This window comes from Vibrio sp. FF145 (genome assembly GCF_041439075.1).
GTDB classification, from domain to species: domain Bacteria; phylum Pseudomonadota; class Gammaproteobacteria; order Enterobacterales; family Vibrionaceae; genus Vibrio; species Vibrio tasmaniensis_A.
Map to the genome: position 1 here is coordinate 1 of NZ_JBGONH010000012.1, position 48659 is coordinate 48659.

At 43.2% G+C, this 48659-nt stretch carries 49 protein-coding genes; 11 read left to right on the forward strand and 38 right to left on the reverse strand.

Translation table 11 applies throughout. The features are described 5' to 3' along the window. Positions 1-110: 110 nt before the first annotated feature. Together ACED42_RS06395 and pomA are read right to left on the reverse strand one after the other, a co-directional pair. Positions 111-1058: a flagellar motor protein MotB gene (locus ACED42_RS06395; protein ID WP_009847463.1), complete on the reverse strand. Its 948-nt coding sequence runs from the start codon at positions 1056-1058 to the stop codon at positions 111-113. A gap of 11 nt (positions 1059-1069) precedes the next feature. Beyond that, the gene (pomA, locus tag ACED42_RS06400) at positions 1070-1834 is read right to left on the reverse strand and encodes a flagellar motor protein PomA (RefSeq protein ID WP_009847464.1); all 765 of its coding nucleotides are present in this window, start codon (positions 1832-1834) and stop codon (positions 1070-1072) included. A gap of 298 nt (positions 1835-2132) precedes the next feature. Between pomA and xseB the strand changes: the two genes are divergently transcribed. From xseB to dxs, 3 genes are read left to right on the forward strand one after another with little or no spacing between them, the layout of a single operon-like run. Continuing rightward, entirely contained in the window at positions 2133-2375 is a 243-nt protein-coding gene (gene xseB / locus ACED42_RS06405; RefSeq protein ID WP_004734405.1) for an exodeoxyribonuclease VII small subunit, read from the forward strand. A 20-nt stretch (positions 2376-2395) separates the two neighbouring features. Next, complete coding sequence (gene ispA / locus ACED42_RS06410; RefSeq protein WP_009847465.1) at positions 2396-3280, forward strand: (2E,6E)-farnesyl diphosphate synthase; 885 nt, start codon at positions 2396-2398, stop codon at positions 3278-3280. A 21-nt stretch (positions 3281-3301) separates the two neighbouring features. Next, complete coding sequence (gene dxs / locus ACED42_RS06415; RefSeq protein WP_371701886.1) at positions 3302-5185, forward strand: 1-deoxy-D-xylulose-5-phosphate synthase; 1884 nt, start codon at positions 3302-3304, stop codon at positions 5183-5185. A 119-nt stretch (positions 5186-5304) separates the two neighbouring features. Here the strand turns inward: dxs and pgpA are convergent, their stop codons facing one another. The 14 genes from pgpA to ACED42_RS06485 all read right to left on the reverse strand — a co-directional run bounded on the left by pgpA (position 5305) and on the right by ACED42_RS06485 (position 18082). After that, entirely contained in the window at positions 5305-5811 is a 507-nt protein-coding gene (gene pgpA, locus ACED42_RS06420; protein ID WP_371701888.1) for a phosphatidylglycerophosphatase A, read from the reverse strand. Further along, positions 5811-6785 carry a thiamine-phosphate kinase gene (gene thiL, locus ACED42_RS06425; RefSeq protein ID WP_371701889.1) on the reverse strand — a complete coding sequence of 325 codons (975 nt, stop codon included), beginning with the start codon at positions 6783-6785 and terminating at the stop codon, positions 5811-5813. The genes pgpA and thiL overlap by 1 nt, the downstream gene beginning before the upstream one ends. 115 nt (positions 6786-6900) lie before the next feature. After that, positions 6901-7368, reverse strand: a complete 468-nt coding sequence (gene nusB / locus ACED42_RS06430) for a transcription antitermination factor NusB (protein ID WP_004734399.1) — start codon at positions 7366-7368, stop codon at positions 6901-6903. Further along, entirely contained in the window at positions 7368-7838 is a 471-nt protein-coding gene (gene ribE / locus ACED42_RS06435; RefSeq protein ID WP_004734398.1) for a 6,7-dimethyl-8-ribityllumazine synthase, read from the reverse strand. Before ribE ends, nusB begins: the two co-directional genes overlap by 1 nt. A gap of 280 nt (positions 7839-8118) precedes the next feature. After that, positions 8119-9228: a bifunctional 3,4-dihydroxy-2-butanone-4-phosphate synthase/GTP cyclohydrolase II gene (gene ribBA, locus ACED42_RS06440; protein WP_017099517.1), complete on the reverse strand. Its 1110-nt coding sequence runs from the start codon at positions 9226-9228 to the stop codon at positions 8119-8121. Between the two features lie 108 nt (positions 9229-9336). Next, entirely contained in the window at positions 9337-9993 is a 657-nt protein-coding gene (locus ACED42_RS06445; protein WP_004734396.1) for a riboflavin synthase, read from the reverse strand. A 55-nt stretch (positions 9994-10048) separates the two neighbouring features. Then, entirely contained in the window at positions 10049-11173 is a 1125-nt protein-coding gene (gene ribD / locus ACED42_RS06450) for a bifunctional diaminohydroxyphosphoribosylaminopyrimidine deaminase/5-amino-6-(5-phosphoribosylamino)uracil reductase RibD (protein WP_371701891.1), read from the reverse strand. A 10-nt stretch (positions 11174-11183) separates the two neighbouring features. Continuing rightward, a complete protein-coding gene (nrdR, locus tag ACED42_RS06455; protein WP_004734394.1) occupies positions 11184-11633 on the reverse strand; it encodes a transcriptional regulator NrdR in 450 nt (149 codons plus the stop codon). Between the two features lie 156 nt (positions 11634-11789). Then, on the reverse strand, positions 11790-13040 hold the full coding sequence (locus ACED42_RS06460; RefSeq protein WP_135444172.1) for a glutamate-5-semialdehyde dehydrogenase: 1251 nt from the start codon (positions 13038-13040) through the stop codon (positions 11790-11792). A gap of 66 nt (positions 13041-13106) precedes the next feature. Continuing rightward, the gene (gene proB, locus ACED42_RS06465) at positions 13107-14291 is read right to left on the reverse strand and encodes a glutamate 5-kinase (protein ID WP_371701893.1); all 1185 of its coding nucleotides are present in this window, start codon (positions 14289-14291) and stop codon (positions 13107-13109) included. A gap of 76 nt (positions 14292-14367) precedes the next feature. Further along, complete coding sequence (crl, locus tag ACED42_RS06470; protein WP_009847473.1) at positions 14368-14757, reverse strand: sigma factor-binding protein Crl; 390 nt, start codon at positions 14755-14757, stop codon at positions 14368-14370. Positions 14758-14900: 143 nt separating this feature from the next. Further along, entirely contained in the window at positions 14901-16154 is a 1254-nt protein-coding gene (frsA, locus tag ACED42_RS06475; RefSeq protein WP_009847474.1) for an esterase FrsA, read from the reverse strand. Positions 16155-16243: 89 nt separating this feature from the next. After that, positions 16244-16708: an oxytetracycline resistance phosphoribosyltransferase domain-containing protein Tet(34) gene (gene tet(34), locus ACED42_RS06480; protein ID WP_009847475.1), complete on the reverse strand. Its 465-nt coding sequence runs from the start codon at positions 16706-16708 to the stop codon at positions 16244-16246. An 84-nt stretch (positions 16709-16792) separates the two neighbouring features. Further along, positions 16793-18082 carry an NCS2 family permease gene (locus tag ACED42_RS06485; protein WP_009847476.1) on the reverse strand — a complete coding sequence of 430 codons (1290 nt, stop codon included), beginning with the start codon at positions 18080-18082 and terminating at the stop codon, positions 16793-16795. A gap of 1064 nt (positions 18083-19146) precedes the next feature. Between ACED42_RS06485 and ACED42_RS06490 the strand changes: the two genes are divergently transcribed. Beyond that, on the forward strand, positions 19147-20619 hold the full coding sequence (locus ACED42_RS06490; RefSeq protein ID WP_012604655.1) for an aminoacyl-histidine dipeptidase: 1473 nt from the start codon (positions 19147-19149) through the stop codon (positions 20617-20619). A 170-nt stretch (positions 20620-20789) separates the two neighbouring features. Here ACED42_RS06490 and ACED42_RS06495 read toward each other — a convergent pair whose 3' ends face one another. Then, positions 20790-21329, reverse strand: coding sequence for a DUF3332 domain-containing protein (locus ACED42_RS06495; protein ID WP_041472888.1), 540 nt, complete (start codon positions 21327-21329; stop codon positions 20790-20792). A 260-nt stretch (positions 21330-21589) separates the two neighbouring features. Between ACED42_RS06495 and ACED42_RS06500 the strand changes: the two genes are divergently transcribed. Then, a complete protein-coding gene (locus ACED42_RS06500) occupies positions 21590-22636 on the forward strand; it encodes a succinylglutamate desuccinylase/aspartoacylase family protein (protein WP_012604657.1) in 1047 nt (348 codons plus the stop codon). Positions 22637-22806: 170 nt separating this feature from the next. On the opposite strand, the gene ACED42_RS06505 is transcribed toward ACED42_RS06500, so the two are convergent. Both ACED42_RS06505 and ACED42_RS06510 read right to left on the reverse strand, forming a co-directional pair. Continuing rightward, positions 22807-23124 carry a DUF3622 domain-containing protein gene (locus ACED42_RS06505; RefSeq protein WP_371701896.1) on the reverse strand — a complete coding sequence of 106 codons (318 nt, stop codon included), beginning with the start codon at positions 23122-23124 and terminating at the stop codon, positions 22807-22809. 348 nt (positions 23125-23472) lie between these two features. Beyond that, complete coding sequence (locus ACED42_RS06510; protein ID WP_029223481.1) at positions 23473-24657, reverse strand: NnrS family protein; 1185 nt, start codon at positions 24655-24657, stop codon at positions 23473-23475. A gap of 307 nt (positions 24658-24964) precedes the next feature. Here ACED42_RS06510 and ACED42_RS06515 point away from each other — a divergent pair, with 307 nt between their 5' ends. Continuing rightward, on the forward strand, positions 24965-25519 hold the full coding sequence (locus tag ACED42_RS06515) for a gamma-glutamylcyclotransferase family protein (protein WP_371701898.1): 555 nt from the start codon (positions 24965-24967) through the stop codon (positions 25517-25519). Positions 25520-25885: 366 nt separating this feature from the next. Here ACED42_RS06515 and ACED42_RS06520 read toward each other — a convergent pair whose 3' ends face one another. Then, positions 25886-26812, reverse strand: a complete 927-nt coding sequence (locus tag ACED42_RS06520; protein WP_371701900.1) for a LysR family transcriptional regulator — start codon at positions 26810-26812, stop codon at positions 25886-25888. Positions 26813-26912: 100 nt separating this feature from the next. Between ACED42_RS06520 and chrA the strand changes: the two genes are divergently transcribed. Beyond that, the gene (gene chrA, locus ACED42_RS06525; protein WP_371701902.1) at positions 26913-28061 is read left to right on the forward strand and encodes a chromate efflux transporter; all 1149 of its coding nucleotides are present in this window, start codon (positions 26913-26915) and stop codon (positions 28059-28061) included. 100 nt (positions 28062-28161) lie between these two features. On the opposite strand, the gene ACED42_RS06530 is transcribed toward chrA, so the two are convergent. The 17 genes from ACED42_RS06530 to ACED42_RS06610 all read right to left on the reverse strand — a co-directional run bounded on the left by ACED42_RS06530 (position 28162) and on the right by ACED42_RS06610 (position 44214). Beyond that, positions 28162-28872, reverse strand: coding sequence for a class I SAM-dependent methyltransferase (locus ACED42_RS06530; protein ID WP_135444184.1), 711 nt, complete (start codon positions 28870-28872; stop codon positions 28162-28164). A 9-nt stretch (positions 28873-28881) separates the two neighbouring features. Continuing rightward, positions 28882-29811, reverse strand: a complete 930-nt coding sequence (locus ACED42_RS06535; RefSeq protein ID WP_017096776.1) for a glycosyltransferase family 2 protein — start codon at positions 29809-29811, stop codon at positions 28882-28884. After that, the gene (locus ACED42_RS06540; protein ID WP_371701904.1) at positions 29808-31580 is read right to left on the reverse strand and encodes a hypothetical protein; all 1773 of its coding nucleotides are present in this window, start codon (positions 31578-31580) and stop codon (positions 29808-29810) included. The genes ACED42_RS06535 and ACED42_RS06540 overlap by 4 nt, the downstream gene beginning before the upstream one ends. Positions 31581-31606: 26 nt before the next feature. Continuing rightward, on the reverse strand, positions 31607-32611 hold the full coding sequence (locus ACED42_RS06545) for a lipopolysaccharide assembly protein LapB (protein ID WP_102249115.1): 1005 nt from the start codon (positions 32609-32611) through the stop codon (positions 31607-31609). Further along, positions 32608-33579, reverse strand: coding sequence for a type II secretion system F family protein (locus ACED42_RS06550; RefSeq protein ID WP_012604666.1), 972 nt, complete (start codon positions 33577-33579; stop codon positions 32608-32610). The genes ACED42_RS06545 and ACED42_RS06550 overlap by 4 nt, the downstream gene beginning before the upstream one ends. Positions 33580-33582: 3 nt before the next feature. Beyond that, positions 33583-34548, reverse strand: coding sequence for a type II secretion system F family protein (locus tag ACED42_RS06555; protein ID WP_012604667.1), 966 nt, complete (start codon positions 34546-34548; stop codon positions 33583-33585). A 9-nt stretch (positions 34549-34557) separates the two neighbouring features. After that, positions 34558-36009, reverse strand: a complete 1452-nt coding sequence (locus tag ACED42_RS06560; RefSeq protein WP_371701906.1) for a CpaF family protein — start codon at positions 36007-36009, stop codon at positions 34558-34560. 33 nt (positions 36010-36042) lie between these two features. After that, a complete protein-coding gene (locus ACED42_RS06565; protein ID WP_371701909.1) occupies positions 36043-37257 on the reverse strand; it encodes an AAA family ATPase in 1215 nt (404 codons plus the stop codon). Between the two features lie 24 nt (positions 37258-37281). Further along, positions 37282-37773: a TadE/TadG family type IV pilus assembly protein gene (locus ACED42_RS06570; protein ID WP_029223094.1), complete on the reverse strand. Its 492-nt coding sequence runs from the start codon at positions 37771-37773 to the stop codon at positions 37282-37284. Then, entirely contained in the window at positions 37773-38201 is a 429-nt protein-coding gene (locus tag ACED42_RS06575) for a TadE/TadG family type IV pilus assembly protein (RefSeq protein ID WP_029223093.1), read from the reverse strand. The genes ACED42_RS06570 and ACED42_RS06575 overlap by 1 nt, the downstream gene beginning before the upstream one ends. 2 nt (positions 38202-38203) lie before the next feature. Next, the gene (locus tag ACED42_RS06580; RefSeq protein ID WP_371701911.1) at positions 38204-39472 is read right to left on the reverse strand and encodes a pilus assembly protein TadG-related protein; all 1269 of its coding nucleotides are present in this window, start codon (positions 39470-39472) and stop codon (positions 38204-38206) included. Between the two features lie 16 nt (positions 39473-39488). Next, positions 39489-39758: a hypothetical protein gene (locus ACED42_RS06585; RefSeq protein ID WP_029223092.1), complete on the reverse strand. Its 270-nt coding sequence runs from the start codon at positions 39756-39758 to the stop codon at positions 39489-39491. Further along, positions 39748-41202: a type II and III secretion system protein family protein gene (locus tag ACED42_RS06590; protein ID WP_012604674.1), complete on the reverse strand. Its 1455-nt coding sequence runs from the start codon at positions 41200-41202 to the stop codon at positions 39748-39750. Before ACED42_RS06590 ends, ACED42_RS06585 begins: the two co-directional genes overlap by 11 nt. 8 nt (positions 41203-41210) lie before the next feature. Then, on the reverse strand, positions 41211-41960 hold the full coding sequence (cpaB, locus tag ACED42_RS06595) for a Flp pilus assembly protein CpaB (protein ID WP_041472893.1): 750 nt from the start codon (positions 41958-41960) through the stop codon (positions 41211-41213). After that, positions 41953-43302 carry an AAA family ATPase gene (locus tag ACED42_RS06600; RefSeq protein ID WP_102249120.1) on the reverse strand — a complete coding sequence of 450 codons (1350 nt, stop codon included), beginning with the start codon at positions 43300-43302 and terminating at the stop codon, positions 41953-41955. The genes cpaB and ACED42_RS06600 overlap by 8 nt, the downstream gene beginning before the upstream one ends. Positions 43303-43339: 37 nt before the next feature. Beyond that, positions 43340-43870, reverse strand: a complete 531-nt coding sequence (locus tag ACED42_RS06605) for a prepilin peptidase (protein ID WP_017096676.1) — start codon at positions 43868-43870, stop codon at positions 43340-43342. Positions 43871-44043: 173 nt separating this feature from the next. Further along, positions 44044-44214, reverse strand: coding sequence for a Flp family type IVb pilin (locus ACED42_RS06610; protein ID WP_012604678.1), 171 nt, complete (start codon positions 44212-44214; stop codon positions 44044-44046). A 193-nt stretch (positions 44215-44407) separates the two neighbouring features. On the opposite strand from ACED42_RS06610, the gene ACED42_RS06615 reads away from it, so the two are divergent. Then, positions 44408-45157: an AraC family transcriptional regulator gene (locus tag ACED42_RS06615; protein WP_017096674.1), complete on the forward strand. Its 750-nt coding sequence runs from the start codon at positions 44408-44410 to the stop codon at positions 45155-45157. Positions 45158-45247: 90 nt separating this feature from the next. Then, positions 45248-46936: an AMP-binding protein gene (locus ACED42_RS06620; RefSeq protein WP_135382490.1), complete on the forward strand. Its 1689-nt coding sequence runs from the start codon at positions 45248-45250 to the stop codon at positions 46934-46936. 47 nt (positions 46937-46983) lie between these two features. Here the strand turns inward: ACED42_RS06620 and ACED42_RS06625 are convergent, their stop codons facing one another. Next, positions 46984-47175, reverse strand: a complete 192-nt coding sequence (locus tag ACED42_RS06625; protein ID WP_017096672.1) for a hypothetical protein — start codon at positions 47173-47175, stop codon at positions 46984-46986. A gap of 99 nt (positions 47176-47274) precedes the next feature. Between ACED42_RS06625 and ACED42_RS06630 the strand changes: the two genes are divergently transcribed. Beyond that, on the forward strand, positions 47275-48180 hold the full coding sequence (locus tag ACED42_RS06630) for a LysR substrate-binding domain-containing protein (protein ID WP_371701913.1): 906 nt from the start codon (positions 47275-47277) through the stop codon (positions 48178-48180). A 128-nt stretch (positions 48181-48308) separates the two neighbouring features. After that, positions 48309-48521, forward strand: coding sequence for a VF530 family DNA-binding protein (locus tag ACED42_RS06635; RefSeq protein ID WP_012604684.1), 213 nt, complete (start codon positions 48309-48311; stop codon positions 48519-48521). Positions 48522-48659: the final 138 nt, after the last annotated feature.

The following is a 48659-nucleotide window of genomic DNA, read 5'->3' on the forward strand; positions in this document are numbered from 1 at the left end:
CATATCACTTACTACCGTTTTTGTTTTAAGTTCCCGCTAATCCGCGATGAACCAAGAAAAAGCCCAATCTACGACAGATTGAGCTTTGGGGTGCATATTCTTGGTAAATACTATTCAGTGATTACTGGGACTTCTTCACTGTAAAGCGGTTCGCCCTGCATAATACTGATTTCAACACGACGGTTTAAGCTACGTTGCCATTCAGTATCGTTCGGCTCTACTGGCTCAGTATCAGCCATACCACGCACTCTTAAGCGTTGATGAGAGAAACCACGGACCTTTTCCATCTCTTGAGCCACAGACACCGCACGCTGCGATGATAAGTCCCAATTAGAACGGTAAAGCTCAGAATCAAGACGTTGATTATCAGTATGCCCAGAGATTCGGACAATGCCCGGAACATCTTTCACTAACTCGGCAACCTGTCTCACCAAAGGTCGGAACTTAGGCTGTAGGAAAGCGGATCCTGATGGGAATGCACCCTTCTCGCGAATTCGAATCACAATTTGCTGGCCAAGGTTTTCCACCTCAATCGCGCCTTGGTCGATCTCTCGCTCCAACGCCTTCTTGATGCTCTCCATCAAGGTTTCCATCTCTTGAGACTGTTCTTGAGCTTGCTGTTGCTGCTGATCTGATTCTGAATTTTGGTTGTTGTGCGCAGAAACCTCTGCTGATTTACCCCCCGTCATCTTGCCCTGATCACGCATCGTACCGCCAGCACGCTCAGATTCCCCTTCATGAAACTCTAGAGTTTGCTGAGTAATATCAATGGTTTGCTGCATGATTACATCAATAGGCGTCGGTTCTGGGCGACCAGGACGAAACTCCTGCGCAATAATGCTGGTACCTTTAGGAATGTCTTTCACTTCCAAGCGGTTTTGTACACCAAACGCGAATTTCATTGAGCCTGCGATCTGTTTAAATTTCAGTACGTCCATCTCCGAGAATGAGAGGAGCAGTACAAAGAAACACATCAACAATGACATCAAGTCAGCAAATGTTCCCATCCATTGTGGCAAACCCGGAGGGGGACATTTACATGGATTTTCTTCATCCATTTTTATTCCCCTTAAGCCATTTCACCATCAATCGTACGTTTACCTTCGTTAAGGTAACTCTTCAGGTAACCGTCAATAACTCGTGGGTTTTGACCATCTTGAATCGCGAGTACGCCATCCATCACCAAACGACGATTCAGTGTCTCTTGGTCACGACGTAGAGCAAGTTTGTCCGCGATAGGGAAGAACACCATGTTCGAAAGAATTGCACCATATAGAGTAGTTAAAAGTGCAACCGCCATCGCCGGCCCGATCGCTTTTGGATCATCCATGTTCGAAAGCATGGCAACCAAACCAACCAAGGTACCAATCATACCCATTGCGGGTGCAACATCACCAAAAGCTGTAAATACTTTAGCGCCCTGTTCGTGACGTTCTGTGGTTAACGCGATGTCTTTTTGCAGTGCTGCACGCACTACATCACCATCATGGCCATCAACCAATAGGTCGATACCCTTTTGCATGAAACTGTTGCTGATTTCCATCTCTTCAAGTGCTAAGAAACCGCCTTTACGCGCGGCATCCGCCATCTCTACGACTTTAGCAATAAGATCTTCTGGCTCATCGGCTTTAAACATAAATGCTTTACCGGCAATTTTTGCCGCACCAAAGAACTGTCCCATGGTGAATTTCATTAGAACAACAAACGTTGAACCACCAATCACGATCAAAACGGATGTCGTGTCATAGAACATCCCGAGGCTTCCACCTAGGATCATTGCCATAATTACGAAGGCAAATCCACCAATCAAACCTATTAGGGTTGCTAAATCCACTGAGCACTCCTCATGCTTTTTTACAGTTCTACGTCGACGATAATATTCTTATCGGCAAGACTATAAGATCTTTTAGTTAATTCTTCGTCTAAGTATCACACTTTTCGTTTTTGAATCACAACTATTGGCTTACTTTGGCCTTATCCAAAGCGTATAAACTCGATAAAGCCACGGTTAATCAATCAAAGTAAATTCAAGCGCCTTAAAAACGAACTTTCTAGCAAAAATTCTTGGTTACATTTGACCATCTCAGCGGCCTAGGGTAACGTTCGTTCATCTTTCCAAACGCAGATTTATTATGGCTACTAAGAAACCTGAAAATATGAGCTTTGAAGCGGCTATCGAAGAGCTTGATGGCTTGGTTGATCAACTAGAAAATGGTGATCTAGCTTTAGATGATGCGCTGAAAAAGTTCGAACGAGGCATCTCCCTCGCTCGTGCTGGTCAAAGTAAACTAAACGACGCTGAACAGCGTGTTAGCATCCTGCTGCAAAATGATGAAAATGCAGAACTGAGTGACTTTAACCCACAACCTGAATAACAAATTGTATGAGATCCCCTATGATCGAGACGTTATTGTCTTATCAAGCACGTAATAACGAGCAACTTAACCTTTGGCTTGATCGCCTGCCACACCAAAATCAGAATCTCATTAACGCGATGCGTTATGGGTTACTTTTAGGCGGCAAACGCGCACGTCCGTTTCTTGTCTACATTACAGGGGAAATGCTCGGTTGCACTGCGGAAGAACTCGACACTCCAGCTTCAGCAATCGAATGTATTCATGCCTATTCTCTGATTCACGACGACCTTCCAGCAATGGACGACGACGAATTGCGTCGTGGCCATCAGACTTGTCACATCAAATACGATGAAGCAACGGCAATTTTAACTGGCGATGCACTACAAACTCTCGCGTTTACTATACTTGCGGAAGGCACATTAAGTGCTGACGGGGAAAGCAATCGCGTTCGAATGATTCAACGCCTAGCAGAAGCGTCTGGTGCACAAGGTATGTGTATTGGACAAGCACTTGATATTGAAGCTGAAAACCGCTCTGTCACGCTAGAGGAGTTAGAAGAAGTTCACCGTAACAAGACTGGCGCTCTAATGAAGAGTGCGATTCGTTTAGGTGCTCTTGCTGCTGGCGAAAAAGCGTTTGAAGTGATGCCTCAATTAGATAAGTACGCCGATGCAATCGGGTTAGCCTTCCAAGTTCAGGATGATATTTTAGATATCATTAGCGATACCGAAACTTTGGGTAAACCACAGGGCTCTGATCAAGAATTGAACAAAAGCACCTACCCTTCTTTGTTAGGTTTAGAGGGCGCTCAAGAAAAAGCGCAAACTCTGCTACAGGAAGCGCTTCAAGCTTTGGCTGCAATCCCATACAATACCCAGTTACTCGAAGAGTTCGCCCGATACGTCATCGAGCGCAAGAACTAAGACAATAAGCGCGCATTACCTATGACTCTTGATATATCCAAGTACCCAACTCTTGCTTTGGCTGATAAGCCAGAGGATTTGCGTCTACTTCCAAAAGAGACGCTTACACAGCTTTGTGATGAATTACGCACCTATCTTCTAAACTCAGTGAGCCAGTCAAGTGGCCACTTAGCATCGGGCTTAGGTACGGTAGAGCTAACCGTTGCTCTGCACTACGTGTACAACACGCCTTTTGACCAGTTGGTTTGGGATGTTGGTCACCAAGCCTACCCGCACAAGATCCTTACAGGTCGTCGTGACCGCTTATCGACTATCCGTCAAAAAGATGGACTGCATCCATTCCCATGGCGGCAAGAGAGCGAATACGACACGCTTTCTGTTGGTCACTCTTCAACATCGATCAGCGCCGGACTTGGTATGGCGATCAGTGCGAAGAAAGAGGGCAAGAACCGTAAAGTCGTCAGTGTGATTGGTGATGGCGCGATTACCGCAGGTATGGCCTTCGAAGCGATGAACCACGCGGGTGATATTCACAATGACATGCTGGTTATCCTGAACGATAACGAGATGTCGATCTCTGAAAACGTCGGTGCGCTAAACAATCACCTAGCTCAAGTTCTTTCTGGCAGTCTTTACACGTCAATTCGTGAGGGCGGCAAGAAAGTGCTATCGGGCGTTCCGCCGATTAAAGAGCTCGTTCGTCGTACAGAAGAACATCTAAAAGGCATGGTTGTCCCTGGCACCATGTTTGAAGAGTTAGGCTTTAACTACATTGGTCCGGTTGACGGTCACGATGTGAATGAGCTGATTAAAACGCTGAAGAACATGAGAGACCTAAAAGGCCCTCAGTTCCTGCATATCATGACCAAGAAAGGCAAAGGCTACGAGCCAGCAGAGAAAGATCCAATAGGTTACCACGGCGTTCCGAAATTCGATCCCGCACACTCAAGTCTGCCTAAGAGCACCAGCTCGAAACCAACTTTCTCTAAGATTTTTGGCGACTTCCTGTGTGATATGGCTGCGCAAGATCCTAAGCTGATGGCAATTACGCCAGCAATGCGTGAAGGTTCTGGCATGGTGCGTTTCTCGAAAGAATACCCAGAACAGTACTTCGATGTAGCGATTGCTGAGCAGCACGCAGTGACACTAGCAACGGGTATGGCGATTGCGGGTGATAAGCCGATTGTGGCTATCTACTCGACGTTCTTACAACGTGGCTACGATCAACTGATCCACGATGTCGCTATCATGGATCTACCGGTTATGTTCGCTATTGACCGTGCAGGTCTTGTTGGCGCCGATGGTCAAACACACCAAGGTGCGTTCGACTTAAGCTTTATGCGCTGTATTCCAAACATGGTGATCATGGCACCAAGCGACGAAAACGAATGTCGCCAAATGCTATACACTGGCCACCAGCACACAGGTCCAAGTGCCGTTCGTTACCCTCGTGGTAATGGTATGGGTACAGAGATTCAAAGTGAGTTTACTGCGCTAGAGATTGGTAAAGGTCGTATCGTTCGCGAAAGCGAAAAAGCAAAGGATGGCTCGAAAGTCGCTATTCTTAGCTTTGGTACTTTCCTTGAGAGTGCACTTCAAACGGCTGACGCTATTGATGCGACAGTTGCTGATATGCGCTTTGTGAAGCCACTCGATGAAGCTCTGATCAAACAACTTGCTGCTGACCACGATGTATTGGTTACAATCGAAGAAAACACGATTGCAGGTGGTGCCGGCGCGGGTGTGATTGAATTCTTGATGAAAGAAAAGCTACTGATGCCAGTATTGAACCTTGGTCTACCAGACAAGTTTATTGCTCAAGGTACTCAAGGCGAGCTGCATGAAGAGCTTGGCTTAGATGCTAAAGGCATAGAGAAGTCTATCTCTGATTACCTTGCTAAATAGCTTCCACAAGCAAACGGCATAAGCAACAAAACAAAAAAGGTTGGCCCTAGGGTCAACCTTTTTAGTATCAATTAGTTAGTTTGGAGTATCGACTGCGAAACCTTAGCCCTTCAGTTAGCTCACACTAACCAACCTGCGAAATGAGCTACAGCATACAACGAAATAGCCGCCATAATACCCGCTACAATATCGTCAATCATGATACCTAAGCCGCCGTGAATTCGTGTATCTAACCAACCAATCGGCCATGGTTTCACCATGTCAAAGAAGCGGAAAAGCACAAAGCCAGTCAGCAGCCATTTCCAGTCATCGGCAGGGATATTCAATAAAGGCACTAGACCCATGGTGATCCAAAAGCCCGCAAACTCATCCCATACGATAGAACCGTGGTCATGCACACCCATATCATCAGACGTTACTTGGCAGATTTTGATACCAATAATACAGCTTACCACCACCACAGCTACGTAAGCAGGAAACGGTAACTGAACCAACAACAGGTACAACGGAATAGACGCGAGCGTGCCCATTGTGCCTGGAATAATCGGCGATAAGCCACTGCCAAAACCCGTAGCCAATAAGTGCCAAGGATTTTTAAGAGAAATAAGAGAAAGTGGATTTGTCATCAATTAACCTTAAAGTGATCGTAACCAGTTAAGTTCCAGCTTAGTGGTTCACCATTATTGTGTAATTCAAAATATTCTACAGGTCTTATCTGGCCAATGCAGGTGACTTTTGTACCTGTGTGCGACAAAGCACTTTCCAATGAACCTTTATTCTCTTCCGGCACGGTAAAGCAGAGTTCGTACTCTTCACCACTGGTCAACGCATACTGCTGTGCAGAAGCGGTATCAGAAGAGAATTGAAGTAATTCAGCAGAGATTGGTAACGCACTCACATCAATGCTTGCACCGACCTGAGAACGCTTAAGGATGTGTTTTAAATCGGCAATAACGCCATCAGAGATATCAATAGCCGATGAAGCTAGGTTCACGAGCGCCTGCCCCGCCAATACTCGTGGAGAGCTGATGTAGTGCCTCTCTTCTAGCTCAAGTGCATAAGGCTTAGCTTTGTTCTGTTCTGGGTCTAATATCACCTCTAGCCCAGCTTTGCTGTCACCTAAGTTACCCGTTACGTAAATCCAGTCCCCCACTTTCGCACCATCTCTGCGTAGTGCTCGGCCTTCTGGCACAAAGCCCTGTACAGTCAGCGTTAAACTCAGCGGCCCTTTGGTCGTGTCACCACCAATAAGTTGAATACCAAAATAGTCTGCAAGTTTGAAAAAAGAATCACAAAATGGGGCAAGCCACGCTTCATCGACTTCAGGCATGGTTAACGCAAACGAAACCCAAGCAGGCGTCGCGCCCATAGCCGCGAGATCGCTGATATTCGAAGCCAAGGCTTTGTGTGCTACCCATGCCGGATTCGCCTCTGTTAAGAAGTGAGTGCCCGCCACTAAGGTATCCGTACTGATCGCGATCTGAACATTACTTGGCGCTTTGACCAAAGCACAGTCATCGCCCGCTGCCAGATGTACGTCTTTACGTTGTGGTTGTCGATTTACAAAATATTTTTCAATCAGGTTAAATTCGCCAGACATCACATGCCCTATCTTTAGTCTTCATACAAATCACCGTAATTATTGATATTACAGAAATTTAGTTACAAAAAAGGCCAGCATGAAAGCTGACCTTTAGATTCAATATACGAACGTCTTATTTCTTACGAACGTGCGGTGCAGCTTTATCAAGCACACCGTTAACAAACTTATGGCTGTCTTCTGCTGCGAATACTTTCGCAAGCTCGATAGCTTCATTGATAACCACTTTGTATGGTACATCTTCGCGACGAGTCATCTCGTACATAGCTAAACGTAGAAGCGCTAGTTCCATCAAATCCAAATCTTGCATAGGGCGAGATACGAATGGACGAAGCTTGCTATCAAGTTCCATGTGGCTAAGAGCAACACCAGTTAGTAAGTCGCGGAAGTATGCAACGTCTGTTTCTGGCATAGCTAGAGCAGGTTCTGCGGCATGATGCTCTTCTTCATCATACTTACCACCAGATAAGAACTGTTCTTCAACGGTAGCAATATTTTCTTTAGTAATTTGCCAAGAATAAATTGCTTGTAGAGCAAATTGACGTGCGTTACGACGTGCGGCTGGTTTCACACTGGCCCCCATTAGGAATCGATTTCAGAAAGAACGTTGATCATCTCAAGTGCGCTAAGTGCGGCTTCTGCACCCTTATTACCAGCCTTGGTTCCTGCGCGTTCAATAGCTTGATCGATCGTATCAACAGTAAGAACACCAAACGCTACTGGAAGAGAAAATTCCAGAGACACTTGTGCCAAACCTTTATTACATTCACTACAAACATAGTCAAAGTGAGGTGTACCGCCACGGATTACTGTACCAAGAGATACAATCGCATCGAACTTACCCGTTTTTGCAACGCGTTGCGCTACAAGTGGAAGTTCTACTGCACCAGGGCAACGAACAACAGTGATGTTGTCTTCGCTTACTTGTCCATGACGCTTTAAAGTATCGATTGCACCAGAAAGTAAACTTTCGTTAATAAAACTGTTGAAACGAGCAATAACGATAGCAATTTTTGCATTTGGCGCTGGGAAGCCACCCTCGATCACTTTCATAAGCCTTCCTTTAACTATTTTCATCAAGTGAGAATCGCCGGATTCTAGCACAAAACTGTGAGCAATATCTAATGCTAATTTAGAAGAACAGACACCGGAGATGTAAAGATGATAACGCAGCACGGCTCTCAACCATATTGGAGCAGCAAGTAGCCAAACTTGTGTATTCGACACGTTTTGAATCGGGCTTGGCTACTTTGCTCTTTTATCGAAATTAACCTCTAAAAGAGCCACTGAAATCATCGGTAAATTATGTCGCTATAAACGGACAGACGTCATCTTACTCGCAAACGTATTCAACAACGTTAAGGCCAAAACCACCCAATGCGTGGTAACGCTTAGTGCTTGAAGACAACAAACGCATATCATGAACACCTAGGTCTTGTAGAATCTGAGAACCCACACCAACACGACGCGAGGTACCTTGCTTTTTAGCCATGGTTGGCTGCTCGTTCTTATCTTGAGCTTCGAATGTCTTCACTTTGTGAATCAAAGAATCAGACGACTCTTCGTTACCCAGAATAACCAACACACCGCCTTCATCGCCAATGCGCTTCATCGCTTTATCTAGTGACCAGCTGCGCTCTGTACCACGGTCTGAGTGAAGTAGATCGGTAAACGTGTCATGCAGGTGAACACGCACTAAAGGAGCGCCCACAGACAGGTCACCTTTTTGCATCGCGTAGTGGATCTGGTTATCAATCGTGTCACGGTAAGTCACAAGCTCAAAGTCACCAAACTCTGTTGGCAAATGACATTGTGCTACACGTTCAATCGTCGTTTCTGTGTTGTTGCGGTATTCAATCAAGTCAGCAATGGTGCCTAATTTGATATCGTGTTTTTCAGCGAAGACTTCAAGATCAGGGCGACGTGCCATGGTGCCGTCGTCATTTAGGATTTCAACGATAACCGAAGCTGGCTCACAGCCTGCTAGACGTGCTAAATCACAGCCTGCTTCTGTGTGGCCTGCGCGCGTTAGAACACCACCTTCTTGCGCTGTCAGTGGGAAAATATGACCAGGTTGAACAAGATCAGCCGCTTTCGCATCTTTCGCCACTGCCGCTTGAACTGTCACTGCACGGTCTGATGCAGAGATACCCGTCGTTACACCCTCAGCCGCTTCAATCGAAACCGTAAAGTTCGTGGTGTACTGTGCATTGTTGTCTTGAACCATAGGGGCTAGACCCATACGGCTTGAACGCTCTTTGGTTAGCGTCAGACAGATTAAGCCACGGCCATACATCGCCATGAAGTTAATCGCTTCTGGCGTCACATGTTCTGCTGCCATGATCAGATCGCCTTCATTTTCGCGATCTTCATCATCCATCAGGATAACCATTTTTCCTAGGCGAATGTCTTCAATAATTTCTTGAGGAGTACTAATTGGCATTGTTCTATATCCTTTGAAATGGTTCTGCTTCCTAGAACCGACACTATTTAAACCTGATGATATTGCTTCGCTTTACAAAGTCTCGCTTAACGCACTTTGTATCAACGGTTAGGCAAAACCATTCTGCTGTAAGAATTCCATCGTTAATCGAGATTCAGGCTCAGACTCTTGCTGCTGACCTTGCAGTAAACGCTCCATGTAACGCGCTAATACATCAACTTCTAGATTCACTTTACGACCGACATTGAATTGGTCGATGGTGGTTTCTGAAGAAGTGTGAGGAACGATAGTCAGCTTGAATGCGTTCTTGCGTAAATCGTTCACAGTCAGGCTGATACCATCGACCGTTACTGAACCTTTTTGAGCCACGTATTTTGAGATTTCTGCTGGCATTTCTACCCAGAACTCAATCGCACGACCAACTTGATTACGTTCAACAATCTCACCCACGCCATCAACGTGACCAGACACGATGTGTCCACCGAAACGCGTGGTTGGTAACATTGCTTTCTCAAGGTTTACCTTGTCGCCAGCTTGGTAATCGACAAAACCCGTTTTTTTCAGGGTCTCAAGCGAAAGGTCTGCACTGTAGCTGTGATCGTTATACTCAACAACCGTCAAACAAACACCATTGGTCGCGATACTGTCGCCTAACTTAACGTCAGCCATATCAAGATTACCAACATTAACCGTTACGGTGATGTCTTCTCCGCGGGGAGTGATTGCACTCAATGTACCTACGGCTTCTACAATTCCTGTAAACATTTTAAAACTCTTTTTGTTGTCAACGACATGTATTTGGTTAGCAGAACTATTTCCACTATGGTTTCGTTATTATTTGTTTCGCGATAATAGGTTTCGCGACGATGCGAATATCCACACCAACCTGTCGAACATCTTTAATTTCTAGGTCAATCACATCAGACATTGAAGTGAGTCCTAATGCGCCCATCAAACCTCGTCCGTCACTGCCCATTAGTTTAGGTGCTAAATAAAGGATTAGCTCATCCACTAGCTGCGCTTCAATCAAGCTTTTTGCCAAGGTAGCGCCCGCTTCGACCCAAATATGATCAATATGGTTCGCTGGCAATTGACGCATTAGATCGTGTAAATCGAGCTGACCTGCATCTGTGGTTTCGACTTCAATATCAGCAGAGGTTTCAGCGACTCTCAATACCGATGTTGGAGTTTGGAATAACTTGAGCTCAGGATACAGTTGATTTTGGCGATCAAGAATTACGCGAATTGGCTGACGCAACTCGTCTTCAACGTAATTTGTTTTGGTACTGCTTGGCAACTCTGCCCAACGAACATTCAGCGACGCGTTGTCTTCAATCACCGTTTGGCTGGTTGATAGCACCGCGCCTGATTTTGCTCGAAAGTTCTGAACATCACGACGTGCTTCTGGCGATGTGATCCATTGGCTTTGACCATTTTCCAATGCCGTTTGTCCATCAAGGCTAGCGGCCATCTTTAACTGAACAAATGGCATGCCCGTTTGCATACGCTTAATAAATGCAGGATTTAAATCGAGAGCATCTTGCTCTAACAAGCCGATTTCAACCTCAATACCCGCGTCGCGTAGCATCTTGATACCGCGGCCTGCGACTTTAGGGTTTGGGTCCTGCATGGCACAAATCACTTTTGAAACTTGAGCCTTAATCAAACCTTCAGCACAAGGTGGCGTTCGACCATAGTGCGAGCAAGGTTCTAGCGTGACATAAGCAGTCGCACCTTTTGCTTTGTCGCCCGCCATTCGCATAGCATGTACCTCAGCATGAGGCTCACCGGCTTTGGCATGAAAACCTTCGCCAACGATCTGACCGTCACTGTGTACGATGACACAGCCAACATTAGGGTTTGGTGCAGTGGTGTAAATGCCGCGTTTTGCTAACTGAATAGCACGCGACATCATTTGAAAATCTAGGGGAGTAAAGTTTGACATGATTGAGGAGTTAATCCTCTAATTTAGCGATTTCTTCGCCAAACTCTCGGATGTCTTCAAAGCTGCGGTAAACAGAGGCAAAACGGATGTACGCCACTTTATCCAATTCTTTCAATTGGCCCATCACAAGATTACCGATCATCTCGCTTGGTACTTCACGCTCACCAGTCGCACGGAGTTGTGACTTAATCGTGCTGATCGCAAGTTCAATCGCATCAGCACTCACTGGGCGTTTTTCTAGGGCGCGCTGCACACCACCGACCATTTTATCTTCATTAAATGGTTCGCGGTTTCCATTCGACTTTATGACTTTAGGCATCACAAGTTCTGCCGATTCGAAAGTCGTAAAACGTTCACTACATGCAAGGCATTGACGGCGACGACGAACCTGATGGCCATCGGCTACCAGTCTTGAATCGATTACTTTAGTGTCGTTCTCTGAACAAAAAGGACAATGCATATCACCTCCAAATAATTGAATATCAGTGTAACGGAATTGCCAAACGTTAGGAAAGAAAAAGGGCCAATTAAGGCCCTTTTGTGTGGTAATTCATTGATTATTGCTACTCGATCGCCATTTCAAAAATGAGCTGAGGAGTAAAATTAACGACCAGCGTTAACCGCGAACTAAATAGTTCGCTTTACCTACCCACTTGTAGCTTGTCAGCTCTTCTAAGCCCATTGGGCCGCGAGCATGTAGTTTCTGGGTAGATACTGCGACTTCAGCGCCTAAACCAAACTGTGCGCCATCTGTAAAACGTGTTGATGCATTCACATAGACTGCAGCTGAACCGACTGAATTAATAAAGCGCTCTGAGCTCTCTAGACTGTTAGTCATAATCGCATCTGAGTGACTCGCGTTGTGTACGCGCATGTGGTCAATCGCTTCTGCCACATCCGCAACTACTTTTACGCCTAGCGTGTAGCTTAGCCATTCAGTGTCAAAGTCACCTTCAACGGCATCACGTTGGTCTTCAAAACCAGTAAGCAATGATTTTGCACTAGCGTCAGCAACCAAGGTTACTTTGCCTGCTAAACGCTGTGTTAGCTTAGCAAGGAAAGCCTCAGCAACCGCTTCATGCACTAGCAGCGTATCCAATGAATTACATGCAGATGGACGTTGAACTTTCGAGTTTTCAACCACATCAACAGACTTCTCAAGATCAGCGCTCTCATCAACAAAGATATGGCTGATACCGAAACCACCGATGATCACTGGAATGGTGCTGTTTTCTTTACACATTTTGTGCAGACCAGCGCCACCACGAGGAATGATCATATCCACGTAGTCATCCAGTTTAAGCAGTTGAGAGACAAGTTCACGATCGGGTTTCTCGATGTACTGCACAGAAGCCGCAGGAAGTTCCGCTTTCTCTAATGCAGACTGGATTACTTTAACCAGCTCCATGTTTGAGAAGAATGTCTCTTTGCCGCCACGTAGGATGCTTGCGTTACCAGTTTTGAGACACAGTGCTGCAATATCGATAGTTACGTTTGGACGCGCTTCGTAGATAACACCAACCACACCAAGTGGTACGCGGCGGCGAGAGAGTGACATACCGTTTTCAAGTACCTTACTGTCAATTTCGCTGCCAACTGGGTCATTCAGGCTAATCACGTTACGCACATCGTTAGCGATACCGGTTAAGCGTTCTTCGTTCAGCAATAGACGATCAAGCAGTGCATCAGTCAGACCCGCTTCACGGCCAAGTTCGATATCTTTCGCGTTTGCTTCTAAAATCGTTGCTGCGTTTGCTTCTAGCTCATCAGCGATGATCGCCAATGCTTTATTCTTTTGCGCCGTAGATGCGGTCGCTAGGTGGAAAGCAGCGTCTTTTGCTGCGATACCCATGTTAGTTAAATCCACGTTTAACTCTCCCTAAATTCTGTCTGTCTTTGGATGTAAAAAGGCGGTTCGCCTTATCATCACGAGCTATTCTTGGATTACAACCATGTCGTCACGGTGAATGACTTCTGACCCGTAATCGTAGCCAAGAATGTCGCCAATATCTTTACTGTGCTTGCCTGCTATTTTTGCTAGGTCTTGGCTTGAGTAGCTAGCGATACCACGCGCCACTACCTTGCCTTTGCTGTCTGTGACTTGGGTAACTTCACCACGAGAGAATTCGCCTTTAACTCGAACGACCCCTTTTGCCAACAAGCTGCTGCCTTTGGTGTTAACTGCGTTTACTGCGCCGTCGTCGACCACAATGTCACCAGCTGAAGCAGGGCCCGCTAGAATCCAGCGTTTACGGTTTTCAAGCGCTTCCGCTAAAGGCAAGAAACGTGTGCCTTGTGGGTTGTCACTCAGTGAGTCAAACACCACATTTTCAGCACTGCCCGCTGCAATGATCACTTCAATACCCGCACGACGAGCAATATCAGCCGCCTGCAGTTTTGTCGCCATGCCGCCAGTACCTAACGTAGTACCACTGCCGCCTGCGATCTTGCGCAGTGTGTCATCAATAGTTTTCACTTCTTTGATGAGCTCAGCATTTGGGTCTTTACGAGGGTCAGCCGTAAACAGGCCTTTTTGGTCCGTTAATAGCAAAAGCTTATCAGCACCGCACAAAATCCCCACTAAGGCCGACAAGTTATCATTGTCGCCCACTTTAATTTCGTTGGTGGCTACTGCGTCGTTTTCGTTTACTACCGGAATAATGTCGTGCTCAACAAGCGCATTGATCGTGTCACGTGCATTAAGAAAACGCTCGCGATCATCGAGATCAGCACGAGTCAGTAGCATCTGGCCAATCCTAAGGCCATAGATAGCAAATAAAGACTCCCAAACTTGAATCAACTGACTTTGCCCAACTGCCGCAAGCAATTGTTTGCTTGCCATCGAGTTGGGAAGTGCGGGGTAACCAAGGTGCTCACGTCCGGCTGCAATTGCGCCAGACGAAACCATAACCACAGAGTGGCCTTGTTTTTTTAATTCAGCACATTGACGAACCAGCTCAACCATATGAGCGCGGTCTAATGCCAATGTTCCACCAGTTAAGACACTGGTACCCAGTTTAACAACGACAGTTTTACGCTGTGCTGTTGTCCCGCTTTGATGATTTGTTGTCATGAAGTCTTTTATGGATAAAACAAATAAGAGGTGATGTTTTAGCAATCAAAAGGGGAATTCACAAGCAGAAAAGGTGCGAAATCGCACCTTTTTGCTTTATATAGAAGAGTAACCTTTAAAATCAGACGAATTCGACAGACTCTTCGTCTAACTGAACGCCGATTTCAAATTTCTTTTGAAGTTCATCAACCAGCTTTTGGTGAAAGGCTTCTTGAGTTCGAGAGACCTCAGCGATCGCCTTTTTAGGTAATGGCAAAGGATCCCAGTTACCATCGATGTTGTATTTACCCGTGTTGTACTTCGCCGAAAATCCTTCTTCCGACTTATCCAACTCCAACCACCAGCCCCAAAACTCACGTTCTTCTGGCGATTTTTTATCGTTCACACACACAGACAAGCAATCAAAAATATAGTGGCCTTCTTCTGATTGCGGCTCCCTTAAGTAAGGGCCTATAGCCTTTAAAACATTTAACAAGCGATAATGCGTAGGTTGTTGTGTCACTTCTGACATATTGAATCTCCATTTCAATGTTAAGAATGACGTTACTCAGACTGTTATACGTAGAAACTACGCAATTGGATTTTATAAATTATTTCTGAGTATCAGGTACTTACTTTGTACACTTTTCATGCTTAACTAATTTAGGAGAAATGTCATCTAAATAATTCATCCTCAAGCCACTTTATCGCCAATTCGAGGGATTGCTCATAACCTTGTGTAATTGACTTAGCTTTGATTTTCTTCGCTTTACCGTAATCACTGTAAATAGCAACCAGTTGGTTATCCATTGGAGGTGATACTGGGTCGCCCTCTAACGCTAATGCCAAGATAGGCACACTGGTTTTACTGTTTGACAGCAAACCTTGTACCTTGAGTGACCACGCCATCAATTGCCCAGAAAGACTATTGATATCAACGGCCCCTTTACCAAGACGTGAAGCCAAAACATCTAAATGCATTTTAGGCATCTGTTTCAGTTTGTCGGCATGAACAAAGATATCGTGAATTGGCGCGCCTAAAGAGATACACGCTTTAAGCTTATGCTGCTCAAGGAAAGATAATCTCACCATCGCATTGCCACCAAAGCGGAAGCCAAACAAGCCGACTTTGTGGTGATCGACCCATGGGATGTTAGGCAACTCATTCAGCACTGCTTGGTGAAGACAAGATGAGTCTTCTGTTAACGGCCAATGTGCACTGTGTCCTATTGATGGCATGTCTACCGTTAACATAGCAATGTTCTTTGGTGCTAAGTAATCCCTAAACAAACGCCACATATCGGTTTGCAAGCTATCTAGACCAGCGCTGACAATCACAACCGGTTGTGGTTTGTCTGTTTTGGTTAGATGCAAGTTCGCTTTGATCTTCTTGTTTTGGTATGGAATATCAATCTGTTTGACGATCAACTTCGTATGCTTAATTGCTTCAGAATAAGCTGCGTTGGCCAACACTTGAGCCTGAGCCGCCAAATTGTCGTTCTTGAGATGTGGGTAGCCAGCAATGCTGAAGCACAACGATGCTGAAAACAGCTCTTCAGCCATTTCTTCACCCTTCTTCTCGTTCGAGCGATTTTGATGCTGCATACCCAGTTTGGTCCATTCGTATGCCCAGTTACCACTTCGGTAACCCATGACCGTATCAAGCCACTCATCGGTTGTACGAGAGTTATCTGATGACGCGATGCGAGCCAATACCGCTTCTTGCTCAATGGGGTTAACGCCTTGCCATACCCACTGAAGACGTCTTAGGTTTCGGTACCATGATGAGTTTTGCTGTTCACGCTTCTCATCCAATAGCGCTTCAGAGCTTGGCATGTATTGTGTCAGCATTGAGGTCTCTTTAGCCTGCTTGTGCTTTACAAACAAGGTTTCCGAAAGGTTCGAGCTCGTTTCTTCTGATTCAGACATTGGGATACTTAATAAGAAATGGTTGTTACTAATCATATAAAAAAAAATGACCCTATAAAGGGTCATTTCTCAAAAAACTAAGTTTACGCTTATTTTGACTTGCGATTTACCGGCTCAACGTAGCTTAGGCTAGTATCCCAAGGTTGCTCAATCCATGTGTCTTGAGCGATATCAACGATGTACTCATCTAGCAAGTCAGCACCAGATGGCTTTGCACACACAGCGATCAGTTTCGCTTTCGGGTACATTTCACGAAGCTTGCGTGCAGTGTCACCACTATCAACAAGATCTTCAACGATTAGGAAGCCTTCGCCGTCACCTTCAGGTGCTTTAACGACGGTCATATCACGTTGGTGATCGTGGTCGTAGCTAGAAATACAAATCGTATCTACGTGACGAATACCTAGCTCACGAGCCAAGATTGCACCAGGAACCAAACCACCACGGCTCACTGCCCAGATGCCTTTCCACTGCTCTGCTGGCATTTGCTTTTCAGCAAGTTGACGACAGTAAGTCTGCATGTTGTCCCAAGTGATAACGAATTTGTTGCTCATAGTATAAAACCTAATAATTTTGTCATGTTATTAGAGGCTACTTCAAACATAGCCTCTTCAGCGATTAAGCAGAAATCTAGACGATTAAGCGAAAGTATATTTAAGAATAAAGATAGCCGACATTACCCACACAGCAGGTGAAACATCGCGACCTTTACCACTTAGCAGCTTAATTGCAGCGTAAGCGATGAAGCCTAATGAGATACCCTCAGCGATAGAGTATGTCAACGGCATAAGCAGACATGTTACCACGACTGGGGCTGCTTCCGTAAGATCACGCCAATCAATACCAACTAGGCCAGACATCATCAAAATTGCTACATAGAACAACGCACCTGATGTTGCGTAGGCTGGAATCATACCTGCAAGCGGTGAGAAGAAAAGAGCCAGTAGGAACAAGATACCAACAACAACCGCTGTTAGACCAGTACGACCACCCTCTGCGACACCCGCAACACTCTCAACGTAAGAGGTTGTATTTGATGTACCTAACAATGCACCAATAGATGTTGCTGTAGAGTCAGCAAGCAGTGCTTTGTTTAAGCGCGGTAATTTGCCGTCTTCTTTGATTAGGTTTGCTTTCGTTGCAACACCAACCAGAGTGCCCGCTGTATCGAATAAATCGACGAACAAGAAAGCGAATACTACTGAAATCATACCGATTTCAAATACAGCAGAGAAATCAAGCTGCATGAATGTAGGTGCAAGACTTGGTGGTGTCGACATGATGCCGCCGTATTGAACGTCACCAATAACAATACCAACAGCTGTGATAGCTAGAATCGCAATCATTACTGCGCCTTTCACGCCACGGTGAACAAGAGCAATCGTAAGGAAGAAACCAAGCGCACCTAGGATAGGAGCAATCGCGGTAATGTCGCCCAGTGAAACTTTCGTTGCAGGGTTAGAAACAACGATGCCAGCATTGCTAAGAGCAATAAACGCTAGGAAAAGACCGATACCTGCAGAGATACCAACACGCAGAGACATTGGGATCGAGTTGATAATCCATTCACGGATCTTAAAGATGCTTAAGAAGATGAAGATCACGCCCGATACGAAAACCGCTGCCAGAGCAACTTGCCACGTATAACCCATCCCCATTACAACAGCGTAGGTAAAGAATGCATTCAAACCCATGCCTGGAGCTTGAGCAATTGGGTAGTTAGCAACAAAGCCCATGATGAAACAGCCAATAGCAGCTGCTAAACAGGTTGCTACAAATACAGCGCCATGGTCCATACCAGCATCAGCTAGAATCATTGGGTTTACAAAAATGATGTAAGCCATTGTTAGGAAGGTTGTTAGACCTGCGATGATTTCAGTGCGCACATTGGTGCCATTTTCACTGAGTTTGAATAGCTTTTCGAACATTATCGAATCCTATAAGGGTAAAAAGTAAACGGTTGCGTAATCGATTGGCTGTGGATTATAAAGTTATCAAATAACAAATTCCAGATAGAATTAAGGCTCTAATCGATCTTTATCAGAATGCCGTATGAAACAGAGCGATTAAAAATAAAAGCATAAATGGAAAATAATTATTAAAAACAAGCAATTAAAATCAAAATTCTCAATATGATTAGTTGGTTGCTTTTTCTACCATCGGCTATTTTCATTGAGAATCTAGCTAATAAATTCCGAATTCAAACCCACAATAGTTATGTATTTTTCAACAGGATCAGTAATAAGGCGCAAATTGATATTTCGGCGTTTAAAAAACAACCATGCAGAACAGCAGGAAAAGTGATAAGCGAAAGCGGTTTGGAAAAGTAGCAGGCAAAAAAAACGCCACTCAAAACTGAGTGGCGGTAGAATCTGTCAACCAAAAGGGTTGTAAAATAATTCCAATATATAGGGGTGAACAAAACTGTTCGAGTTACACGCTTACGGTATTAGTAACCAAAGCTTGTAGGGTATGCAAAGTTGCTAGTGTAAACAGAGCTGTTAAGCCAGAACATTGCAGATGGTAAACCTTTCATAACTATCACCTTAATAAATCAATAAAAAACGAATTTGATTTCTCGGTTCCTTGGAGGCGATAAAACGGACTCATCCTTTGAGCATTTACTCTTCACTTCAGAAGTTGGTTATTAATATACCCTAAAGAAAAAAGATTACAAGTATTTTTTGCTATATGTCACACTTTTGACTATTTGCGGTTATTTTACAAACTCATTTTTGTAATTAAATTACAAAATAGAATTAAACAAACGTTTGCCTGCACCATTTATAAGCATCAATGCGCTTATTTATGATCAGATAGACAAGATCGCTTTCAAAATTTGAGCTATTTGAGGTTTAGAACCGCTACTCGTCAAAACCCTCAAGTGGTATGCTGTTGCCATCAAAACAGACCCATATTTTAGATTTTTGTTCTAGTTTTTTGCCATTACAAAACCTAAATATATGGTTATCAAATAAAAAAGGAGTCATCCGTGTCTGAATTCCATTCTGAGATCAGTAAATTGTCCCCTGCCCCTATTTGGCAGTTTTTCGATAAAATTTGTTCAATCCCGCACCCTTCGAAACATGAAGAAGAACTTGCTCAATACATTATTGCTTGGGCAACAGAGCAAGGCCTAGATGTACGTCGTGACCCAACGGGTAACGTATTCATCAAAAAGCCTGCAACGGCGGGTATGGAAAACAAAAAAGGTGTCGTGCTACAAGCTCACATCGATATGGTTCCACAAAAGAACGAAGACACAGTTCATGACTTCGCTAAAGATCCAATCCAACCATACATTGATGGTGAGTGGGTTACAGCGAAAGGCACAACGCTTGGCGCTGATAACGGCATGGGCATGGCTTCTTGCCTAGCGGTTCTGGCTTCGAACGAAATCCAACACGGCCCTATCGAAGTTCTACTTACCGTAGATGAAGAAGCAGGCATGACTGGTGCTTTCGGTCTTGAAGCGGGTTGGTTAGAAGGCGATATCCTTCTTAACACCGATTCAGAGCAAGAAGGCGAAGTGTACATGGGTTGTGCTGGCGGTATCGACGGCGCAATGACATTTGAAATTGCACGTAACGCGATTCCAGCTGACTTCGTAACACGTAAGCTAACGCTAAAAGGCCTAAAAGGCGGTCACTCTGGTTGCGACATCCACACAGGTCGTGCAAACGCAAACAAACTGCTTGCTCGCTTCCTAGCAGGTCACGCAAAAGAGCTAGACCTTCGCATCGTCGAATTCAAAGGTGGTAGCCTTCGTAACGCTATTCCTCGTGAAGGTTTCGTAACGGTTGCTGTTCCTGCTGAAAACCAAGAGAAACTGGCTTCGCTATACAACTACTACACAGAGCTGCTTTCAACAGAGCTAGGTAAAGTAGAAGACAGCATCGTGACTTTCAACGAAGAAGCTTCTGTAGAAATGGGCGCACTTGCGTCAGCAGACCAAGCTCGCTTTATCGCGGCACTTAACGCATGTCCAAACGGCGTGATTCGTATGAGTGACGAGATTGAAGGTGTTGTTGAAACGTCTCTAAACGTAGGTGTTATCACAACAGAAGAGAACTCAATCACAGTGCTTTGCCTGATCCGTTCTCTTATCGATTCAGGTCGTAGCCAAGTAGAAAGCATGCTTCACTCTGTTGCTGAACTAGCAGGCGCTAACATCGCGTTCTCTGGTGCTTACCCAGGTTGGAAGCCAGACGCAGATTCAGAAATCATGCACATCTTCCGCGACATGTACGAAGGTATCTACGGTCACAAACCAAACATCATGGTTATCCACGCTGGTCTTGAGTGTGGTCTATTCAAAGAACCTTACCCGAACATGGATATGGTTTCTTTCGGCCCAACCATCAAGTTCCCTCACTCTCCTGATGAGAAAGTGAAGATCGATACGGTTGAGCTATTCTGGAATCAAATGGTTGCACTGCTTGCAGCTATCCCAGAAAAAGCATAATTCTATAAGCTATGTATGTTCAATAAATGGTGTTTCTAATAAATAGGGCTCTTCACTAAATAGCACTTTTCAGTAAACACCGTTTATAGACACAAAATAAACAGGTACTCAATGAGTACCTGTTTTTGTATCCAATCTTTGTAGCTATGTACTTGTGACTAAATAAACAATTAAGCGCGTGAAGCCGCGTAGCTTTCTAACTCGTCAATTGAAGTTTGTGCCACTACTTCGCCGTCGATGAAATATGTCACCATCTCACCATCACGAACTCCGATCAATGTCGCACGCTCACCAGACTGGTAAGTGATGTCCATTTGGATCGTGTTTTCGTCGATCTGCTGCATTTGACCTTTCTCAATCATATCAGCACTAGTAATAGGACCTACTGGTGCTTCAGTAAGTGACTTATCAAGCTGATGGTTGATATCAAGGTAAGTATCAATCTTAGTATCAAATATATGCGGTGCACCTGTTAGTGGGTTGCTGCCCGTCCAGAACTCTAGTGAGTTGAATACCAAGTAATCAGCTGCAACTGTTAGACCGTAAGCCGGTGCAAGCAATATGTTCAAACCACCACGAGCGTAACGGTTATCAACGGCTTTAAGGTTGAACTTCATTAGGTAACCCGTTACTGCGTTGCTACCAACACAGCCAGATAAAGCAACAGATACCACCGCTAGTGCTACAACTTTTGAAATTGTTTTTTTCATTTTCATCTCGATATTTGAATTTGGCCGCCAAAAAATGGCGGTGGATAATAGCAACCAACCAAATGACAAATATCAGTGTACTGTCAGAAAAACCACAATTTGAAACACCCTATAATGAGTCAAATTAAAAATGGAAACTTATTTATAGACAACTCCATAGAAAACTTTTGTCGTCACCGTAAACCGATTGATTCGTACTAAAAATCAACGATTGGTACATTCCGTGTTAACGAATTATCACCATGTTGAGAACAACCTAAATGGCAAGACTAAAACCTAATCAACCATTCGAATTACTTGGTTATACTGTTCAACCAGGACAGCGAATGGAGATTGAACTGCAAGCGGCTCAGCTTTACACGCACTCTCCACTTTCGATCCCGATTGAAATTATTCACGGTCGCCAAGCAGGCCCAACACTGATGGTAAATGCGGCTATCCACGGCGATGAGCTAAACGGTGTTGAGATTGCACGACAACTGACCAATGCGATTGATCCAAAGAAACTGAAAGGTACCTTGATTGTTGTGCCTATCGTTAACGTGTTTGGCTTTATCCATAAATCTCGTTACCTACCAGACCGTCGTGACCTAAACCGTTGCTTCCCTGGCAGTGAGAAAGGATCGCTAACATCACGCATCGCTTACACTTTCTTTGAGAATGTGGCGAAGCACTGTGATTTTATTTTGGATCTACACACAGGTGCGATTCACCGTACTAACTTGCCACAGATCCGTGCAAACCTGTCGAACCCAGAAACATTGCGCATCGCAAAAGCGTTCGCAACACCAGTGATCATTGATTCTCCACTGCGTGATGGGTCACTTCGTAGCGAAGCGGAAAAATTGGGGATCCCTGTATTAACTTACGAAGGTGGTGAAGCGTTGCGTTTTGATCACCTAGCGATTCGTGCGGGTTACCTTGGCGTACATCAAGTGATGAAAGAAATCGGCATGCTGCGCCCAAACCGTAAAAAGTTGCCAGAGCCAGTGTTGAGCAAATCCACCAGCTGGATCCGCGCTGAGTCAGACGGTATTTTGCGTAACATGGTGAGACTTGGCGAACAAGTTGAAGCAGGACAAACCCTAGCTTACATAAGCTCTCCGTTAGGTCACCAAGAAGGCCAAGTGATCACAACCAAAGGCGGTATCGTGATTGGCCAACAAACTCTACCGTTGGTGAACGAAGGTGACGCAGTATTTCACATTGCTTACTTCAAACAAGATGACGATGAAGTGGGACAATCAGTTGAGAGCTATATTGAAGAAGTAGCGGAAGATGATTGGCTAACGGCGCTTAACAACTAATCAATGACATGTAGTCACTAGCAAGAAGTGGCTACATTTTCGAAAATAAACTCCACAAACTAAAAAGCCCCAATACACTTTTGACTAGAAAGAAAAAAGTTATATTGGGGCTTTTTTTACTTGTCCCTTATCTTAAAATTAAGGAACCTGTAAATTAATTAAGCGCTAAATTACTCAGCGTCTTCTTGCTCTTCTTCACGAGCTTTTGCGCGTGCTTCACGTGCTTGCTCAGCTTTAAGCTCTTTAGTATGACGTAGTTCGTCACGCTCTTTACGCTGCTCTGATTTACGCTCGTTACGTTCAGCTTGGTTTGCGATGAAAGATGCTAGCTCTTTCTCTGCCCACTCTTGTGCTAGAGCTTCAGTTTCAAAACCAGACTCACGCTTAGATACTGTTGTGCTGCGAGACGTTACTTGACGAGTAATCTCTGCACCCCAACCGTTGCGTTTTTCTGTAAGGCGGATATCAAATTTTTTGTTCTTAGACATGTTCTATTTTTTCCTAAGGGAGATCATTAAGGGATCGGTCAACTTTGATAACTCCATCTAAGTGAGCATCTTTTAACACCATCCCTTGGTAAGCGCGGTATTAGAGCACAAATCAATGAATATTGCTGCAAATATTTGCAGCGGATCACACTCCATTGCTGCAAATCGTTTGTGCCGGATTTCAATGGGTTCGTAACTCTCCGATTCACCATCAACTTCTATGCTATTTTATCGACAACAATGAAATGAACGGTTCTCAAACAGAGATAAATTAAAGCGATAACTAGCTGCGATCAAAAAGGGAAGCTCAGTGCTTCCCTTTAAAAATGTGGCAGAAAATCAATACGCTTACCCCGGATGACCATCCACTCTTGGGGTTAATAACATCATGCCAAACTTCCAGATAAACAGACCAAACGCCAACGTCCATAAACCCGCGCTGATGTTGACCATCTCAAATAAGTAAGCAGGGAAGAAAGTGACACCTAAACTACGAACTAATGCCGCGATAAAGATAGCCGAGAACGCCAGCGCCATGCTTGGTCCTTTATAGATAGCACGGCCTGTGTGCCCCATTGTCACGCGCGTAATCATCGCAAGAATGAGTCCACTCAAACCGCCAATCGCAAACAGGTGCAGCATGTTATGGCTTGCAAATGGGTTATCTAACAAGCCTCTTAGTAGCAAGCTCAAAGGAATGCACAAATAAGCCGCATGCAGTGACCACACCAAAGGCTCAGACAACGTTGTCCAAGGCTTCCAACGAACAAAGCGCACCAACTGAGTCACACCTGCAAACACCATCAACTCATTGCCCACTTGAGCAAAGGTCAACGGGAAGAAGCTCAGCACAAACAACCCAACCAAAGGCAGGTTCGCTAGCCATTCCAACCAAACCAATGGTTGTGCTTTTTCAAAGTCAAAACGACGGGCCGTGAAGAACGGGATAACTCGTCCACCCATCACGGATAATAGCAAGGTAAACCACCATAACATTGCGTGCCATACTGCAGACGATGGGAATGGAGGCATGCCTTTAATCGTCGCGTAACTAGCAAAGTTGGCGACGATAGCCAATATAAACAGCGGCACAAAAAACAGGTTCTTCCAGCCTTTCGATTTCACGACACGGAAACCAATCTCGTAAGCGGCAAAGATCAAGAACAACGCTTCAACCGATGAGATCAACCACAATGGCGCCGGTGTCCAAAATAGAATACGAGGTGCTAGCCACAAACCAACGAGCGCAGCTAATCGATAATGTTTGGTTCCGTTGACTCCCGTCCATGTTTGCACCGCAGTCAGAACAAAACCAACCACAATCGCCATAGAAAAACCAAACAGCATTTCATGTACGTGCCACCAAAGTGCGGGTACTTTTAACACTTCAGGCTGACCATTTTGGAACATGACAACCCAAGCGACGATAGCAATCACGGCATAGAGGCTGCCAAGAAAGAAGAAAGGTCTAAAACCTAAACGAAGATAAGCTGGAATCGCATCTTCTACACTTTTATCTGTGATATTTAACAAACTCATTCCTCATTTCAGATAACAAGCCAAGTGTGGCTTATATTGAATTGCTACCAATAGCCAAATTCAAGGTGCAATAATCATCACCGCAATATTACCTAACACAATGCATGAAACGCGCCAAAGATATAAAACTAATAAAAACAAGCAACAAGGTGTATTTAGAGATCAAAAAAGTGTCAATTAAACATACCACAAAAAGTCGTTTAGACTCGAAAGTGTGTAAAATAAAAAACTACTGACATTTGATGAAGCCAAACATATAGTAAGACTAGTCTCAAATACAAAAGAACAGACAGGGAACGCGATGTATATTTTTGGTTATGGTAGCTTGATCAACTCCTCTTCTCGTCAACTCACAGGTCAAACAGGACAAGCTATTCCTGCGATAGTGCACGGCCTAGTGCGTCACTGGAGTAAAATCGACGACAGCTATGTTTTGTCACCGTTGATCGTCAATCTTGGTGAGGGACAAGTGAATGGTGTTTTGCTTGAGGTCGATGATGTTGCGTTGGCTAAATTTGATCGTCGTGAACGCGGTTATCACCGAATCGAATTGAAAGCCGATCAGATAGAGAGCCAAACTGACTTTATAACGGATCAATCGATCTGGGTATACATCAAAGACGAGATTGAAGCGCCTTGTGAAAACAGCCCTATCGTTCAAACCTATGTTGATACTGTCATGGCAGGATGTTTAGAGGTGTCTGAAAGCTTTGCTGCGCACTTTGTGGAACATACACAAGGTTGGCACCATCCATTAGAAAATGATCGCCACCAGCCGAAATACGGCAAGCTTGCTGGGGTTTCTGATCACCACCACAGTGTGATTGATGGCTTGATACTGACCGTTCGTAGCTAGTTGATACTCATAATTTGTCGGTCTACATAGCTTGTTGCTCTTAGTCAGTTAACTCGACCGTTAACTGTTCTAAATCGAGATTAAACAACTCAAACCTGTAAACACCTAAGAGATTAGAGCTAACTTAGAACAAAAGAAAAAGCGCTAGGGGGAGCTAGCGCTTTAAGACCAACTAAGTCCGTTTAGCCTGGTAGTTTTTTCAGCTATATCATTAGGATATAATCAATTTTTTTACTTAGGTAAATCAAAAATCCTATTCTTTACGACTGCTTTTAGTCGTAAATTAAGTATAGTCGGGTTCTTATAATAAGCCGGATTTTTCTAAAAATAATTCGCATAAAATTGATGACCGAACAACTGCTGCAACTATGCAGCAACCACAGATGAAACGGCTTGTGTAAAAAGCTTCCTAAGTAGCTTATTTTTATCATCTAAATGCTTAGTCTTGCGATAGATGAGCTGTATATCAAAATCAGGCACATCGATAGGTGGCTCCACTGCTACCACGGTATCTTGGTCTTGAATATCATTGCGTGCCACCAGTTTGGGGACGATACACAATAACTCCCTACCTCTTATCAAACGTTTTACTGTTAAAAAATTGCTTGAACATATAGCCACTTTTCGGCTGAAGCCTAATTCAGCCAAACGTTTATCAACGCCAGTCTTTAAAGATCCAGCAGGTGAAACAAGAGCATGCTCGACAGCAACAAACTGTTCTAACGATACCGGCCCCTCAATAGATACAACCGACTTGTCGAATAAACAGACATGTTGCTCTGTGTACAAATGCGTGGTTCGATATTGCTTTGAGACCTCACCAAAACTGCCTATCGCTATATCAAGCTTGGCGTCTTCAAATACTTGCTGATAGTTACTCCGGTTTACATTGAACAGCACGACTTGCGAATTAGGAGAGGATTGCTTGATGAGGTCAAACAATGCTGGCGCGAACATCTGCTCAGCATAATCGGTAAGACCAATCTTCCAAGTCCCTTTATAAGTCGCGGCATCAAACGATTTAGACAGTAACACCTCTGACTGGATGGTATTGAGCAGAGCTTCTACCGTACTGGACAGTTCAATGGCTCGATCGGTCGCCTCCATCTTGCTACCGACACGCTCAAACAGAGGGTCATCAAACAGCTTTCTCAGTCTTTGTAAGCTATGACTCATCGCAGATTGGCTGACATAACAACGTTCTGCCGCCTTACTCACACTGTTGGTTTTATACAGAGCTTGCAGTGCAATCAATAAGTTAAGGTCAATTCCTTTCCAGTTAAAATCAGCCACAAATCAATCCCATATTATTCATAGTTATAATTAAAACAATTAATTTGAATCATAGTTCAACTCCACCTAAATTACGCTAAACATTTATCTGGAATCGATCATGCTTTCAATTTTTAAAACCTTTTTCTGGCTTGGCTGGATTAGCTTCGGTGGACCAGCGGCACACATTGGCTACTTCCGTAAAGCCTTTGTTGAGAAACTGAATTGGTTATCCGACGAAGAGTACGGGCAAATTGTCGCCCTCAGTCAATTTCTGCCTGGTCCAGGCTCAAGTCAGGTTGGCTTCGCGGTTGGTTACAAAAAAGGTGGCTTAACCGGTGCGATTGCCGCATTTGTCGGTTTCACCTCCCCTTCTGTCATCCTAATGTTGATATTGGCCTTAGTGAGCAACCAGTTGTTGGAAGCACCGCTTTTCATTTCAATCATCCACGGACTTAAGCTACTCGCGGTCGTGGTTGTAGCTGACGCCACTTTCGGCATGTACAAAAACTTTTGCCAATCAAAGATAGCAACAGCACTGTGTGTGATAACCGCGATTGTTCTGCTTTTAAGTCCTGGGCTCTTGCCTCAGGTATTAGTTCTACTGTTTGCTGCTATGGTTGGCAGTAAGTTCTTAACCTCGCAAGACTTAAAAACAACGCCTTCGACACATAAGATATCCATAACACCGCTAGTGATTTTTGTAGCACTACTGATTGGTTTACCTCTGTTCAGTGCATACTCTCAAGGCATTGAAGTATTTGGTTTATTTTACCAAGCAGGTAGTTTGGTATTCGGTGGCGGGCACGTGGTTCTTCCTCTGCTACAAAATGGTATTGGTGATCAACTGTCCCAAGATACCTTCCTAACAGGCTATGCCGCTGCGCAAGCTGTACCTGGCCCAATGTTTACATTAGCCACTTATCTAGGCTATGTGTTGATGCCATCGGCACCGATTACAGGTGCACTGCTCGCAACAGTTGCGGTGTTCTTACCGGGTTTCTTATTGCTACTGGCTGTACTGAAGAATTGGCAGGCGATTGCAAGCAAGCCTTTGGTGGCAGGTGCTCTTACCGGTGTGAATGCAGCAGTTGTTGGTCTATTGCTTGCGGCCCTGTATCAACCCATCTTCACAAGCGCAGTGAGCAGCGGCATAGACTTCGCTCTGATCATTGTTGGTGTGTGGTTATTAAAAACCGTAAAGGTCCCGATTGTAGGGTTAGTGGGTGTGTTTATGTTGTTTGGCGCAATTACAGGTTTGGCGATCTAAGCTATCAATTAATAGACAGACAAATAAGAAGTGAGAGGTTTGATCGCTTACTTCTTGTTTTCCCGCTCTTCTTTCAAAAACTAAAAGCATCTTTTACTTCCTATAGTGGTTTAACCCCGTGGAAGTTAAAGAACAAATTGCAATCAATAAGCGGTACAAAGCTCAGCGGCCAAAATGATTTTTGGTGTTCAGGAAGGTAATACCTTAAGAAAGCGATTAAGTTATTACATGGATTGACATGCTCTCTCGCCATAATGTAATCGTAATGCCACCCCTTCTGTAAGGCGTGTTTTCTTGTCGTCATATAACGGCCGATTTTCCAAGCGATCCCAGGATCGGTAGGAATCAAAATAGACAGAGTGCCTCCAGGTTTTAACACTCGCAACCACTCTTTAATCACCAAGTGAGGCTCGTATAAGTGCTCCAATATATGAGTTGCGATCACGCGATCAAAACTATTGCTTTCAAAATCTAACTCACAAGCATTAGTTACGTTAAAAGTGAGTTTGTCATAAGAATTGATACGACTGAGTTGCTCTTTTGCCACCTCAAGAGCCGCAGCATCGCCATCACTCACGATATACTCGTCAAAGGTGTGTTTGACGTGCAGCAAGTGTTCACCTGTACCGGAGCCCACTTCTAACACTCTCGAAAAGTGTTCACTTTCACCAAATGGCTTTTCACATGCTATGTGGCCAGCTCTCATCACATAACCCGTTGTATTGCCGTTATAAACTCGCTCATCATATTCGTCACTAAAACGGGACAAATAATCGATCCACTCTTTGTCTTCATCCTTGCTTGTTCTCATGCTTGATTCCTATTCAGATAGCGTTTTATCACTCGTTCGTAATATAGAAAGGATCCTCATCTCTCGCCTACCTCGTGATACGTTGTCGAGTATCAACCCACAGAAAAAAGACATCACCGCTATCAATGCAATTGAACTAGACAAAATAGCAGTAGGCACCCTTTCGACGAGCCCAGTATCGATGAAGTCGATGATAACGGGGATTCCTAAAACCAATGAAATGAAGCAAAGCAACATAGACAATACGCCAAAGAAGAACATTGGCTTTACATCTCTCAATAAGAACAAAATGAAATTGAGAATTTTGAGCCCATCACTAAAGGTATTCAATTTGCTGGCTGTGCCTTCAGGCCTTGATTGATATTGCGTCGAAACTTCTTTGATTGGCATATTATGATGTAGCGCATGAACGGTAAGCTCTGTTTCTATTTGGAAGCCATCACTGAAAATGGGTACGGTTTTGACAAATCGATGGCTCATAATTCGATAACCAGAAAACACATCACTCAATTGAGCATTGAATGCTAAATTAATCAGCGATGAAAACAGCTTATTTCCTAGGATATGCCCTTTGGGATAAGCCATTGAAGCTCGCTCTCGACTTCCAATAATCATATCGAGTTTTTCATTATCCAATTGTTCGATCAGCGCAGGGCATATTGACGCATCGTAAGTGTCATCACCATCAGCCATCACATAGATATCAGCATCAATATCAGAGAACATTCTCCTGACAACCTCCCCTTTACCTTGGCGAGGCTCATGTCGAACAATAGCCCCAGCTTGCAAGGCCTCGTTTACCGTGTTGTCGGTTGAGTTGTTGTCATACACATAAATAGACGCATCAGGTAAAGCCTGCTTAAAAGACATAACTGTCTTTCCGATAGCACCCGCTTCATTAAAACATGGGAGTAATACTGCAACTTTTATACTATTCATAAACTCTCCCTAACCCTAAAGATTCGGTAGCCATCAGGAACATCGTCATATATGGTCTCCAACCAGCTGGGAACATTTGAGCTGTATAATTTGTTTATAAGAGCCTCTTCACTTGCTGATTTTTTCAAAACCATTAAGTGGGCGTCATTTCCTATAACAATATAATCAATGTTCTTAGCTTGGATTTCGTCCTTGGCTAAACTCATATCCCTCTCTAACATAACCTCTATAAGAAATTGATTACCAACAATATTTCTGTGATAAGGGGCTGCAATTATGCGGTTATTAGTGTGTGCCAACACAGGTGCTCCCGTCTCAATCCCAGTAAGAATAACCTTTGATTCGATGCCCTTTTCTTCCAATACTCTAAATAGAGTTTTCTTGTCATTTTCAACCGCATTTCTTTCGAAGTCATCATTACCAACCGCTATCACTAGAAATGCCATTACTAATGGAGCTCCTAATAATATAATCAACACTTTAAATATTGAATATTTTACAAACTCAGACAACCTTATAACTACATAAGCCTGAAAAGGGCTTGATAAAATAAAACATAATCTTATCACCCTAACCTGCCAGAATATGGCAAGGAATAAATTCAATACGAAAATAATATACAAGATTGTACAATGATGATTATTAACTCTAAAAAAAGGATACAATAAAGCAGGGATGACCAGTAACAAATAATTATCAATAGATAATAATCCATTCTCACTTATATACTGAAAAATTGATTTAGCTTCAGAAACATGGTCAAGCCAATAAGTCTGAAGTATAGGTGGATAATCGACAAACAAAGCACTGGTAATATTTGGATATAACAAAGCTACTGGAGTCACATATCCAACACCCAATATAACAAACACAAACGAACGCAACCCAAAAGGCCAACTATCAAATTTAAACCAATTGTAATTATTAACAAAAGCCCAACCAACAAAAAACAAAACCACAATAACAAATGACACTTCATCGTACTTAAAATCAAAGAACTCATTATAAGGTCTGTTTAATAAAACGGAGATAACAACTGAAACACCGCAGAACAGATATAGCCTTGATACATAAACAAACCAACTCTTGCTAACAAAAAAACAATACACAGTGTAGACGATAAAAAAACTCGCAAACAAAAGGATATTGTCTAACCCAGTCCATAACGACAATGCCAATAGAATAGATTGAGCATACACTCGCCATAATTGATTAATTTGACTTACAGTTATAGGTGTTAGAGATAGGAACAAGATAGCCAAAATAAGCTGAATATTATGGTGATCTATGGAGCCAGGAATAAAATGCATAACCGATGGGGAAAACAGGGCAAACATCATGCTCAAAAACCGATAGCGCTCTCCGAAGTAATGGTTACATAAATAGAAGCATGACAGTGAATAGAACAGTAAATAAAGCAAAGGTACAATAGAAATAGACAGTGAATAAGCGGTACTTTCATCCACAACAAACAATAAAGGGTACGCAATAGCAGAAAGTATCAGATCGGGGAATCGGGACCAATGGATAACAATACCATCAGCTGCATTGAAGTTATCCATTGGTTTTAGATACCAGCGCCCATTATTCATCCACTCTTGGAATTGAACAAAGCGCATGTAATCGTCATTATCATTTAAAACCAGTGTTGAGATACTCTCCCATTTATAGAAAAATATCGCAGTCGCACACAGCAGCCAAACAACAGAAATAATGATGATATCTTTATTAAAACTTTCACTCTTAGGCAAGATGAATATCCTTTTCATTAACCCAAAGATAATAATTTAAGTCGTTACTGCTCCATCTCTCTTACCTCAGATAACGCTCTATTTAAGTTGTCATTCGCCACTTTATAATAAGATGCTTTTTTATCGATAGCTTGTTGTAGATAGGGAATGGCTTCGTCAGGCTTACCCTGCAAAATTAAAAAATAACCGACATTATTCAAAGCTTCAGGAGCTTCCATGTGTCTCATAAAAACGTTGGTTGCCTTTTTGATATCGCCGGCAGCCAAGTAAATAAGCGCAAGGTTGTTTTGAGCCTTTTCATTATTAGGTTCTATCTCTAAAGCCGAACGAGTGTATTGATACGCTTCCTTGTAATTGCCATACATGTAGTGGGAGTACCCCATATTCAACAAAGCTTTAACTGAACTTTTGTCTATTGTCAGTGATTTTTTAAAGTACTCTTGCGCTATCTGGTGTTTTCCATCGACATCTTCCAGCACACCTATCCCCATGAAAGCTAATTCGGGAGACATGCTATCAACCTTCAAACCAGCCACTTCACTTTGACTTAAGGCTTGGTAATTTTTAATTGTTTCACTACTTTTTAAACGAACTTGATCTGCATTAATCGCTTTAAAGAAATAACTCCGCCCTTCCTCTTTGCGACGCTGCTTTGTATACAAAACACCTAATTGCTCTAGGACTTCGGTATGTGCAGGGTTAAAATCTAATGCTGCTAAATAAGCTTTCTCGGATAGTGCATAGTTACCACGAGATGAATGAATTTGGCCTATCGTAAAAAGCGTTTTATCGTGAAACTCTTTCTCAGGAAAGGATAGAGAGCGAATATATTCATAAAGGGCCAAATCGATATTGTTATCCCTCAATGCTACATCACCACGCATAATGGCTTCTTTCTCACTCAGTGGAGGGTCATCACTGCTTAAGGTATCGATTGGTTTACCTGAATACAACTCTGCATCAAATTGGTTTGTCGGCTCATCCGAGGATGCACAACCAAGAATAACGAACACTAATAAAGCTAGAAAATATCTACTCACTCGTATCATAAACTTACTCCTGGTGCACCAAGTGCATCAATAACAATAATGATCCCAGGCCCTAACGCGACAATAAAAAAGCAAGGCCAAATAAACAACAACATAGGGAACAACATTTTAGTCGGTATCTTGGCCGCGATTTCTTCAGCAGCTTGCTGACGCTTATCTCGAAAATCTACCGTATAATCACGAAGAGTCTGCGCTAAGCTTCCCCCCATTCTAGACGCATGAGAAAGCAAAGAAACCAACCCCTCTAATTCGACTAGCCCCGTCCGGTCAATGAACTGCCTTAGCGCATCTGGCATGGTGACACCTGCTTGTATCTTGGCAAAAACAGTCTCCAATTCATCGGCTAACTCTGGCTGAGAAACATAAAGCTCTGAAGCAACTCGTCCAAGTGCTGCATTAAAGCCTAGACCAGATTCCGTACAAACTACAAGAAGATCAAGAGCATCTGGTACACCATTTCTAATTTTCTTCTGTCGCTCTTTTTGCAACTTGCTCAAGATAATATTGGGAGTGAAAGTCCCAAGAAAGACGCAGGTCATGATCAATAAATTATTGTAGCTACCACCGAATGAGATGTAATAAACCATAAAGCCCGCGATGATACCGACCAAACTCGATAACACTTTCAATGCATAAAAAACCGATAACGCATTTTTTTCATGAAAGCCTGCATGCATCAACTTTTGTGAGTAGGTTTCATTATCCTTTTTATTACCTTTACTAATAAAAGGACTCAGCGACTCCAACGTATTAGAGAAGTCATAAGGCTTTCTATTATTGGGTGAACCCGTTTCTGATATCTGTTTGAGCTTTTTATCTAAAGGGGATCGGGTTCCCAAAATAAACAACCCTAGAGTCAATGTTAACAAAATGGTGGTAAGCAAAATCATTACGTAGATAACCATCTGAGAGCTGACTCCAAAGTCCGCTAACATTTGCTTCCAAACTTCAATGTTTAATAATTCCATAGGTTAAATCTCTATGCTGATGATTCGCTTAATCCATAGGGCTCCAATCGCTAAAAGTACGATACCAACACTGACCATTGAAACGCCGCGAGGGTCATTATAAAGCGGCTCAATATAATCTGGATTCGCCACTTTCAAAGCAAAAAACAAACCAAATGGGGATAAGGTTAATATCCATGCTGATAGCCGACTTTCAGCAGAAAGCGTTTTTATTTTCCTTTCTAGCTTAAAGCGAGATCTGAGAACTTCGGATACTTTTTGAAGATTTTCGGAGAGGTTACCCCCTGTTTCTTTCTGCAACATTACCGCACTAGAAAAAGCTAACATTGATACGGTGGGGACACGCTCAGCCATTTGTAAGATAGCCAAACGTAAATCGTAACCATAGTTAAGTAGGTTATAGGTATTTTTAAACTCGGCACCGATAGGGTCTGGGAGTTCTTCACCAACCTCATTGAATGATTGAATTAGCGGCTGCCCAGCTTGTAATGCCCGTCGGATAATATCCAACGCTTCAGGGAGCTGCTCTTCAAATCGAGCCATTCGATAACTCACTCGATTTTGCACATACAGGTAAGCAACAACCCAGACAGCAATGAATGCCGTTAGGCTAATGAACCACTCTTGTTGAGTCATTATTGATATCAGAGTGAGCGACACACCGCATAGAGCAACAATGAGTAAAAAGCGACTTAGCGAAACTCTAATACCGGCTAACTCCAACATCCGTTTTAAGCCAGCAAAATAAGGGATAACGATGAGCTTGCGATCTAATGGGGATAAGTCTTTATTATAATGCTCTTTGAGTAGCGATAAGCTCTCTTCATCGATATTACGTTGGGTCTCTTTCAAACGTCGAGAAAGCTCTTTATGCTTAGCTTTTTTCCCCGCAGCAGGCAGTAACAAAGCTTGGGAGATAAAAAGCACCGCGATGAATAATAGGCCGAGTGAAACACTTACATTATCCATAATCTCTCCTTAATCATGAGTCTCAGTGAAGAGCTCGAAAGGCAGATCGAGTCCACGTTTAACTAACTGGTCATGATATTGAGGTACGATCCCCGTCGCAGTGAAATAGCCGATAATATTGCCATCTTCATCAATACCTTTACGTTGAAAACGGAAAATTTCCGACATGGTAATCACCTCCCCCTCCATGCCGTTGATCTCTTGAATACTCACCATACGGCGCTTACCATCTTCTTGTCGTTCCATTTGGACAACAAGGTGGATCGCCGAAGCAATTTGGGCTCTTAAGTTTTTGGTTGAAATGTTCCAACCAGCCATAGAGAACATGTTTTCAACACGGCTTAAGGCATCTCGGGGGGTATTGGCGTGAATAGTCGCAAGAGACCCATCATGACCAGTATTCATTGCCGCCAACATATCAACGGCTTCGCTACCACGCACCTCACCAACCACAATTCGGTCTGGTCGCATACGTAAGGTGTTTTTTACCAACTCTCTCTGACTAATCTCCCCTTTCCCTTCTAAGTTAGCAGGGCGGGTTTCTAGGCGAATAACATGGGGTTGTTGAAGTTGTAACTCTGCAGAGTCTTCTATAGTAATGATTCGTTGGTCTCGAGGGATGAAACCAGAAAAGATATTCAGTGTGGTTGTTTTCCCTGACCCCGTCCCTCCTGAAATCAAGATATTAAGTTCTCCTTTCACGGCAGCTTCGACAAACTTAGCCATTTGAGGCGAGACGGAGTCGTAGCTAATCAAGTTATCCATCGTCAAACGATCAACGGCAAAACGACGGATTGAAACGGAAGGACCATCAAGAGCCAAAGGAGGGATAATGGCGTTAACACGTGACCCATCAACTAAGCGCGCATCTACCATAGGTGATGCTTCATCTATCCGACGCCCTACCTGACTGACTATGCGGTCGATAATGTTTCTCAGATGACGGTCATCCAGAAAAGTGTATGGCGTTTTTTCGAGTTTACCCCTTCGCTCAACGTAAACACTTTTAGGGCCGTTGACTAATATATCGGAGACCGTTTGATCGGCTAATAGAGGCTCAAGCGGCCCAAGGCCAAAAACCTCATCTTCTATCTGCTTGATAACCCGCTTACGCCCTTCGGCACTGAGTGCATGGCTCCCATCGTCAGCCATCAATTGTACGATGGCTTCATGTAGGTCTAGCTTAGCTCGCTCTTTTTCCAAGCTTGAAAGCAACCCTAAGTCTAACGTTTCAAGGAGCTGCTTATGGAAAAAGTGTTTAATTGATAGCTCTTGTTCGAGAACTTTCCGAGCCTCATCAATCGCCTTTTCTTTTTCTACATGAGCTTCTGCACTGCGAGAGTGGCTAGACACCTCAACGCTTGATAAACGTTCAACAGGATTGGCATCTTCTGAATCATGCGAAATCTGTTCTACTCTTTTTTCAAACTCTGGATTTACATTTTTTCGTTTAAAGAACATCACAATCCCTCGCGTTTACTTTTTATCAACCCATTATGAAAACAGCTTTTTCAGCCACCCTTTCTCTTCCTGCTCTGGTGGTGAAAGAATGTGTGACAAATCGATAATAGAGCGAGTAATAGAACTTTTCTTTCTCGACTGAACTAGCGGTTGCCCCAAGTTGGCACTCTCTAATGCAACTTTGAAATCATTAGGCATAAGGTGTATGTCATGCTTACCTACCGCCTGTTCAATATCTTTTAATTTAATTGAGTGTCGCTTTTCATAACGGTTCAGAATGACCTCAATAGAATCACTTTGTAAGCCGTACTCAAATTTCAGAGACTTAATGAGTCGACTGGTGTTTTTGACTGACACTAGGCTCTGTTGCAAAACAAGAAGCACCTTTGTTGCTGGTGATATTGCGGATGCAAACACATGGTCTAATCCTCTAGAGAGGTCAATGATCACATAAGGGTAAAAACGGCGTAATATAGGAAGCAATCGGCCTATTTTCTGTGCCTGTTCAAAGTCATCAGCATTGTTCTCATGCTTAAAGCTTAGAACATGTAAGCCAGATTCGTGCTTATTTACCAAAGTTCCCAACGATATTTCATCTAAGTCATTCGAACTATTGATCGCATCCGAAACACTATAAGTAGGAACAATATTTAAATAATCAGGAATCACACCAAATTGAAGGTCGATATCAAGTAGCAAAACCTCACCGGGATGCTGACTGGCCATCTCAATAGCGGTATTCAACGCCAAGGTGGTCGCCCCCATTCCCCCCTTGGTGTTTAAAAACAGAATAAACTCACCGTAGCTTGAGTTCTCAAGCTTTTCGGCCGCCGTTTTCTTGAGCAGTGGGAGCAAATCAGAAAGCGTCACGTTGTGAGATAAGAAATCAGAAACCCCTAGACGCAGCGCGATTTTTAATGAGCCATTGTCACTTTCATCACCGAGTACAACTAAAGATAAATCTTGTTCTTCTAGCGATAGATCATAACCCTGTAGCTCAACCATTTTTTGAGCCCAGTTGCCATGTGCTTCAACAAAAATAAGTTCTGGAACATCGGCACTTTTTAAGTACTCTTCACTCATTGCCCCGAGAGAAAATGATGTCACATGCACATTTCGACATTTCTTCAGCTCTTGGCTCATGTGTGAGAGAAAACCCTCAGTACTGTAGATCAACCAGACTTTTAGGTTTGTTCTCAAACGCGTAATATCGTTCTCATTAGGCGTGATTTTGATCGCTTCCCCCATACCGCTACTCCTGTATAAAATAACTTATGGACACCGATTCCGAGTTTCGGAGTCCGCCCTTACCACACCTAAACTTTCTGCAGGTAAGATGGTTTCAAATGAGGGAGCAGCCAAGTAACCACTCGTACCTAAAAAACTCAAATTATCAATTAATTGAATTCCGTACCCTGTCGCTCGTGCCCTTACAAATTTAATGCTACTAAAGACAGGATCCGTATCATAACCAGATGTAATTTCATTCCCACTCACATCTAAATATGCAACTTCCAAATTCGCCGCGGTAAAACCAACAAGAGGGAGATCAGCAACAACCATTCCCGCGATATTGTCCCTATCAGCAACGTAGCAAACCGTGGCTAACCTTGCTGCCTTTCTGGTCGCTTCACTGACCATTTGAAGCGAAAATATGTAAGCACCCAGCGCTAAAATAAGGAAGACCAAGAGAAAGACTAGCCAAGACACTATGGTAAATTCGATAATAGCGATGCCTTTAATACGCCCTTTGTACCGTTTCATCACAACACCCTCATTATCGAAGAGACACTAATCGGAATAGAAAAGCTCGCCGAAGAAAACGGGATCGACACAAAGTGAGGAATATAATTGTAGGTCACACTCACACGTACATAGCTATCTGTATTCGGTGGGCTAATTGTCACGTCAGAAACAACTAAATTCGACAATATCGCCGTTCCAGCTGTGTTTTGACCATAAACCACCACATTCTGTATTTCTGACGACGGAGCCAGCGTTCCACCTTTGGTTCCATAGACTTCACTAACCGCATAGCGGGCGCCATTTTGAACGGATTTAGATATCACATTGTAGTGAATCATCATATTGCCCAGTTCAAGCACTAATATAAGGAAAAACAGCAATACAGGAGTCGCGATTACCATCTCGATAGCAGCAAAGCCACGATTAGATTTAATTAAAGGTTTCATCATCAAGACTCCCCACTATCAGGATCCTTATACAAAACTATCTTATAAGTTCCTTCCGTTGTTGATTCTGTACTGCCTGAACCACCAACCACACTACAGGAGTGAATGAACTCACCAAAGACGGCTGGTGTACCTGAGTTATTAGTTGGTGCTTTTTGCAACAAGAAAAAACAACCAATTTTATTCACAGTAAAGTCAGTGGCACCGCCACTTTTACCTGAGCAATCCACCATAGGTATCGGTAAAATACGACGCCAAGCAACACCATTAGCGGCACACCCTGAACCGTTATTTGCTATACATGCGTTGGTATCAGCTTCATATTGCGCATAGTTGTAAGTACCATCAAAATCGATATCTCCAGTACTAGCGTCAATCGTAATCTCATCGCTAGGCTCTGTAGTTACATAGTCAGAAGGGTAATCTGATGCTGATAAGCCACCACCGTAATCACCAAAACGAGTATTCAAACCATCGCCTGTTGGGCCAACCGTGCCGCCAGGTTTGGTCGTGATATCTTCACCAATTTTAACAGGTTGGTCATAACTACCACCTAACCCCTCTTTTATAGCCTTACCACCAGACCCAAAGTCTAATAGATGATAATTACCGTTACCCATTTCAGATAAGCTACTGTCACCCACCTTCAATGCATGGACAGTCCCGACTTCATAACCAAACACGCTCGTTATTGCATCGCCAGTAACGTCATGATATCCATCTTCAGGATCGACGTCGTTGTCCGAAGTTCCGTCACCAATGCAAACCCCAATAGGCACAACGTTATTGACAACCTCTTGCCCGGAACTTGGCCCAGCGACGGCACTTGCTGAAACCTCTTTTACCAGTCCAAACATTTGAATAAAGAACTCGTCCATATCCAACGAATCTACTCTAACGCGTACATATACATCATCGTCATCACCGAAGGTGGCTGTTCCAGTAAAATCCTGAGGATCGTTAGAGTAATCAATGTTTATGGAAGCGGTGGTAAAATCAATCTCATGATTCCCTGTTGACGCTGCCATTGCATTTAACGCAGTGCCTATTTCAGCATCCACCGCATCTTTGTCTTTACTATTGTCCAGTATGGTTGCCGCAGCTAACGCCGCTGAATCTACAGCATTTTGTAAGCGTGTTTTATTAACCAGCATATGGTTAACATCTACAGCCAACGCTGACACAGCTAAGAAAACAAGCAGAGCAGCGGTAACTAATACGACAACTAAGCCTTGCTGTTTTCTGGGACTTTTTGATACTCGATACAACATATGAGTACCTCCAGATTTAGTTAAATTCTTCTAAGATCTGGCTACTACTTCCAGACAGTTCGTTTTCACCTCTGCCTACATATCTATCGTAACCAGTCTGCATCCGCTCCCCTGTACCATCCGGTACCACGAGTAAATTCTCTTGGGTCGCATTAGGGTTATACGTTTGTTCTGTTTTTACGAGTGCTACCGAATGCCCTAAACGAGCATCATTAGCACAGCCAACTAACACCATTACGAGAAAGACCATCATTATTCTAATCATATCTATCTCCTTATAAATCATGTCCAAATGAGCCTTCGCTACCACCATCTGTTGGTGATATTCCCTGTGAAGCTTGAGATTGCTCTGAATCCGATTCAGACGGTTCAGCGATATAAGCGCTTCGACCTAATAAGTAATATTCCAAATCATTCGGGTCAACAAAGGCGTCTGTTGGTAACGTTACTTTACTTCGGTCAATAGGACTCGCAAGTCGCGGGGTGACAAGAATGACAAGTTCTGTTTCACCAGATACATACTCTTGACTATTAAAGAGTTGCCCTAAGATGGGGACATCACCAATACCCGGCATTTTGTTACTCACATCCCTAACATTCTCGCTGAGCAATCCAGCAATACCAATAGTTTGTCCGTCGGCTAGCTCAAGCGTCGATGATGCGCTTCGACGAGTAATTGGTGGGATAAAGTAGGTCGCATTGGTTGTTCCTGGGTCAATCGTTAGCGAGCTGCTATTGGCAATTTCACTCACATCAACAGCCAAGTTTAGATTGATCTTTTTATCACTCAGAACCGTTGGGATAAATTTTAATCCAACTCCATACTCTTTATATTCAATCGTAATGCCATCTTCATCTGGCACAGGGATAGGGAATTCACCACCCGCTAAAAACTCAGCCTTTGAGCCACTTAATGCCGTTAAGTTAGGCTCAGCTAATACTTTCGCCACACCATTCTGTTTGGCTACATCCAGGGCGAATGTAAACAGGGTATTACTATCAATAAACGAGCCTAAAATGCCGTAATCAGTAGAGGTTGGAATATCAAAGATTGGCGTAGCCCCTAGAACACCAGCAGGAACTGACGACGCCCCCCAAGAAATATTCGATCCGCTCGTTTGGAAGAAGTGAAAGTTTGCATCAAATTTTCTCACCAAGCTTCTTTGAACCTCGGCAACCGTCACTTCCAACATAACTTGTTGAGCACCACCAATAGACATCAAGTTGATAACACCTGTCGCTGCAGCTTGCTCGCTACCACTTTCCTTCGATTCATCAGCCGTTTCACCCGAAGAGTAGGTTTCTGCTATTCGCATCGCTACATTCATTTGTTGCTGATTACTCACCTGCCCACTCAGCAGCAAGCGATTCTGGGCACTGTGCACCTCTATAGTTTCATCAGGAAGAAACTCATATAACTTCGCTTTTAAGCTATTAAGATCATGAGTGACTTCGATGTTGATCGATTCAATCAGCTGGCCACGGGAGTCCCACGCCATTAGGTTAGTAGCACCTAATTTTTTTCCGATTAAAAACAGCTCGCTCGATTTCAACATCACAATATCAAGTACATCAGGATCACCAAGCGACACTTTGCTCGCTTTCCCTGACAACACCACATGTGTTGATTTGTGATGAGGAACCGTTACCGTTTTACCCGTTTGTAGAGCAGCAAAGCTCAGTGTAGAGAAACAAACAAAGCTCAAAATACACGTTATTATTATTTTCATAACTCACCTCAATCCTTGACGCGAACACTAGATGCTTGAGTACCTTTAATGATCGTCACACTCGGCTTAGGTACGTATCGACGAACAACCTTTTTCTCAACTTCATGAGGGTTTCTCAGTGTCAGTTGAATACTGCCTTTACTCTTCGCTGTTAAAAGTTTTTCAGCATCTTTAGGTGAAACCTCTAATGTCACAGCTCGTACGATAATAGGACTGTTTTCATTCGTTTTTGCCGTTTGGTCTACTGCCAATACCTTGATATCTTTCAACACGGTACGAGTTGCTGCTGAGTTTTTGCTGTAAGAAACGGTGCTAAGTATGTCAACTTTATTACCTGGTAATAGAAAACCAGCCACACCAATAACGTCATCCACTCGTATTGTTACCGCACGTTTATTCTCAGGTATTAATGCAGCAAGCGTTGAGCCTTCTCCTGGAATAGTAAAACGCATTTTATGAAGCACTTCTCCAGCATAAATAGTATTGGCCACCACTTTGCCAACCAATTCAGAAGCATCGGAAAAATTATTTTCATTAATCCAATCAACTTCCATCAACTTTGTCGCTAAGAACTGCTCCTCAATAATGGTTCCAGCTTCAATTTCTTGTGATGCCACCACGACTGGATGACGCTCCACAGCTTCAACTTCAACGGTTGGTTGAACTTGATCTTCCATCCACTGCTTAGCAAAAAATACAGCCGCTAAGCCAAATACTACGGACAGTAAAAACAGTAGGAAAACTTGACTCTTATTCATTATTTTCTTCCTCGTGTCCATCAGAGGTAAAATAGACTTCCCATGCCATGGAAAGAATATCGAAGGTAATAACAGGCGGGAGTTGTTCAAACGAAAGAATATCTTTGCTTATACCAACGAGATCTTTCGGTAAACATGGGAAAAGTGGCACCTTAAGAAGCGTGTGCATTTGAGACAAACGCTCAAAGAATCCATCTTGAAGCTCTACTTCTTTATCAGCAACGACGCTCATCCATAAAGCTTCATAGTCTCGTTGGTTAAGTGGTTTGAATTCAATCTTGTAACCTAAACGACGCAAAAAGGCAGGGTCGCTTATTTTCTTGGGATTTAGATTGGTAGAGAAGGCCAGCGTTAATACAAATGGCATCGTTATCTGCTGACCATTAGGCAGCGACAAATAATCGAATGAGTACTCCATCGGTACTATCCAACGGTTAAGAAGCGCATCCACAGGCATGGGCTGACGACCAAGGTCATCAATGATAAAAATCCCATTGTTTGCCATCATTTGAACTGGTGCTAACCAGACTCGACTATTTTCTGAGTGATTGACTTCAAGCATATCCATCGTCAGTTCTCCCCCAACCTGGATATTGGGTCTTTCACAATTAAGCCAACGCTTGTCGTACTGATCTTTGAGGGAAATACTTTGATCGCTGCCGTTACTATCCAACGGTTTATGATGTTGCGCCGAAAACACCTTGATAATGTTACCCAGAGCATAGACAGCATAAGGGATAAATACAGAGGTATGTAAAGCATTCACAATACGGCTCGCGACAAATGTTTTACCCGTTCCTGCATGTCCATACAACAACAAAGCACGTCCCGAATTGATTGCTGGCCCAAGTACTGAAATCATTTTTTCGACACCATATACATCATTCAGTGCCGCCTCGACATGCGGCCGAGTTACTAACTCAGCTCTCAAGTCTTGTTGTTTTACCACCTCACTATATTGGGTAAGCGAAACCGGTGCGGGGCCTAAATAGGCATCACGCTTGAAAGCAAGATCCGCTTCTTCAAGCCCTTTTTCTGATAGTGAATAACGAACATGACTATGTGACACAGATGAGAGGGAAATATCAGAAGTAGGCTGAAATACCTCGATTAATGACTTCTTTCTTAAAACGGCTAAAGCACTTTCCACGATATGAGTCACAACACATAAATAATTAGAAAGCTCTAAAACATCCGATTTTGGGTAAGCCGACAAATGCTTAAGTACAAGGTTTTCAATAACGACTTCAGGAACACCCAACATATCAAGAGATGTAGGGACGATTGGGGCTGAAATTTGTGGCTTCAAGGTTGTTGGAGCAGTACGCCCTATAATATCCATATATTATGTCTCCCCACAAAGCTAACCAACAACAGATTTAAGTAAAGTAGCTATACATCGCTAACCCTATAACAACAGAAGGAGCAAAAGGCATCGTTACTTTATTTGAATACCGAGTATGTAAATTAGCTGTTTTATCAATGACTGGTGCAGCTCCACCAAGCACAATTATCTTATTTTCAAAATAGCTTTTAATACTAAAACAGCTCGAGTTGGACAGGTTGTATAGCAGGTAGAAAACCCCAACAACTCCAGAAGAAACCAAGATAAAGTACGATGCATCGAGTAATTGTCCCCACCCCAAATACATTCCTACAACACCTAATAACTTCACATCCCCTGCAGACATTGCTCTTAAAAAATAGAATAGCAATCCAAAACAAAAGAATACGACCGACCCAAATAAAGACATTAAGAAACTATCAAAGGTGTAATTGCTGTTGAACATTGATAAAAAATAGAAAAACAAAAAAAGAATCAATATTTTGTTTGGTATACGATGTTTCTCAACATCGTATACCGATACAGCAATTAGCAATGCCCAAAAAACAGAAGGCTCATTAATCATAATTTCAATTCATACGCTCGATATAATACTTTGAAATTTACTCACTAATGTCGTAGCCATTCCAGAGAAAATTAGCCCGACAAAAATTATGAGCGAGGCAGCACCAATGACATACTCAATAGTCGTTAACCCCTTTTGCTGTCTCACTCTCCGAGCAACCATGGCAGTAATCATTAAATACTGTTAATGATGTTATTAAGCTTAGCGGATAGGGCGGCCCCAAAACCAGTAAATATAGTGGTCAAGCCTAATACCAGTAACGCTGCACCAATTACATACTCGATAACAGTCAACCCTTCTTCATCTTTCATGAATTCTTTACAATTATTCAAAAACTTATCCATGAGAACCTCTCCTTGATTTACGTATCAGGCTTTGTTTGCCTGTAAAGTAAATCTAGAGGTGAGAGATATATTTGGTTAGGATTTTTTTGCCATTTACTTGCACTTTTTTGTGGTACTTCTAATCTAAATATAAAGCTTCATTAATTAGCCACTTTTAGACTAAAAGAGAATATGAAATGCATTGGGTATCTGTATGAAAATAGTAACCCCGTTATTATCGGATAAAGAGAGTGATTTCAACTCCGTTATTATCAATAAAATAAGTCACTATTTCTCTATTGCCAACTTCAAGCAAGACATATCTATAATCAGTAACTTAGACGTCAGACTGGTATTTTTCATTTTGAATACCCCTGATAAAATCCAACTACTTACCATGGCTTTATCTATTTGCGAAAATTTGAACAAAAGAATTGTTATTATTTGCTCTGACCCGTTACCTAATATCGTTCGAAATCATAAGAATATATTTTTCATCATAGAAACAAACAGTAATCATCTGACCAGTCAATTCGAAGAGCTTAAGGCTAAGACACAGCATATGTTCGAGTCCCATTTCGATATCGACAGAGACACAAACAATAACAACCAGCTTCCTGTAAAAGCCTTCACATCCGAAGTCGTTAACTTTGTGATGGACAACATCAACAAAGAAATCAGAGAAACAGAGATCGCCGAGAAATGTCACTGTTCAACCACCTATTTTTCTAAAAAGTTTCATCTACACTTTGGAGTAAGCTTTAGAGACTTCGTGTGCGATAAACGCATTCTACTTGCCAAAAAGTTAATCGAAGCAGATACCGAATCAAAAATTGCTGTCATTGCGTATCAATGTGGATACAAGGATGTGTCATATTTCTCGAGAATTTTTAAGAAACGGACTGGAGTAACGCCTGCAAGTTACAGGCGAGCCTGCACAGATAACGGAAAACAAAGAACATAAACGCTAATTTTACTCCCTAAAAGAAAAAATCATGGTACATTTAACATGATTTTAACAAAAATAACTTAGCGAAAAACATGGAGTTAGACAATGATTCAGCCTAACGAGTTTAGCCAAGAACAAGCAACAGCTCTCCCTACACCCAATGACATGATTTTAAAATGGGCAGAAGAACGCCCAGATGAAGTCTACTTAAAGCAAATTATTAACCGCCAATTTGTTGAGTTTACTTATAAAGAAGTGGCCGACAAAGCACTAAAACTGGCGTCAGCATTAGAAGGACTCGGAGCCCAACCCGGTGATCGAGTCGCTCTCGTATCGAAAAACTGTGCAGAGTGGTTTATCTGCGATCTTGCCATGATGTTAGGAGATTTTGTCAGCGTCCCAATCTTTCCAACAGCGGGTGCCGATACCATACAGTACTGTATTGAACACAGTGAAAGTAAAATTGTGATTGCGGGTAAACTCGACGATCCTAAGGCCACTCAAAAAGTACTGGATGATAATCCAAACTTGGTGAGTATCTCACTTCCCTACGATAGCGCAGCGAAGTGCCAACATACTTTCGAACAACTCATCGATACCCATGAACCCTCAACCAAGCGTCCTCAGCATCACGATGATAAAGTAATGTCGCTTGTTTATACTTCGGGTACATCAGGGCTACCAAAAGGCGCGATGCTCACATACGGCGCCTTTACGTGGTCAGTTCAACGGTTGATCGATCATATTGGTATCCAACCCGGCGATCGCTTGTTCTCTTATCTACCGCTTGCCCATATTACAGAACGCGTTTACATCTTTGGCTCATCGGTAATGGGCGGTATAGTCACTGCTTTCCCGGAGTCTTTAGATACCTTTATTGATGATGTGAAAATGCATCGCCCTACTCTATTTATTTCAGTTCCTCGCTTATGGACTCTGTTCCAGCAACGAATCCAAGATAAGCTTCCGCAGAAGAAACTGAATTTCTTACTTAAGATTCCGTTTATCAACAACATCATTAAGAAGAAACTGGCTGATGGCCTAGGGTTAGATCAAGCCCGCGTTTTGGGATGTGGTTCTGCACCTGTATCACCGGCTCTACTCGCATGGTATGAGAGTGTTGGCCTACACATTACCGAGGCTTGGGGAATGACTGAGTCTTTCGCCTACAGCACGATTAATCACCCGTTTAGAGCCGACAAAATTGGTACTGTGGGTAATGCTGGTCCGGGCATCGAACTCAAAATTGCAGAAGATGAAGAAATTTTGGTTCGAAGCAAAGGTATGTTCTCTGGTTATTACAAAAATGACATAGCCACCCAAGAGTCTTTTAACTCTGAGGGATGGCTTCATACTGGCGATATTGGTGATATCGACAGCGAGGGCTACCTAACGATCCGGGGACGTAAAAAAGACACCTTTAAAACTGCGAAAGGTAAGTTTGTGGCTCCAGTGCCAATCGAAAACAAACTGTTTGAATACAGCCGCGTAGAAATGATGTGTTTGATCGGCTTAGGCTTACCTGGTCCTATCCTACTCGTGGTACCGCATGACTTCCCTAATTTTGATCGGGCTCGTTATGAAAGAACAAGTAAACGTGTCATTGAAAAAATGAACGAACAGTTAGCCTCGCATGAGAAGATCAAAGGGGTACTGATGATTAAGGAACCGTGGAGCATCGACAACGGTGTACTTACCCCTACTCTCAAGATAAAGCGACATATCCTTGAGCAGAAATACCATGAAATCGGTCATAACTGGCCGAAAGATAAATTGGTGGTTTGGGAAGAGTAATCAAAACTGAGAGGGAGCCATTACGGCTCCTTTTTCATAAGCTCAAGTTACAAGTATTTAGTGTAATCAGCCGCATCATTACGTTCATAGTCCAAACCGATATCCTTTCTCATCCGATCGCTCAAAGATTCCGAGCTAATAACTTGTCTTGATTTAGCCGCCTTACTATTCTTTTTTTTATCATTAACTTGAAAAATATAAGTAACTAATCTGCCAATCCAACAGGTCATTGCTTTCATTTTATCTCTCTTGTTTTTCCTATTAATTTGTCGTTATTATGGAAATAAGCAGTTCGATAAGCGAACAACCATTATTAACAAGGACTATAAGCTGAGGTTATGGATAATAGACTGCGTCACCTTTCAGGCCTCCGTTACTTTGAAGTTGCGGCACGCTTGCATAGCTACAGTAAGGCAGCTGAGGAACTGTTTGTTAGCCAAGCAGCCGTCAGCCAAAAGATTCGCCAACTAGAAGAACAGGTTGGATGTAAGCTTTTCATTCGTAAGGGGCGTGTTATGGCCTTAACACATGAAGGGCGCACACTTTTCAAACATGTTTCTGATGGGTTTCAAGAGGTATTGCTAGGTTTAAACAAGATCCAGTCTGAACCCATTCAAGGTCTGCTTGTTGTTAGAAGCCCTCCTTCATTTGCTTCACGTTGGTTACTACCACGGCTTTGGAAGTTCTCGGTACAACACCCAGAGATCCCGATCAAAGTGCTAACAGGCTGCGATACCCCAAATTTAAAACACGGTGAGATTGATGTGGCTATTCGACAAGGTGAAGACCTATGTGTGGAAGATGGTTTAACTCTTGAGGTGCTATTCAACGAACCTATCTATCCTTTTTGCTCACCAGAATTAGCAAACTCTCTTAAACTCACCTCGCCAGAACAGCTACTTAAATGTTGGTTAGTTCAATTCGAGGGGGGGTGCTTCCCTTGGGAAAGTTGGTTTAAACAAGCGAATATTCCGCTGCAAGACAGTTCTATTCAATGGATGGAAGTAGGTACTTTTGATATGGGATTAACGACAGTTATGGCTGGTCATGGAGTTTGCCTTGCAACAGACAGTTTAGCTGGTGACTTCATTGAGCGCGGCTTGTTAGTAAAACCATTTGATATAGGCATGACGCCTGGCGTTCAAGTAAATCTATGTTTTGACCCTAACTCGCCTAGAGAAGTGCGTATAACGGCATTTACCAATTGGTTACATGAAGAAGTAAATGAGATATTGGAGAACTAGCTCTTGTCTTTCAACTCCTGAAATAGGCAGTTCTTCAATAACTAAACACAAACTACCAGCTTAAATGGTCTGATAATTCATAAAGCGAAACTGGTATACTTAGCTCAAATAAATGGCGAGAACATCTCATGACACAAGACAATAATCCACTGCACGGTATCACTCTACAGAAGCTACTGACTGAATTGGTTGAACATTACGGTTGGGAAGAGTTGAGTTACATGGTGAACATCAACTGCTTTAAAAAAGACCCGAGCATTAAATCGAGCTTAAAATTTTTGCGTAAAACAGATTGGGCACGCACCAAAGTAGAGCAGATTTACATCGACTTAAAGCGTTAGTCTCTCCCTGCTTTATCAGTCCCGTGTTGAATAAATACGGGACAACCCCTGTGTCTACTTTTTAGGGGCTACATCAGCACCTCGCACCTCGCACCTCGCACCTCGCACCTCGCACCTCGCACCTCGCACCTCGCACCT

Coding starts and splice junctions, on each gene's coding strand:
- thiL (WP_371701889.1), bottom strand. CDS start 6,785: ATGTCTGGCGAATTTAACCTGATTGAAAAATATTTTGTAAATCGACAA.
- ACED42_RS06495 (WP_041472888.1), bottom strand. CDS start 21,329: ATGAAAAAAACAATTTCAAAAGTTGTAGCACTAGCGGTGGTATCTGTT.
- ACED42_RS06540 (WP_371701904.1), bottom strand. CDS start 31,580: ATGAAAAGGATATTCATCTTGCCTAAGAGTGAAAGTTTTAATAAAGAT.
- ACED42_RS06585 (WP_029223092.1), bottom strand. CDS start 39,758: ATGATTTATAAGGAGATAGATATGATTAGAATAATGATGGTCTTTCTC.
- cpaB (WP_041472893.1), bottom strand. CDS start 41,960: ATGAATAAGAGTCAAGTTTTCCTACTGTTTTTACTGTCCGTAGTATTT.
- ACED42_RS06610 (WP_012604678.1), bottom strand. CDS start 44,214: ATGGATAAGTTTTTGAATAATTGTAAAGAATTCATGAAAGATGAAGAA.
- ACED42_RS06620 (WP_135382490.1), top strand. CDS start 45,248: ATGATTCAGCCTAACGAGTTTAGCCAAGAACAAGCAACAGCTCTCCCT.
- ACED42_RS06500 (WP_012604657.1), top strand. CDS start 21,590: ATGGCAAGACTAAAACCTAATCAACCATTCGAATTACTTGGTTATACT.
- ribD (WP_371701891.1), bottom strand. CDS start 11,173: ATGTCAAACTTTACTCCCCTAGATTTTCAAATGATGTCGCGTGCTATT.
- ACED42_RS06560 (WP_371701906.1), bottom strand. CDS start 36,009: ATGTTCTTTAAACGAAAAAATGTAAATCCAGAGTTTGAAAAAAGAGTA.
- ribBA (WP_017099517.1), bottom strand. CDS start 9,228: ATGCCAATTAGTACTCCTCAAGAAATTATTGAAGACATTCGCCTAGGA.
- ACED42_RS06535 (WP_017096776.1), bottom strand. CDS start 29,811: ATGAATAGTATAAAAGTTGCAGTATTACTCCCATGTTTTAATGAAGCG.
- pgpA (WP_371701888.1), bottom strand. CDS start 5,811: ATGACAAATCCACTTTCTCTTATTTCTCTTAAAAATCCTTGGCACTTA.
- nrdR (WP_004734394.1), bottom strand. CDS start 11,633: ATGCATTGTCCTTTTTGTTCAGAGAACGACACTAAAGTAATCGATTCA.
- ACED42_RS06565 (WP_371701909.1), bottom strand. CDS start 37,257: ATGGGGGAAGCGATCAAAATCACGCCTAATGAGAACGATATTACGCGT.
- ACED42_RS06505 (WP_371701896.1), bottom strand. CDS start 23,124: ATGTCTAAGAACAAAAAATTTGATATCCGCCTTACAGAAAAACGCAAC.
- ribE (WP_004734398.1), bottom strand. CDS start 7,838: ATGAAAGTGATCGAGGGTGGCTTCCCAGCGCCAAATGCAAAAATTGCT.
- ispA (WP_009847465.1), top strand. CDS start 2,396: ATGATCGAGACGTTATTGTCTTATCAAGCACGTAATAACGAGCAACTT.
- crl (WP_009847473.1), bottom strand. CDS start 14,757: ATGTCAGAAGTGACACAACAACCTACGCATTATCGCTTGTTAAATGTT.
- ACED42_RS06605 (WP_017096676.1), bottom strand. CDS start 43,870: ATGATTAATGAGCCTTCTGTTTTTTGGGCATTGCTAATTGCTGTATCG.
- ACED42_RS06515 (WP_371701898.1), top strand. CDS start 24,965: ATGTATATTTTTGGTTATGGTAGCTTGATCAACTCCTCTTCTCGTCAA.
- ACED42_RS06590 (WP_012604674.1), bottom strand. CDS start 41,202: ATGAAAATAATAATAACGTGTATTTTGAGCTTTGTTTGTTTCTCTACA.
- ACED42_RS06530 (WP_135444184.1), bottom strand. CDS start 28,872: ATGAGAACAAGCAAGGATGAAGACAAAGAGTGGATCGATTATTTGTCC.
- dxs (WP_371701886.1), top strand. CDS start 3,302: ATGACTCTTGATATATCCAAGTACCCAACTCTTGCTTTGGCTGATAAG.
- ACED42_RS06545 (WP_102249115.1), bottom strand. CDS start 32,611: ATGATACGAGTGAGTAGATATTTTCTAGCTTTATTAGTGTTCGTTATT.
- ACED42_RS06615 (WP_017096674.1), top strand. CDS start 44,408: ATGAAAATAGTAACCCCGTTATTATCGGATAAAGAGAGTGATTTCAAC.
- xseB (WP_004734405.1), top strand. CDS start 2,133: ATGGCTACTAAGAAACCTGAAAATATGAGCTTTGAAGCGGCTATCGAA.
- ACED42_RS06630 (WP_371701913.1), top strand. CDS start 47,275: ATGGATAATAGACTGCGTCACCTTTCAGGCCTCCGTTACTTTGAAGTT.
- ACED42_RS06445 (WP_004734396.1), bottom strand. CDS start 9,993: ATGTTTACAGGAATTGTAGAAGCCGTAGGTACATTGAGTGCAATCACT.
- ACED42_RS06395 (WP_009847463.1), bottom strand. CDS start 1,058: ATGGATGAAGAAAATCCATGTAAATGTCCCCCTCCGGGTTTGCCACAA.
- ACED42_RS06485 (WP_009847476.1), bottom strand. CDS start 18,082: ATGTTCGAAAAGCTATTCAAACTCAGTGAAAATGGCACCAATGTGCGC.
- ACED42_RS06570 (WP_029223094.1), bottom strand. CDS start 37,773: ATGAAACGGTACAAAGGGCGTATTAAAGGCATCGCTATTATCGAATTT.
- ACED42_RS06580 (WP_371701911.1), bottom strand. CDS start 39,472: ATGTTGTATCGAGTATCAAAAAGTCCCAGAAAACAGCAAGGCTTAGTT.
- ACED42_RS06625 (WP_017096672.1), bottom strand. CDS start 47,175: ATGAAAGCAATGACCTGTTGGATTGGCAGATTAGTTACTTATATTTTT.
- ACED42_RS06575 (WP_029223093.1), bottom strand. CDS start 38,201: ATGAAACCTTTAATTAAATCTAATCGTGGCTTTGCTGCTATCGAGATG.
- frsA (WP_009847474.1), bottom strand. CDS start 16,154: ATGTCTGAATCAGAAGAAACGAGCTCGAACCTTTCGGAAACCTTGTTT.
- ACED42_RS06555 (WP_012604667.1), bottom strand. CDS start 34,548: ATGGATAATGTAAGTGTTTCACTCGGCCTATTATTCATCGCGGTGCTT.
- ACED42_RS06635 (WP_012604684.1), top strand. CDS start 48,309: ATGACACAAGACAATAATCCACTGCACGGTATCACTCTACAGAAGCTA.
- nusB (WP_004734399.1), bottom strand. CDS start 7,368: ATGGGGGCCAGTGTGAAACCAGCCGCACGTCGTAACGCACGTCAATTT.
- ACED42_RS06600 (WP_102249120.1), bottom strand. CDS start 43,302: ATGGATATTATAGGGCGTACTGCTCCAACAACCTTGAAGCCACAAATT.
- chrA (WP_371701902.1), top strand. CDS start 26,913: ATGCTTTCAATTTTTAAAACCTTTTTCTGGCTTGGCTGGATTAGCTTC.
- ACED42_RS06550 (WP_012604666.1), bottom strand. CDS start 33,579: ATGGAATTATTAAACATTGAAGTTTGGAAGCAAATGTTAGCGGACTTT.